Consider the following 57,671-nt stretch of genomic DNA (forward strand, 5'->3'; position numbering starts at 1 on the left):
TATAACGAAAAGAGGCCACACCTCAGCTGTGATTTGTTGACCCCAGAAAGGGCTCACGTTGAGGATGGAATATTAAAAAGACATTGGAGAAACAAGGAGGTTATGACGGAATAAAGGTTTTTTTAGGCATTTACAGAATGCATAAAAAAGCAAATCCGACAACGGTGTAAACCTATTATCGGATTAATTATGCTATCTGACCGGATTAATCCTGGCAGGTTGCTCCTCAGCAGAGCCTGATTCCGCTTCATCCGATGATCAAATGTAAAGCGATTTTAGGATTAATAAAAAAGTGTAAATTTATAATCGGATTACCAATCCAAACTGTAAACTTTTTTTAGGACGACACAAGCTTCAGGCTTACTCCCGGAGCTTTCAGGGGAACTTCTTGAGATTCGGGAAGCATATTCGAAAGTTCAGGACTTACATTCAGAAGCTCCTGAAACGAGACGAGATGTTCTGCCTGAGAAAGAGGCAATTCTATTTAAAAAGAAGAAGTACGCTATCCAGTCCCATAAATTACTCCTTGATCAACCTTTGAGAATAAGTTAATCCATTCTTGCCCGTTATCCGAATTATATATACACCGGAAGATTGATTTGCTAAATCTACTTGGTGACTGAAACCTGACATTATTAATTTATCATGGACATCAAATACCTCCCAACTTGAGTTTTCTTCCAGATGTACTGTGTTCTTTGTGGGATTAGGAAAAATATTGATAGCTGGCTCTTTTTGATCATGATTAATACCCAACACGCAATCATCAATCCATTCTGCGGTAATATCTTTATGATAATAAGTGTTTGCAAAATCAACATCTGGAACGCAGATTGATTTTAAACTTGGCATATTTCTACAAAATAAAGAATCAATATTTTCATTATGTGAAAAATCCAGATACTCAAATTGATTTTCATCACATTTCACATACTGAAGGTCTATATTTCTCGAAACATCAAGATGACTTAGTCCATTTGAAGAACAACCCAATACTATTAATGACAAATTATTTGAAAGATCAAGATGGGTTAATCCATTTAAAGAACAATCAAAAGCAACTAATTGTGAATTATCAGAGAGATCAATCGTTTCAATCGAATTTGATGCCATAAATAAATTCTTTAATTTCCTGCAACTGGACAGGTCTAATTCATCAAGATTATTTTTAAAACACCATAGTTCAACTAAAGAATCAGCCATACTCAAATCTAAACTCGTTAAATAGTTTTCATTACACACCAGCGTACCAAGTTCAAGATTACTTGAAATATCTAAAGCTGACAGCTTATTTATTGCGCAATTAAGAAATTTCAATTTCCTATTTTTAGATACATCCAGAACAGTTAGATTATTTGTAGCAACTAAAAGAGTATCCAGATTTACAAAAGCCTCTATTCCTGTCAAATCACTAATATTATTACCTCGTAACTCAAGAAATGTCACTTTCTCAGCTTCCGAAACCTGAATTTTCTGATCATTATTTTTATCAGATACATATAACGCTATTTTCCAAAAATTCGGATCAGGAATATATACATCTTGTGCCTTTGCACTCTTAATAAAGAGGGTAGCAAAAAAAAGTAGTAATAGTAATAATCTTTTCATATTAAAAAGTGTAAAGTTTTAATTAGCTCCTTTTCCGCGTGCTTATATAAGTTTAAAATCTTCGTGTTAATATCATACTTACTCCAATAATTACAAAAGGAATTATAAAAGATAAAATCCAAATTGCTGTAAAAAGTATTTTACCTCCCACTTTAAGATCCTGAATTGGTTCTTTTTGAATGACCGCTTTAACCTGCCCTATTAACTTCTGTTCATTTTCTGAAATCTCATATTTCCCGGGAGTCATATACTTACTGAAAGCCTGTATATTTTTTCCTATCTCATCACGGACAAGCCAGTATTCTTCATTACTAAGTTCATCAAAGCTTTTATTAATGTTAATTCCTTTATCCAGCACAGCTTTCTTAGTCTTTTTCAACTGGGACTGAGCAAATAGCTGAAACATTAAAAAACCTGGAACAAGCATCAAAAAATAAGATTGAGAAGTAATGGAATAGTAGAATAGAGCACCAATGGATAAATAGCTGAATATACTGCCAATAAGCTCACTTCTTTCGAAAAACAGACATTTGATAAGTCGTCCTCCATCCAAAGGTATTATTGGGAGCAGATTAAAAAGATTTATAAAAATCATAGAATTAGCAGTATTCAGCAAAAAGTCATTATTATTTGCCAAGGAAAAGTAATATAATACCGCACCTAGCAATACTCCTGGCAAGGGTCCTGCAAGCAAAATGACTGCGGATTGCTTTTGAGAGATCTGGTCTTTTGTACCCGAAACAAATGCTCCGAAAAATGGAACAAAGAACATTGACACATCCTTATAATTGTAAAACTTCATTGCAGCGAAGTGTCCCAATTCATGAAAGAGAAGCACACCTGCTAATACTAAAATGTACGTCAGATCCCAGTCAAATACAAGATAGGAAGCGCCAATAAACAGAAGTGCGCTTGCAAGTGAAGGCAGTAATGATTTAGCGGCACTTTCCTCTGTTGGTTTGTCTGGATAAACCTTGACATTAGTTTCTGAAGTTATCAAGCTTTCTTGTTCTTCCATACAAGATCTATTGTTATATTAAAAAAATTTAATCAAGGCTCAATACTCATCGTCAATAACGGTACCACCTTCACATTTCCATGCTGATCCTTTCTGAATTTATAAGTATAGTTGTAATGAGTTTCCAGCTTGCTTTCATTAGGAAGACCATTGATCAGATAGATGTTTCTTTCTTCTGCAAAGCTTATCAGCTCTTTCAAATAAGGAGCTGAGATCTGCCCTACCTCATCTATGATACAATGAACCTTAAAATTCTGAGCTGTCTTCTCTGTTGACTCCTTAATGAAAACATTTAACAATGTGATATAAATTACTGCCTTGACAAGCATATCTGTTCCTGTAGAACCAACTCTGTCAATCTTCTCAATCCAGCCTGTATCGTTCTTTCCTTCTTTAATTCTGAACCTCAGCTCAAACAAATCCTGAACTTTTATCTCATCATAATTTTCTTCACTGATGGTCTTTTGAAGATCATTTAACAACTCTACAGACTTCTTATCAATCTCTGACTTGGCTTTATTCTCCTGATTAAACAGATTGGATTCTCCATATAGGAAAGGATTCTGCTCTCTGAACTCGGCAATCTTCTGAAGCTTTTTCAAGACCTTGTTTTCACTGTCTTCAGACTTCAGCTTTATGTATTCGATCAGCTTAGAACTTTCAAAAGATGCTCTTCCAAAGTCAGCTTCCATTTTGCTGATCATTCGGTTGATACGGCCTTTATGGTCTGTGAGTGCCTTAACTTTTGTGGCAATAGCGTCAATCAACATCCCATGGTTTTTTGCTACTTCTGCAATAGATGTCTGGATCTTATTTTCATTGTAAAACTCTTGCAGGTACTCAGCAAACCTTTCGTATTCAAATTCATTTGCATTTGTATTGATACGGAAATTCAAATGGTTTTCCGGACGGAAACGTCCTGTAAACTCGGTAACCTTGTTTCTGAATTTCTCAAACTGTCCATGATACTCTCCGTCATTGGAGAACAGCTGAGAACAAAGCGCTGTTATACCAAGGTCAGAAGGCATCGCAGTGGCAGGTTCTATCAAATGACGCAGACGTTCAAACAAAGCCTTTTCTTTAAAATGCTTTTCAAAATAATCCAGACCATCTGAATATTTTTTAAGCTCTTCAAGGAATTTAGAACTTTCCTTTTCAAGTTGAATTTTATCTTTATCAAACGACTGCTTTTCTACACTGAAATCCTTTTCACATTGTTTTATCTTCTCATCAAGGATTTCTTTTTCTTTATTAAAAGATTCAACTTTATCAAACAGTTCTCGCTTATCCTTCTTATAGTCATTGACAAGCTCAGCGTTCTTTTCTATCTCATCAAGACCTTGTTTAATGCTTTTTATTTCATTCTCCAGAGTCTTAATCTTTGAATCATCAATACCTTTATTCTTTAAGCTCTTGGATTTATCTTTCTGTAATTGCTCTCTCCTTTCGTTGAGTTCTTCTAACTTAGAGTCTTTTGATTCTTCGAGTACAGCAGCTTCATCATCATAATCTTTCTTCGCTTCGCTTAACTGATCTGCTTCCTTATTTTTCAATAGCTTCAATTCGTCTTTGAGTGATTCTGCAAGACCTTTCATTGAAGCATTGATTTCAGCTAATTCTTTTTTTAACTCTTCCTGAAGCGTATAAACTTCTGTCAGATCCTGCTCTCTCTGAGATTCAGCTTTTCTCTCCCAATCATTTAGATCAAGTGTGAATTGCTTCTCCTTTTGTTCATCCTGCTCGGCATCGTAATCCAATTGAGAAAGTTCATTTTTGAATTGAGCACTCTTCTTTCCAATGGATGCAAGCTTAGATTGCTCTTCTCTTGCCTGTGCTTCCCTGAAGTCAAGGAAGTTCTGATTCAACACAGATTTTTCTTGCAGTAAAGTTGATTTCTCCTGCTCATATTCTTCAAGAGATTTTGAATGAATCTTAACATTAGCAAGATCAAGCTGAATTCCATAAAGACTATCCAACTCCTTTTGAATCAATTTAGGATTCAAATCTTTACTGAAGAGTAATTCTTCATTACAAACCTTCCCTATTGTTTTATGCCATTCAGGATAGTTTTCCTGCAAGAAGCCAAAGAATGCATTCTGATGCACAGAAAGCTTTTCTTCAATTGCTTTGATCTTTTCATCTATTAAAGCTATTTCTTCTTTATTCTTCGAAGTAAATTGCTCTGCTGTTATCTTGTTCTTTTCTTTTATATGTTCGGCTTCTTTTCTCAGAGACTCTATCTCTCTGTTCTTAATTTTTGATTGAGCCTCTCTGTCCAGTCGTCTCTTCCCTATCTCGTCAAGGTTTTCTTTTATAAGAGCAATCTCTCTTTCAAAGTACTTCTTCTTCTTGATTTCCTTTTCAGAAAACTCTGCTTTCTGTTTATCCAGTTCTTTCTTGTGAAGACGTCCTTTGAATTGATCCGTAGCAGAAGCATGCTTTTCTCTTAGACTATTTTCATTCTTTCTGAACTCTTCAGCCAGCTTGCTTTTCACTTCCTGAAACTTTCTTTCAAGGGACAGTCCCTGACTGGCAATCATATTCAGGAATTCCTTTTTTTCATTTTCAAGACCATCGAATAAAGTTTTATATTGTTGTTCTACGTCTTTGAAACCAGCTGTCAGCGTTGAATACTCTGTTTCCCTTGCTTGCAGACTGGCTAAAAGCTGTGCTTTCTCATCCGCCTTCTTCAGCAAATCTTCAATGCCTTTTCCCTGATACTCCTTTTGCTTTTTATCCGCTTCTTTAAGCCTGGATTTAATAGCTCCGATTTCCTGATTGATTTCTCCCTTCTTCTCCTGAAAGGCATTTTCTTTCCATTTAAAATCCTTTGTAAGCGCCTCTGCCTTTTGCCTGAAATTTGCAACCTGTAATCCTAATAAGTCCTTCTGCTCTGTTGCATATTTAATTGCACCTCCAAGTTCTGCTGCAAGAGCTCGTTGTTTGGTTTTAAGATTTTTTATCTGCGAAAAATTATCTTTAATCAACTCTCCTCTTTGAGCATTCTCTTTTCTGAAGAATGTCTCGATATCCTGGTATTTCTCTGTAAACTGACGCAACTGACGCTCTACAGTCTTCAGTTCAATATTGGTATGTTTGGTGCTGATTGAGTTTGCAATACATTCTTTCACAAACTCTGCCTTTATAGAAGCTTCAGAACTCAGAAAGATTGAAGTAATAGCAAGAGGGATGTTGTGATAATTGCTATTCCCTTTAAGTAATGCAAACTTTTTATAACGCTTATCCGGGTCGGCGCCATAGATTATATTTCTATACCTTTCAAAGGTCTCTATCTGATCACTATAGTATAATTTATTTTCATTAAACCTTGTCAGCACTTCTTTGGGAAGGACTGCTTCATTGTTGACGATATACAGATCTTTATTAAAAGGGCTTTCAACAAAACGGAACAACAGTTTATTATGCCTGTAAATCATTACATGGAACATACCTTCTTCTGTCAGAATTTCATATATGATATATGAATTCGGATATTGAAAATAATAATCCTCAAATGACTTCTGGGAACCGGAAATACCCAGGCCTCTGGTGTTCGCACTGTAAAAGAACAATATAGCCCTTTGCAAGGTAGTCTTCCCCATATTATTGGTTCCGACAAAACATGTATTACCTGCGATCTCAGCGCTTGAGTAATCTGTATTTGCAATGTTGATAAAAATGATCCTGTTAAGAATTCTTTTGCTCTCCATCGTCATCAATTGTTATAAGGGAAATAATTGTTTCCAGGTAATGTATAGCATCCATTACCTTGTATGTATCTTCGTCTTCCTGTTCCAGGAATCCACCATTGGCCAAACTGCCCGCTACATCTATCACTTTATCTGTCAGCTTGTCTTTCCTTGATATGGCGTATATTTTTTGCCTTAGCCTTTCATTTGCAAAGCACTCTTCTGCTATCTGAGTTACTCTGTAACGCGTGCCAGTGACAGGCTTTACATCAAGACAGGAGAAAAAATCCATCACATCGATAAAGTGAGCAAACTGCTCCAGCTTTTTCTCCATGTTTGCATTCGTTTCATCCTGCTGACTGAAATAATAATAGTTATGGCCACTTTCCAGGTGATAGCCTATATGGGCAAAATATTCCTTCAGCACCCTGAAGTTTTCGTCATGACTGATACAGTCATACAACCTCGCCTGACTTCCATTTGAACTAATGAAGCTACCTTTGCTGAGGATCTGAAATATTTCTGCTGTTTGTTTAGGAACCATTTTTTTGAGCTTAAAGCTGAAAGCAAAAAGCTTAAAGCTTTATTTGTTTAAAATAATTAATTAGATAAACCTCATCCTAAATCCTTCTCCTGAAGGAGAAGGACTTGAGTGACTGGATATTATTTATTTTTCTTTTTATTGCTTATGGCTTTAGCCTTAGTTACTTTTTTCTTTCCATCTTTAAGTAAAGCAACACTTTGCAATTCATTTTCAGCCTTAAGATCTAAGTTATCAGTTTTCTTTTTTTTACTTTCAGCTTTAAGCTTTAGGCTTTCTGCTTTTGGCTTTTTACTTTCAGCCTTAAGCTTTAAGCTTTTTGCTTTTACCTCTACCCTTTCATCTTTAACCTCTTCAACCTTTTGCTCCATAGATTGAATTTTCAACTCTTCACTTTCGGCTTTAAGCTTTACGCTTTCAGCTTCCGACTTTTTACTTTCTACTTTTAACTTTTCACTTTCCGCTTTCGGCTTTGCGCTTTCAGTTTTAAGCTTTCCGCCTTCCGCTTTCGGCTTAATCAAAGCATATCCCACTTTCTGCTTCTGACCTTTATCATTAATCAACTCTATAAAGCCAAATTCATCTGTGATATCAAGTTGAGAGTCATAGTCTATGGAGATACCGACATATAAAGAAATTCTTTTCTCAAGACTTAGCTCACCAATTTTTTCGGGGAAATTATAAGATTGAACAAATTGAAATAAGTCAACATTTCCTGTTTGAAACTTTTCTACAAGTCCAGCAATATTGAGGCTGGCAGACTCTTCTTTGTAGGTCTCATAAAAACCATCAGACATTCTGCCTGCGGGCTTTCTATCTGTATGCCTTAGTAAATGAAGCTTGGATGCTACCTTTTGTGTAAGTGCAGTACCTTGATCTGAATAAAGGAAATCAATAGACAACCTTGATTTTAAAGGCACACGTTTACGGAACATTAAAGCATTTGTTGAAGCAACAACATCAACAAAGTTGGTTTTATACTTTAGTTCTTCGTAGTCTTTTAATTCTTTAAGACGCTGTATCTTCCTGTATATCTCAGCCTGGTATTGAATCTTGTTAATATAGTCAATGATCTGGGCCTGAATTTCATTCAGATAATCGCGGTTTCTGACTAATGTATATCTTAAATCAAGTATGATAGAGCTCAGCTCTGCATCAACAATTGTATTAAAGAAGCCCTGTGCATCAGAAATGATCTGCTCTGTTTCTTTGATAAGATTGATGATATCATCCCGCTTTCTCTTGTATTTATCAAGCTCCTGAAGCTTTATCAGGTAATTACCCTGATTCTTATAAGCTTCATCAATGTTCTTATGAAGCTTTATTACTTCCCTTGATGTTGTGGAGTTGATCTTCTTGAGTGACCTTTTAATATTCCGAAGAAACCTTGGATTACTATCAATTCTATAATATTTCAGATTTTCATTGAGAGACTGAATATTATCATTGATGAAGCTGGTAGTAACTTCCCCTATTTCAAGAACTTCCTCAATAAAAGTGATAATACGGTCATCCAGACTGATGATATTATTGTTTTCGTGAATGATTTCGTAAATGGCCAGCTTTTCCAGCTTTTCATCACTCATATCATCCCGGGCGAGGATTTCTGACTTGTTTATGGATTCTTTATTTCCAAAAAGCATTTCTATAACCTCCCTGTTTTGGTATAGGAGGTTGATGAGGTCTTTAATGCTTAAAGGTTGCTTCACTTAAAATACCTGATTATGTTTCACTTGGAGGCAAAAATCGAAGTTTTAATTTTTGCCCAACTATAAAAATACACTTTTATCCCGGACCATTGAAGGAGAATCAAGGGAATTCTTACATTTAATTTATTTAATTTGAAAGACAAAATCATCTCACTGATTATCAATAGAAAAATAATTTAAAACCGAATAAAATTTCTCTTGGTAATACTTTTGTCTATTTTATGCCCGCTTGATAAAAATTAAACCTGAATAGCTTATTCATGGGTCTGTCAGGATTCACTTCTATTCCCCACTTAAAACAATTCATGATAAAAAAACTTTATTTATTGTAAATACTTTCCATGAATTTGAAAAAAATCTTTGGGGCTATTTTAACTTTATTAGGAGCCTTTACCCTATTATACGCCGCATATACCTTTATCAATAATAAAAACCCTGAATGGAGAACACTAATTGTATGTTCAATAATTGGCCTATTATTTTTCTCTTCAGGAATAGGTCTGATTAAAGGACTTAAGGATGATAATTAAGTAAATATTTTTCATTCACTTGATTAAGTCTGATTCAGTAAAATCTATAATTTCAGAAGAATCACCGCGTACAAAACATTTTTAATTTAAAAATGCTTTTTTTCAAAACAACCACATTTATATCATAAGATTATGACAAGACAATTACTTCGCAGAAAAGGTATTTACCTTTCTTGCATTATATTTTTCCTGTTCAATTTAACCAGGCTATATGGACAACAAGTAAAGCTACCGACAGATACCACATTCAGTGAAAATTTGAGTAAGAATCCTGATAGGGATCTGTACCCTGGAGAGGAGTTTGATATTTTCTTTGAAATGACAGGTTTTCCTCCTGGTACTATATATATCGCTCTGATGCATAAAAGCGATGAAGAGATCACCATAGGTGGAACTACAACTGGAAGTCCGATACACGCTAAGATCCCTTGGGATGCTGTTCCTGGAAACTATGGAGTAAAGGTAGTCGCAGCGACCAGCCTTCCTGGAAGATCTAAAACTATTATTATCAGAGATTCTCTGAACTATGACATAAATAAATGGACATCTGTTTCAGGAAACGAAGCAGGCAAATTGCAATTTACAGGAGCAGGCGAAAGAGTAGCTGTTTCCAAGCCTGTAAACTTCTCTACCGGAGGATTTATTCAGGTAGATTTCAAATGGCTTCAAACGAATACTACTGCGAATTCAGATGTCTATATCGAATACTCTACCGACTATGGTGCAACATGGCAGCAAGGAACAAAACTTTCACCTGCTGTGAATTACGATAAATTCATGTTATATGATTTTCCGGCCTCTGCAAATTCAGACCATACACTTGTTCGTTTTAAACAACCAAATTATGCAGCAGGGACAGATGGTTGGAAAATAGATCTCATATTATTGGATGAGCAAGGCAACACTATAATGCCTAACTACTATGAAAATATTCACTTTGCAGTACTAGGTCCTGGTATCATTCTTAATAATCCTGATTCAAGGACAATTTGTGATGGACAGGCTACAACTTATAGCTTCACAACAAGAGGAACATTTCCGGAAGGCAATGTTTTTACTGCTCAGGTATCCGATAAATTAGGAAATTTTGATAATCCGATAGATATAGGAACATTATCTTCAACAACCGGTGGAACGATCAATGCAACATTCCCTGACAACCTGCAAGCAGGGAACCTTTATAAAGTCAGAATTATTGCAGTTGCAGGCGGAAAAAATATCAGTGCTTCCGATGCATCTCCTCACCTTGAGCTAGGGGAATATTGGAATTCCACAATTACCAAAGATCAAAATATACTTATAGCGCCCGAAGGTACAAATTACCAGTGGTACAAGGATAACCAATTAGTTGATGGAGCAACAGGAAAAACTTTTGAAACTAGCTCTTCAGGATATTACTCTTGCAAGGTAACCGGAACTGACGGGTGTTCTTATATTACCTCTGCATTTGGAGTGGGGATATTAGGAAACTATAAAAAATTGGCAGCAGAAAACTTTACTTTGTTTCCAAACCCTTCAAACGACAAAATTACGCTTACTTCATTAAATACACTTCAAGGAGAAATAGAAGTAAGCCTGCATACCTCGACTGGTGAAAAAGTATATTTTCAAAAAATTTATCTTAACCAATCAACTTTAGATATAGATCTTAATGGATTTAAAAGAGGAGTTTATTATCTGATGATCATTCATGATGATGAACGGGTCTATAAACCAGTCTTGAAGCTTTAATTAATACAGTTAATACGGAAAGCCTTGATTATATGGCTTTCCGTATTTTAAAAGAACGGACTTCATTAGAAACATAGAATCACTTACCTTTTGAACTCTTTTGGTCATTTCATAAGATGACTTCCGATTTCCCTGAAAACTGGCTAAATTGTATCCAGATTTAAGGTTTTCAGTAGGATGAAAGTATCAGGTAACGGAAAAGAAAAAAAGAAGAAAAAAATCAAGCTCACTCTTTTTGCACGTGTACTTATTTTTATCATTCTGTTCTGTGCTGCATTTCTAATCTGGAATAAATTCAGATTCCTTTTGAATAACCAACCTTTCCTGGACAATAAGAATTATCCGCTTGAACTGGATTCCATCAATACAATTAAGAAAAAATTGTATAAAAAAAGAGCTGGAAAAGCTGAGCTGGAAAAGAATTTCCTTAGTCTGATCAATAAAAAGGTTTTCCCTTATTGGTATGGCACCAAATGGGACTTCAATGGCACAACTGAAACACCTAATGAAGGAAGCATAGCCTGTGGATACTTTGTAACAACTGTACTAAGGGATATGGGAGTACCAATCAAAAGAAGCAGAATGGCCCAATGTCCCTCGGAAGAGATGATTAGAAGTCTCGTCTCAAAAAAGAATGTTCATCATTTGTCTGGCCTTGATATTAATGAATTTGAAACGAAGTTGAAGCTGTTTGGCAATGGATTATATGTGGTTGGATTGGACAAACATACCGGATTTATACTTCTATCAAGCAATGGGAATTACTTTATTCATTCCAGTGGCATGTATCCATTTCAAGTTGTAAAAGAACCATTATTAAAATCAGGTGTACTCAGTAAATCAAACTACAGAGTCGTTGGTAAACTAAGCTCTGATGATATTTTTCTGAGAAAGTGGGTAAAGACCAACCGGCCTCGAAGCTGAAATTAATCGGCTATCAATTAACTATCTCCTTTTTTTCGGTTGAGGCTGCATTATCGTTTTCCACAGGAACTTCTTTAGACTTTGTTTCTTCCTTTTTCCCATCTTTCTTTATCTCATCTATCGTAGGAGGAAACTTTTGCTTTTCTTCATACTCCCATGCTGACTGATGTCTGTTACCTACAGGGCTAGGTGTTATAATTGGTAATTTTTCATTCTTTGAATTTTCTTTCCACATTGGATCATATTCTTTAGATAAAATATTTTCAACATATCCTCTTAATATGGTCAGATCTGATGGCGAATATAATACACTTGCTATTTTGAAAGAGACATTATACTTGATCAATTGAAGACAATGATCTCCGGTAATAAAACGTACCCATCCATAAGGGCTGATACATGCAACTGTCAAAGAAGAATGTTTTCCTTGATCATAATCATCATTTACAATTTTTAAGAGACTGGTTATCTGCCTTGAATCATTTTCCTCAAACGGTTGATCATCAAGTTTTGCTTTACCGACGAGGTTGTTCATTTTACTTTCTAATGTGCTTACGCGGTCCTTTACTTCAATATACTGGGCTATGCCTTTTTCATCTTCATATTGCAAATCGATATCTTGTTTAGGATGTGCTCCTGCAAATGGTAAGGTGCGGGGCCTCATTTCTCCCATAACCACCGGTTTTCCTTCTATGATGCGTTTCTCATCGAGAAGAATAGACAGTGCCTGAAGCTCTGCAAGTATGCCCGAATACGCTCCTTTTTCAGAATTATCTTTAAGCTTAAGTAAATGTAGGATAAAACTTTTTTTATCAACAAGATCGCGTAGGTAGCCTAAAAAATAACATTCTTCTGTCGTAAGAAATAAAGCTTTAAGGAATTGTGGCGAAATATCATTTCCTCCTGTATCTGCTAGTAGAACGTTAAAATTATGCAGTATTTCTGCACTTTCAATCCCCAGCTCTCCCAATATTTTATTAAATTTATCCCAACCCGCATTCTTAATTTCTTCTTCAAAATTCCTTCCCGATTTATCAATCTTTTCAACTTTCTTTTCTTTCTTAACTTCATTATCTTTAATTAAAGTTGCTATGTCAATTTGTTTGATCACCTCTATAATTAAAGTCTCGATTGCGCCAAACACTTCAGATGAAACACCTTTTCCAGTAATCAGATTCTTTTTTATAGTAAGAATGTTTTTTTTGCTGAGCTTTGTCTTAAGGCCATTAAGTTTTATTCTTGCGCCCCTGCATGTCGGACTTCCGATAATACCACAATCTTTATTAGTAATATAATCTTTAATCTCCTGCAATGCGTCAGTAAGATATCGGGTTAAAGCATCTGCATCATCGGTTTTAAAGTCATCTTCAAATCTTTGTATTACCAATGGAGAACTAGTTAATGTGTTAACATGTCTCTGCACAGTAGACTTCGGCCCTGCTCCTGTCTGTTGCTGTACATGAGTAAGTTCATGAGCCACCAGTTCCTGTCCCTCCTTACTCTCTGGTTTAAACTCTCCTGATTTAAAAAATATATCACTTCCGGTTGTAAATGCTTTGGCCTGTATTGTTTTATTCAATTTGTCGGAATTATTATCTGTATGAATTTTAACCTTGCTGAAGTCCGCACCAAATGCATTTTCCATTGGAGTCTTAACTGAATCAGGCAATGCACTTCCTCTTCCTCTTGAACTTTCAATTTTACCTTCAACATCTGATTCAGGTTCGCTTATTTCATCGGGTCCAGCCATTTTCATTATCCTCTGAGAAACCTGGGTATTCCCACTAATCGCATTTATATTTTCTGAAGTAGTCCAATCATTTGATGGATTGGTGATTTTATTTACCACACTTTTAGCTACATTATCTGCTTCCTGCTCATATTTATCATTTGGCTGCCCTACTGTAAGTTTCGGCTGAATCATAGGATAAGTCATTCCCATAGAACTTGCCACCTGCATACCATAGCCGTTATTTTGTAAATGATCACTTCCATGCCTAGACAACTTTCCATAGTCTTGACTGACCAATGAAGATTTGGTCTGTATAGATACATTTCTTTGTAAAGAGATATCCTTTTGAACTTTTTCAGAAGACATAGCACGTATTGAGGAATTAAAAATTCCGTTAAGATGATAATAAAATTTACTGGAAAGCCATGAGAATAATACACCTTAGGGACACCTGTATTATTCTGTTTATTAATTGAGAATGAAATATATAAAATAGATTTCCTAAAACAAAACAATACTATTTCATCCTAAAGATTGGCGCTTATTTTGACTTAAAAGAAAAAGGGACTGTTTTAATAATAATCAAAACAGTCCCTTTTAAAGAATAATTTCAAAATCCTTTTTTATTCCATCAACCTTCTCAATATTTTACCAACATTGCTTTTCGGTAGTTCTGTTCTGAACACGATATGCTTAGGTACTTTATAAGACGTCAGATATTTTCTGCAATGCTCTATAATTTCTTCTTCTGTAAGAGATGGATCTTTCTTCACGATAAATGCTTTTACCGCTTCATTGGTTTTATCATCCGGAATGCCTTTCACTCCTGCTTCCAGTATTTTAGGATGCATACATAGCACCTCTTCCACTTCATTTGGATATACATTAAATCCGCTCACCAGCACCATTTCTTTCTTTCTGTCAACTATTCGGAAGAAACCGTCTTTATCAATAGCAGCCATATCGCCTGACTTAAACCATTCACCCACCATAACATTAGCAGTTTCATCCGGCCTTTGCCAGTAGCCAGCCATTACCTGCGGACCTTTGATCCAAAGCTCTCCCGGCTCATCTATGCCTACTTCCTGACCGTCATCATTCATCACCTTCATCTCAGTACTTGGAATAGGCAAACCGATCGAACCGAGTCTCATTCTTCCATCAACAGGATTTACGCAAGCAACAGGAGAAGTTTCGGTTAGACCGTATCCCTCAGCAAGCTTAGTCTTTGTTACCTCTTCCCACTTCAGAGCAACTGGTTTCTGAACCGCCATCCCACCGCCGACAGTCATTTTAAGACGCGAGAAGTCTACAGTCTTAAAAGCTTCCTGATTTAAAAGACCATTAAACAAGGTATTTACTCCAGTCATCAATGTGAACGGATACGTTTTAAGCTCTTTGATGAAGGCTTTCATATCTTTTGGATTGGTGATCAGGATATTTTTAGCGCCATATTTCATCATTACCAAAAGGTTTGCAGTTAATGCAAATATGTGGTATAGCGGAAGCGGCGTGATCACAACTTCTTCTCCGTCTTTCAATACCGGCTTAAACCATTCATAACTTTGAAGCATATTAGCTACAATGTTTCTGTGAGTAAGCATGGCACCTTTAGATACTCCGGTTGTTCCCCCTGTATATTGTAAAAAGCAAACGTCAGAACCTTTAAGCTCTGGCCTTGTCCATGAAGAACTTTTACCCAGTTTCAATGCATCATTGAACTTAACCGCTTCATGAATATTAAAGGCTGGCACCATCTTTTTAACATACTTAAGCACGAAATTCACGATAGCTCCTTTAAAAGCTCCCTGCATATCTCCTACTTGCGTTATGATTATGTTCTTGATGTCCGTATTTTTCCTGATAGCCTCCAGTTTATCGGCAAAATTGGCAAGGATCACAATCGCTTTGGCACCTGAATCTTTAAACTGGTGCTCCATTTCGCGCTCAGTATAAAGAGGGTTGGTGTTTACAATCGTTAGGCCAGCTTTGATAGCTCCGAAGATTACCACTGGATTCTGTAAAAGATTCGGCATCTGAATCCCAATTCTATCCCCCTTTTTCAGTTTTGCATGGTTCTGCAGATAAGATGCAAACTGAGTTGAATATTCATCGAGTTGCTTAAAAGTCATGGTCTTACCCATGTTCACAAAACCAACAAGATCCCCGTATTTTTTAACACAATCCTCAAAAAAATGCAGTACCGAAGCATAAGCATCAGGATTTATTTCCGGATTGACCTCCTTCGGGTATTGGTTTAACCAGGGTTTACTTGCCATGACAATATCTGTTTAGTAGTTATTTGTAAAAACGAAATCGGAATATAACAGGTTTATACGGTTTGAAAAAATATTCCGTAACAATGATAAATTATAAAGTTTTCAACAAGAAAAATTCTAAAGCTTCTGAAAATTAAAGGGTACTAATTCCCTGCTTAAAAATCATTTTTCTGTAGTTCCAGCTGCAATGGATCTGGCCATTTTATTGAAAATAAAATGATGAAAAGGCAGCATCAGATACCAATATAACCTTCCCGGTAGACCTTTCGGTCTAAAGGTTGCTATCTGTTGCAGGAAATTCTTCTCATTGCGCCGAACAAACTTCCACTCAAGCCAGGCTTCGCCAGGCACTTTCATTTCGGCAAATAAGAGAAGCCTTCCTGCTTTTCTATCCGAAAGAATAACTCTCCAAAAGTCAAGCGCATCACCATTGTTCAGACGATTAGGGTCCCGTCTCCCCCTTCTTAAACCGACACCACCAACGAGTTTATCCATCATGCCTCTGATTTTCCAGAGCCTGTCTGAAGCATACCAGCCATTTCGTCCTCCGATGGACCAAAGTTTATCTTTAGCATCTTCAATATCGGTTTTCAATTCTGTCTCCTGTTTGTCTCTAGAACATCCGAACATAGGAACCTGAATCAGGTCCATCATTGAATATTGAGCCTCACTGCTGACAAAAGAATCTTTCCAGCTTGATACAACCATATTTTCCTCAATCTTTCTGAAGGCCGTCTTCACTGATTCTTTGTAAGTGATTGGCTGAATGTTTAATATTTTTTCCAGCTCCTTATCCTTTGCCACTACATCTATTTTCATGCTTTCTACAAGGTTTACAGCAAGATTATAGGAAGTAGACGTGATGAAATACAGCCAATATGAAGACAAGCGCGGAGTCATAAAAGGAACATTGATCATGTACCGTTTTAAATGCCTTACTTCCGCATACTGTAGCATCAGCTGTTTATAGGTCAACACTTCAGGTCCGCTGATATCAAATGTTTTATTGAGACAATGTTCATTCAACATTACACCAGTAAGAAACTTTATAACATCTCCCACCCCTATAGGCTGGATTTTATTATTTACCCATTTAGGAGTGATCATTATCGGAAGCTTCTCTACCAGATCTCTTATGATTTCGAAGGAAGCACTTCCTGAGCCCACAATAATACCGGCGCGCAGAACGGTCAAGGGTATTTTAGATTCCCCTAATACACTTTCCACCATCTTTCTTGATCTAAGATGAGGAGAAAGAACTTCTTCATTTACGATACCGGTAAGAAAAATAATTTGACGGGCAGAGCTGGCATCCATATAGTTGACAAAATTATGAGCAGAGGAACGTTCTTTGTCTTCAAACTTTCCAATAGAACCGGATAAAGAATGGATAAGATAAAATGCTACATCAAAATCCAAAGGGGCACTATTAATATCTACAGACTTTAAAAAATCCACTTCGAATACGGACACTTTATCCTTATATTTATCATAGGTGTCAAGCCTTCTCCGGTCACGGACACAGCAAATCACTTCATGTCCTTGCTCCAGCAATACAGGTAAAAGTCGTTTTCCTATATATCCGTTGGCTCCTGTTAATAATATTTTCATATTCCCTGCAGTTCTTATATGAAGAACAATGATGATTCCGATTAAGTTAAAATTTGCCTTTTCAGATAAAGTTTTTCATAAAATTGAAGCTTTCAATTCAAATCTCCGAGATTTGTAACCCAAAATTCCAAGTTTATAATTCGAATTTGCATGCTTGTAATTCGAATTTACATGGTTGTAATTTGGATTTCCTGGCTAGAAATTTAAATCTCCTGGCTTTTGGCTAAAAAGGTAAGATTATATATGAAAAAAATGGTAAGTAACAACCTAGATTCCTTAAAGATCAGATGAAAGATCGAAACACCATACATTCCTTTGAAAAGTTCCTTGGCAAATCCATTTCCGATATTAAGTATATCGAAACTAAATTTCATTATGACATATCCGGAAACTGGACAAATGTTAATACGGATGATTTCGTTCTTCATTCACCAGAATGGGAAATTACTTTTTCAAATGGAGAGAAATGGTTTGTAACAAATCCATTTGATAACTCTGATAGATTAGCTATTCCTAATATGCTCAAACTTGAAAGCTTTTCTATAGCTAAGCCGGATGATAAAATACACAAGGTTCCTTATGAATTTGGATGGAAAGATATTCTTGGCCAAGAGATTAGAGGAATCAGGTTTTATAACGTTACTATCAAAACCAAAAAGCTATTTGGATTTTCATCGAGTAAAAAATACAAGCATATTCAAATTATTGAATTCTTTTATACTAATCACTCATTCTGCATCACTGCAATGAATGGAGACATTGGCCATTCCAACTTCTATCCTACAGGCGTTTTGTCTGGAAAGGTTGGATTTTTCTTTAACAAAACTATAGTTGATAATATCACTGTTTTGGGAATTACAAAAATTGCGAATCTAATTCACCAAACTTCTGTGAAAAAATAATTATATCTGTTAGCTTTAAATAGTCAGTGTAGCTTACTAATGAAAAAAACATTATCAATATTATTTACATTGTTTTCTGTTACCGTCTTTGCTCAAACGGCTGAAGAATATCTTCAAAGCGGTCTTGAGAAGCACAACAAAGAAGACTATTCAGGAGCTATCAAGGATTATACATTAGCGATCAAAGCTGACAAAAAATCAAAAACGGCTTATTTCAATCGTGGAGCTTGTGAACTAGCATTAAAGAACCTGGAAGCAGCCATGGAGGACTTCAACAATGCTATTGAAATTGATCCTAATTACCCTGATCCTCATTATGGCAGAGCAACTGTGTTTGCTACTCTGGAAAGATACAAAGAAGCACTGGCTCCCCTTGATAAGGCAATTGAGCTCGATCCCAAATTCCCAAATGCCTTAAACTTTCGTGGACAGCTACGTGCTCAGACTGGTAATAAAAAAGGAGCTTGTGAAGACTTTATAAAGGCAGATAAGCAAGGAGATCTGAAAGCCGGTATTTACCTTGATAAATATTGCAATACAACTCCCAGACCTAAGGAATCTTTTATATTAAACTGGCCTGAAGATGAGCATTGGGTCACAGGTAACAGCCAGGAAGATGATCAGGTAAAAATAACTGAACTTATTCACGCTAATGAATCTATGGACAAGTGGACAGAGATGGGCTATATGAGTTCAATAAAAAGCGCACGAGTACTGTCTGTAGAAAAAGCGATGAGCATCTTTTACGATCAGGCCAAAACAGAAGCACCTAAAGCAAAATTGACACTAATAGAGCAAAGTGACTCCACAGCCCAATACCCATGGATTATTTTTACTATTGAAGCTCCGGAATTCATTAACGATCATAATCCTGAATCCCAATTGTGGTACGTTGTGCTGGGCAATCAATCATTGTATGCGAATTTTATAGCGGTGAAAGAAGCTTCTTTTCCCAAAGACAAAAGACAAAAATGGATAAACTTTTTTAAAACTGGGAAAGTGGTTAGTAAACCATAAGTTACCCAGTTTTACTTTAATCATGTTCGAGATCTTACTACCCTGCTTATAGCTTTCTTATTTTAACTGTTGATATCATCAGACATCCATGTATGAGAAACAGCAAGATCCACAATATCATCGGCAGTGAAAGCAGAAGTAATGGAAAATACGAAACGATAAGCACTATGCTGAATGGAACAGGCATGCCTTCAAAATACTTTCCATTACTTAAGGTACCTGTAACATTGAATCTAGCTAATCTTAGAAGTCCTGCAGCTATATAAAAAACAAGAATAGCTACTTCCCAGACTGAAAGTTCCTGTAAATAAATAAAAGCAAAAACAACAGGAGCAACAATAAAAGTAACAATGTCACATAGTGAATCAAGATTTTTACCAAAATCAGATGCCAGGCCATATTTCCTTGCCACTCTCCCATCAAAGAAATCCAATATGCCACCAGCAACTATTAATCCTGCTGGAAATAAAGCATTATGGTTTTTGATACTTAATATAATTGCAAGCCCTCCACAAATTCCATTTCCCAAAGAAATCCAATCAGGTGTGCGTATAAAATTGAATATATTGTTGTTTTGCATTAGTAAGCTTTTTATGTTTTATTTCACTTCAGTAATTAAATCAAAATTACCATTATTATAATCTAATCTGCAAGTTAAATATTTAGGATCTATCTCACCGCTCAGCACCGAATAACGGTAAGTCTGGGATAAATTATAACTTGAGCCGTTCTGCGTTAGCATTACATCATCAGCAACTATGTCATCAGTTGAGTTATAAAAATCTACATATATTTTAACATGATTGTCATTGATTCTTGTGATGATCACTTTATCATTTACATTTAGGCCGTAGGTCCCCAGCTGGTTTTCATAACTACCTAATGCATAAGCACCTGACACCTTCTTTGCATAGTTGACATCAATATCTTCAACAGTGCACCCTGAAAGGGTAAAAATAACAATAATGGGATTGACAAGAGTATTCTCATTTTCAAAAAGTTTAATATTGCCCAATATTAATTAATTTGAAACTCATGACAAAAACGGAAAATCTTTGATAATCACAAATGATTATTTTCCATTTTTAAACAAAAAAAATATCTTTAAGCTTATGATAAACTTTTATTCCAAAATCAGCAATTTCTGCTTTGTCTGGTGTTTAATGGTTTTAATTTCATGCAATGAACAAAAGAATCAGGCACCAACAGAAACTAAAAACATTACGACTTTAAACATGATCACTTCAGATAGTATTAAGAATTTCAAATGGTTTCACGAGCCTAAACTATGGAAGGTAACTTCAGAAGGATTATTGATTGAGCCAGATTCCGGATCTGATTTCTGGCAAAGAACACATTACGGATTCAGAAATGATAATGCTCATTTTTTATACAAAGAAGTTGAAGGTGATTTTGAGATGATTACAACTGTATCTTTTTCTCCCAAACACAGATTCGACCAGGCTGGCCTGTGCATACGTCTTGATGAAGATAACTGGCTGAAGACTTCAACAGAATATGAAACAAGTGAATTTTCACACCTCGGGGCAGTAGTAACGAATCTTGGCTATTCAGACTGGTCAACGCAGGAAATCCCGGCAGATATAAGAAAAGTTGAATATAAAATTATCAGAAAAGGCCAAGACTTTGAAATTTATGCAAAGTATGGTAAGAAAAATTTTCAGCAGATAAGAATTGCTCATTTGCACAAGGAAGCTCCAAAGATCAATATAGGTTTGTATGCTTGCAGCCCTACGGATAGAGGTTTTTCAGCTTTGTTTGAAACATTTGAGATCAAACGGAATAAATAAGCAACAGCAGTAAAACTAACTTCTAGGAAGTTTCATTCTTGAAAAACAACTGATAGTAGTGCATCTGGCGTCCCTCATCATATCCCCTTTCTATGAATTCTTTGTTGCCATGAATGTAGACATGAAAGTTCTTGTCCAGCTTTAAGATGCTTTTAAATATCTTCTTATTGCTTTTAAAAGCACCATTGGAAATATTAAACTCATCGTATGTATTTACCTGATTCTTTTCCTGAAACTCTTCTTTGTATGTATTAAAAGCATTCACCATAGACTCTTCACTTCCCATAACTTCTGCCTGAAACTCATTAAGGTTAAAGACTTCCTTTTTGGCAAAATACTGCACGGACCTGTTCATCAGCTCAATCTGATCAGCTTTGCTTACCTCATACTCTTTAGCCAATACATCATTACAAAACTCTTTGGTAAGTTTCATTAAATTCTGAGTATGGAAGTAATTATCTTCATGTTGTTTAATCTTAAGAAAATCATTCTTCCAGTACTGTGCTTCCTGACCTTTATTGGTATTATCGACCACACATATTTTATATCCTTGTTCCCTATTGGTATTAAAGATTAGACAACCCTTATCAAGCTTGTTAATGTTTATGCCCTGCTCGTGTTCAATTTCAAAATTATCAGTTTCCTGAAATATGCGGAGATAGGTATCTTTATTTTCAGATTTAAACAAACCGATTGCATCCATTGAGTCTCCGTTCACCACGCAGTCTGCAAAGTAGACAAGATAAAACTCTCCACCCTTTATATTATGATGATTTGATTTATCATAAAGATGTTTGGATATGTTGATGGTCTGAAGATAGAAGCAATCAGGATCATCAAAAATCTTAGAGGCGTAGTTATAAATTTCATTAAGTGCAAGTTCTGTATCATGGAAAAAATTGTAGAAGAGTTCACCTTTAAAGGGTGATAAAAAATACTTCATCAGGAGTTCTTTCACTATTGATTCTCTGAAAACCAGAGGACCTTTTGACAATTTCATCCCTTCTTCCTGAAGACTGTTTCCGATATTATGGACAACGATATTATGTAACTTAACTTCTGTAAAATCAATCATTTGATCATCCTTGGCTTCGATTTAAAATTAAGCCAATAACGAATTTAACGATTTCTGATGAAAGGGAAAAGGGAAATTTCGTAGAGACGCCATGCATGGCGTCTCAGGCTTTGTGATAATCAGCAGATTCATATATTAATGAAGATATTATCCTACTTGATCGGTAATTATTATTTTTGAAGTCGTTGATAATGATTTATTTTTACTCTTTTACTGAGACGCCCTGCATGGCGTCTCTACGAATAATTAACATTCCGAAAATTTAACCGAAACATTAACGGCCAGACCACCGAGCGAGGTCTCTTTAAACTTTTCATTCATTTCTTCAGCGGTCTCCTTCATTGTGCTGATGACATTTTCCAGGCTAACCTTAGCATAATCAGGGTTTCCTGCAAGTGCCATCATACTGGCTGTTATCGCTTTAATTGCCCCCATGGAATTTCTTTCAATACAAGGAATCTGGACAAGACCTCCAACGGGATCACATGTCAGTCCAAGATGATGCTCTGCTGCTATTTCTGCCGCCATCAGAACCTGAGCTGGAGAACCTCCTAAACATTCTGTTAATGCAGCTGCAGCCATCGAGGATGAAACTCCGATTTCAGCCTGGCAACCACCTGCGGCAGCGCTTATGGTAGCTCCTAACTTAAAATACTTCCCAATTTCTCCTGCCGTCAGAAGAAATCTGCAGATGTCATCATCCTTTACTTCCTGACCTGAAAAGCAGATATAGTAAAACAAAACAGCTGGCACAACTCCTGCAGAACCATTAGTGGGTGCAGTCACAATTCGGCCCATAGATGCATTGACTTCGTTGATAGCAAGTGCGAGACAGCTGATCCTTGTAATAACTTTTTTAAAATCACGCCCTACTTTCATTGCCTCCATCCATTCATCCGCGTTGTTGTAGTCATGAACTCTCAGCAGCTGCTTATTCAGTGCTGCTGCACGTCTTTTCACTTCCAAGCCCCCCGGCAAAATACCCTCTTGATGACATCCAGCATAAGCTGCTTTTTTCATAACAGACCATATATTCATCAACCTGGCTTTTATTTCCACTTCAGGTCTGAGCATCTTTTCATTTTCTAGAACAAGGTCAGATATAGACAGATGATGTTTAAAGGCTGTAGTAACAAGATCTTTAGGACTGGGACAAGGGTATGGAAGCTCTTTATTTTCTGTTAATGCTGACTCTGTTTCTCCTTCCTTTACTATAAAGCCACCACCTATTGAATAAAAGATATCTTCCGCAACAAGCGCTTCATTTAAATATGCTTTGAACTTCATTCCATTGGAATGGTAAGGAAGCACTGTATTCTTAAGAAATTGAATGTCACTAATCAGGTCAAACCTAATTCTGAGCAAATCATGAACAATCAGTTTATTTTCACGAGCACTGTTAAAATAAAAATCCAGCAAATTTTCATCAACCTCTTCGGGATCAAAGTTCATCAATCCGAATAAAATGGCTTTATCTGTGCAATGCCCTTTGCCCGTGAGCGCCAGGGAACCATACAATTCTACTTTTATTTCATTAAAAAGAGCGCCTGATAAAATCAATTCGTGGATCCATTTTCTGGCTGCAGTCCATGGCCCGAATGTATGGGAACTCGATGGACCAATCCCAATTTTAAGCATGTCGAATACACTTAAATATCCCATACGAATCAATCAGTGATTGTTAATCTTCAATTGGAAATTCCTTGCCACAGGACTCACACTTATATACCTTTTTGAGGAATATCGGATAAGTGACGGTTGCCAAAGAAAGTATAAATGAGAAAAGGTTTTTCAGGCTTCTACTGGAACTTACAAAATGAACTCTATCGGAGCCACATGCAGGACATACGAGACTTTGTTCGTAAGATTGTTCTGTAAGGCCCAGAATTTCAAGTGCAAGAAATCTGAATTTTTCATTTATCTGTAATTTGATTCCCCCGGTAGCATTGGCATATAAAGGATTGATCGCCACGATATTCTCATCTTTTAAAAAACAGGGAATACCGGAATCTTCCAATTTGGCCTTAACAATATTGGCTTCTACAGGATTATCAAATGACTTAATAGTGATAAATTTCATGCTACCTTTTTAACGAAAAAGTAAGAGTAATTAGATTCATATTTCTGTTAAAATTATTAATCCAGAGCTAAGAAACAGATTTAAAACAAGTTAATTTAACCGAGATTATGCATTAAAATAATAACCCTGATAATCAAAATATTATAAGTTCCAATCCGGTGGATGATTTAAGAGGATTTTTCAATGGCTAATGATTAAATTGGGTTTAATATTAAATTGCGATCTAAAATAAATTAATTATGGGTTGCCCCTTTTGTGATAAAAGAGTTCAGGAAGGTTTTCTAAGCTCTGAAAATTTCGTAGCAATATACAATATAGCGCCTGTCCTTCCCGGACATTCGCTTATAATTCCTAAAAAACATGTGGAAAGTCTGTTTGATTTCACTGATGATGAAGTAGCTGAATTTATGGTGTTAGGAAGAAAAGTAGCTTTTTTACTTACCAAAGCGCTTAATACAGATGCCTTTGACTGGGCCGTGCAGGAAAAAGAAGCGGCAGGACAATCGGTGCCTCATGTTCATATGCACGTGGTACCCAGAAAAGTCGGAGACTTGCCAAACCCCGGAGACTGGTACCAGGAACTGGAAAAAAGCGAAGTCCATATAGACAGCGCTAACCGCAAAAGACTCAGCCCTGAAGAGATGAGCGGCATTATATCAATGCTCAGGAAAAAAGCAGCTGAGTTAAACTTGTAATAATTGTCAACAAGCTACTTAAATTGTAAGTTGAGCCCAACCGATAAGCTAAGGATTTTGAAAAAACTTAGTTTTTCTGATATGCAATAGTACAGATATGTATCAACTGTTCCGCATTCTATATAAGGTTCAACTCCCTTAAGCTTTCTGTCTTGTAAAGCAAAAAATGATTTCACTCCGGTAAATACTGTAAGATGAAAGGCATTGGTTTTATAATATCCTTTAGGGTATTTATCAGGAAGCTTAAGGAATGAATTATTTCCTGTCTCCATATTTAAGGTAGTTCCAATATACAATTTGTCCTGACCAGCCCTTGATCTAAACAGATTCAATGTACCTTTTAATGCTATGGTGTGTATCGCTTTGGTAGAAAAAATTTTTGGCACATACCCATAAAAAAGCCCCAGCCGGACCTTATCTTTAACAAGGCTGTATCCCAATCCTCCTGAAAGAAATCCAAGATTACCTGCATATTGCAATGTATACACTCGTGGCAGTAATTTATACTTTCTTGCCATGGTAATGGTAGAATCCGCGCCAAATGCGGACCTGCTGATAGCATATACAAATACCAGCGAAAATGCCTTCTTTAAAAATTCACTCATTGCAATTTCGATTCTTTAACATTTATATTATCAGTTAAAGTGAACTCATAAAATGTTCCCTTCAACATACTTGGCACTACTACATAGCTTGTCTCATCATTATAATAATTGCCATGATAAGATGTATGCACATGTCCATGAACAGATAGCTGTACCTTATACTTCCTCATCAGATTTACATAAATTGATTCATCCTCTTTGGAAAACTGATCACCGAAAGGCGGAATATGTGTAATAACTATCGGCTTTTTTAATCCGGTAGACTTAAGTTCATTTTCCAGCCATAAAAAATTCGGTCTTTTATTACTCTCCCAAAATACATCATCAAAGAAGATAATCTTTTTTCCTCCAGCTTCAATAGAATAGTTATATGCCCCAAACATTTGTCTGTATACCTCCCCACCTCCTGCCAGATAATCATGATTGCCTATAACAGTAAAATAAGGCTTATTGAGCCCTTTCATTACCTCTTCAAAAAACTCAAATTCTTTCAGTAATCCTTTATCAGCAATATCACCACCTACCACTACAAAAGTTATGTCTTTTCTGCTGTTTATATGATCTATAAATTTTTTAAGCTCTATATAATCATAGTGAGTATCTGAGATCATTGCAATTTTTATATCACCTTCTGCATCAGAAAGAATCTTGTGAAGCCAATCTGAATTCTTCGTAATAATATGCTTAAGACCACCTTTAACCTGAGTAACATATGGACTGTATTCAAATACACCATTACAGGCAGACATTACAAGCAAAAGCAAGACAGCAACACCTGTATTTTTCAAATAGATTTTCATAAATCACTTTTAAAAATCCAATTAGTTCAGAACTTTATGAACCAAAATATTTTTAAAGCTTTATCAAGAAGTTTTTTTCTTTTCAGAAATCTCAATAAGCTTTAATCATTCAAATAAGGGAGGAAATCAAAGTTGAAAACTAGGAGAGATCAACTTTGAATTAATTTTAAGTATTCTGCATCCACAGATCATTGACATACAATCAGAGGTAATTACTTACTCTTGACAATTTTTTCCAGATCTGCCGGAGAATAAAATACAGATTTTAACGTCTTATTATCAGATTTGCGGTAAACAAGATATTTCCCTGCACTTTCGGTATAATAAGCTTCGGTATTATCCCGGTTTTTATAGTGAGCAATAGTTTTTTCCGCTTCCTCAACAGAATGACAAACCTTACTCATATTGGAACGCTGCACCTCATTAAACAACTCCGGAAACTTCTTTCCCAAACCAAATTCAAGCACAGCTCCAGACAACACATATTGTAAGTCGCACAAAGCATCTGCCACAGCAACTATATCTTTATTTTCAATGGCCTCTTCCAATTCTTTCAATTCTTCTGCAAGCAGAGAAACTCTCAACTTGCATCTTTTTTCACTAGGAATCAGAGGTTCTGGCTCTATAGGATGTTTAAAGGTCTTATGAAATTCTGCTACGTGGCTCAGTGAATTTATTGGTTCCATGATATTTATTTAAGGATTTGAATGTTAATTAGAATTATTGCCCCTGATAAAATTGGAGACAAATCTAAATTTAACCCTTTATTTTCACAGATCCCTTTATTCGTAATAAAGAAAATAATTTCTTCCTTCTTCCTTATTGATTCTAAAGCATTTTAAAATTTCAATAACCTCAAAATCCAATCAGCTTTTTTCAGGCCCGAATTCAAAATCTTCCGTTTTGGGCATACTTTCAATCATACCAAGGATTTCCGGTGGAGGTATGGTAAGCTTTCTTGTATTCAAATCCATCCAGGCCCCTTCGACAGTTATGACAGCAGACAATACACCATCCGACCTGAATATTTGGTGAACAATCTTCCATCGGGATGCATCCTTTCGCATTGAGGCGACTCTTATGTCAACAGTGATCGAGTCATTCATTCCAACTTCTCTCAGAAACTTAGTATTCTCACTAAAAAGGATTGGGCCTATCATTAGGCGAGCCAGCTTTTCAACTGAAAAACCAAAGTCTTTAAAAAAACTTACCCTCACTTGTGCTGCATAATCATTGTAGGCAGAATGTCTTAGATGTCTGTTTGCGTCTATGTTTGCCCAGATTATTTCATAAGTCTTGGAATACCCCATAAAATCTTTTTCAATTTTAAAAATTTATCCTGGTTTTACACTTTATTCTGACTTTCAAATAGCCTCACTTCTAAGAGGGAGGCTATTGAAAACAGAGCATTAACCTTACTAAAATTTTATTTAAAATATCAATGACCATTATCCCATCTGCCGATACAAAGTTCAATCATAAAATAATCAACCAGCACATCCCAATGGTCATTGATTAATAATCATTAATTTCCCGGAATGTTAATATAATTGCTCATTCCTTTTATTCCGGGATTATCAATAAGATTGACAACAGACACTATTTCTATTCCTGTAATACTATCATTTCTATGCGTGTCCAACAGATCTGTGAAAATTTCACTGAGATTATTGGTCACAGAGACAACCATCCGTTTTTCTTTTGTCCTATCATCTGAAAATTCGTCGTGTCCATCAACCGTTCTGGTAAGGTTGTATTCGATCAAAAAGTTGCTTATTCTCATGCATTGTCGCCTTTTTCACTTTCTCCCTGACACTGATTTTCAAAAGGATTTCCACCCCAACAATGAGAAAACTTTTTCATGTATTTTTCCCTTTCCTCCGGACTAAGTTTAGCCATTTTACGCTCAAATCTTTTTCTCCAGAAAAAATTATGCTGAGGGCCTCCGCAACCTCTTCTTCCAAATCCGGAAAAGAGAATCTTAGAAAGAACAAATAAACCTAAAGCCTGATATATATTAATGGAAGGGCCGTGGAACAAATCCGGAACCAGCCAGTTCCAAAGTTGCATTGTAATGAATCCAAACAGCACTACTGCAAGGAATCCTAGAATGACAAACTTGATCGCTTTTTTAAAACAAAAACCCATAACTCCTTATTTTTTAATTTCCTTATAAAACTCCTGCAAACGCTTTCTTAAATGAAGCACTGCATATCTTTTTCTACTGATCAATGTATTTACCGGCTCTCCGGTGATCTCTGACATATCTTTAAAACTCTGGTCTTCAAACTCGTGCATCATAAAGACTTCTTTCTGCTCTGCAGGCAGCTCGTCTAAAGCCTCTTGCACGGCTTCCCATAATAAGTTTTTAAAGTATTCGTCGTCAGGAGTGTTTCCCAGATCGGGTAAGATTTCTTCAAGAAATAAGCCTTCGTTATCTTTCACAGTTTCATTATAATCTGTAAATGTTTCCGGTTTCTTCTTTCTGTAAAGGTCAGTAATTTTGTTTCTCGCCACCCTAAACAACCAGGAGGTGATCTGATCAATGGTATCTATACTTCCTGAAGCCTGAGTAAGCTGAAAAAAGACATCCTGCAGAATATCCTCAGCATCTTCTTTTGCTTTGACCCTTTTCCTGATAAAATTAAACAGCTTATTCCTCTCCTTGCGGACAGTCTGCTCTATTTTATCCTTTTGATTCTGGGTCATGTATATTGGTAGAGATTCCATTTAATGGTGTTGACGGATAAGTTCAGAAAATATTTTAAGGAAAATTGTTTTTTTTTATTTTCCTTAAAATTTCTGATCAAAGTCATTCACACAATAGTTTTAACCACTTAATTATCTGAACTATAATTTTCTTTGCTAATTAAAAAATCTTCAAAAAAATTTATTGACACATGTCAAATAACAATGTTGAACAAAAAATAAAACCTATTCTTTTGTCTTATCTGTGAAATCTTCATATGTTTGTTATATATAAAAAAATAAAAAGTGCTAATACTTAAGTCACATATCACGGCAATTATTGCGGTCCCTTGCAGAGACCGGTCCGGGATATGTATTGGCTAAAAGAAAAGGTTTATTCCATACAGATATAGAAAATCCCGGACTATTGTCCGGGATTTTTTTTTTGTATATACACAAAACTAAATGGGAACTAATTGAACTGAAAATTTGGTAGTTATTAAGCCTTCTAAATAAATAACAATATGTTAAAAGAAGAGAGAAAAGCAACTGACTGGCTTCTGATAGGAGCTTTTGCCGCTGTATATATTATATGGGGATCAACATATTTGGGAATTCGCTATGCAATTGAAAGTTTTCCACCTTTTTTCATGGCTGGAACCCGTTTCCTTGCGGCAGGATTAATATTATATTTCACAGGAAGACTAAAGGGAGCTCCTGTTCCTGAAATTAAAGAAATCAAAACATCTACCATTGCCGGATTTCTATTACTGGTATTAGGTAATGGAGGCCTTGTATGGGCAGAGCAAAGAATACCATCTTCTGTAGCAGCTCTGCTGATTACAATTGAACCTGTATGGATTGTCCTTTTATTATGGATGTTTAAAACAGATAATAAACCAAACCTGCTAACATGGATAGGAATTCTAATTGGCATGGCAGGTATGGTATTTATGACTGGTACCGGAGCTGGTAAAGATTTAGTTAAAGCTGATTCATTAAGTATTTTTGCCATTCTGATTTCTACCCTTGCATGGGCATTAGGATCTGTCTATGGTACCAGGGCAAAATTTCCATCCTCTCCTTTAGTAGCAACAGGATTGCAAATGCTTTCAGGAGGTATAATACTGCTGATCATTTCATATTTCAGCGGAGAATTTACAAACATCAACCTTGATTCAGTAAGCTCTAAGTCATTATGGGCATTTGTCTATCTGATAATATTCGGGTCACTGATAGGCTTTACTGCCTATGCATATTTACTCAAAGAGGCACATCCATCTCAGGTATCAACTTATGCCTATGTTAATCCTGTCATAGCTGTAATCTTAGGTGTTTTTGTAGGAAACGAAAAACTTACCAATCAGACCATGCTCGCCGGCGGCCTTATCATTGTTGCAGTAATGGTTATCTGGCTCAGCGGAAGGCCTAAAAAAGTTTTAAAACAGTGATTTCTTTAAAGGTTCCCGATGAGGGACCTTTTTTTATCCCTAAGAATCACACTCTTGATATGAATATCAATTCGTCAGAACAAACATTTGTATTTATATCGCACGATTTTAAAGCTGCCACTGTTTTAAAATAAAACCCCGAGGCTTATGGATATCCTACATGATAACATAGAGAGGAAATTCTATACTTTTATAGATGATAAAGAATATTTCCTTGAATACAATGTGGTGAATGATGATCTATGGGAATTCACATGTAATTACATTTCAAGAATCATCACTAACCTTAAAGAAATCAATGTGCGTGAATCTATCATTGAACATGCACTTGATTATATGAAGAATAACAATATAAAACTTTTTGAGAGCGGATCGTGCTTTGATGTCAGGGATTTTATCGATAGGAAAAAGGAAATTGATTACCTCTTAAACTATGTCATAAAATAGTCCGGAAGACTTAATCGTACTCTGATTTCATTCGTATAAATTGCAGAAACAAAGTTTTAAGCTTTGTTTTTTCTATTATGGATATCAGGAAAGAATTGTTAAAGGAACATTCAAAAGCTCAGATCAATAAAATCTGCAAATACATTAGCAATGACCAGGAACGTTTCGAAGAACTCATGAATATTTTTCTTAACGGAGAAACCCGATTAGTTCAAAGAGCTTCGTGGGCTGTAAGCACAATTGCAGAAGAACATCCTTATCTGATAAAACCATACTTAAAAAGGATGGTCAGAAACTTAAAGAAAAATGCGCATGATGCCGTTAAACGGAATACCTTGCGCATTTTTCAATTTATGGAAATACCTGCTTCCGTTCAGGGTGAATTGTTGGATTTATGTTTTGATTATTTGATTACCACAAAAGTTCCAGTAGCAATTAAAGCTTTTGCGATGACAGTAGCCTATAATTTATCTGCTAAAGAAGAGGATTTGCTTAAAGAATTAAAAATAATTTTGCAAGACCAGTTGCCCTTTTCAAGCCCTGCATTTAAATCCAGAGCTCATAAAATATTAAAATAAAAGGCTTTACATACCATTTTTAAAATTCTATCAGACGTTTTCAAACAATATGAAATTTTAATATGTTAAATATATAACGGGGTTCAAGCGGTGAGATAAGGAAAGTGAAGAGAAGGTAATAGACCTCGTTCATGGATTGATAAACTAAAGATAGTCCTGTAAGACTATCTTTTTTTTGTGGTATTAATTAAAAATTAACAAGTTATACTCAAACCAAAAATTTCCATTTCCGTTTTCAGCATTAAATCAGTTATAAAAATTAATAGCCATGTTAGAATACAGTATTCATATATTAGAAAAAGTCAGTTTTGACAAAAGCCTCTTTGAAAAGGAATTAAATAAGTCTATCAATCTTTTAAGTCCACAAGAAACACTGCAACTTGAGAAATGGGTGGAATTCAATTATGGGGAAAAATTTCCTGATATAATAAAGAATTTTAAGAACCTGTACTATATCTCTTATAACTAATTAAAGAGCTCATAAAATATTCAAGGCACAGAAAAACTTCTGTGCCTTTTCTTTTAATGTACAATTAAAATTTATGGAGAATAAATCATAAAAAAGACGAAATTGCAAATTCAGTAATAGGAGCCTACTGAGAATGTAATGATATGAAAGTCTTTAATTTAATTTTTATCTGCCTCACCTTACCTTATCTATCCTTTGCACAGGATGATCTCAGCAAAATGCTTGATGAAGACTCTCCGAAGACTGAAAATCCATTGGTACATTATTCGTTTAAAGGAACACGGCTAATCAACCTTCAAACAGTGGAGACTCTTCGTAAAGGTTCTCTGGATTTTCGTATCTCTCACAGATTCGGAAATTTCAGTTCTGGAAGTTCTAATTTCTGGGGGCTTGATGGTCCTGCCAATATAAGACTCGGATTGGATTACAGTATTACTGATCATTTTACAATCGGTATTGGAAGAAGTTCTTTTGGAAAACTTGCAGACGGATTTCTTAAATACAAGTTGTTAAGTCAAAGACTTGCTGGTGGCACTCCCGTAACAATTACTATTATATCTAGTCTCAATATCATCACAACAAAAAATGGAGAAAACACTATTACTGGTGTTAACCAGTTTAACAATTTCCCTAATAGGTTCTCTTATCTTTTTCAAGCACTGGTTGCCAGAAAGTTTAATGAAAGATTAACATTACAGGTTACCCCTACCTTTATTCACTATAACCTGAAAAAAGAAGGCAACCGTAATGATATATTTGCCATTGCAGGATCAGGTAGATTTAAAATAAGTAAAAGAATTGCCATAACAGGAGAATATATCTTAAGATTAAATAATTATGCATCACCGGATATTTACTATAACAGCGCTGGCATTGGCATAGATATTGAAACTGGTGGACACGTGTTTCAATTGTTTGTAACGAACTCTATGGGTATCAATGAAGTTCAATTCATACCTTATACAGAAGCTTCATGGAAGAAGGGACAGATTAGGCTTGGCTTCAATGTTTCAAGAATCTTCACTCTAAACAGGAAAAACAAATCAGAATGGACAAAGTAAGATTTTAATTATACCCAAATGAAATTTTATCGAGGAGTTCTTATTATAACGTTTATAATTGCTTTTTCAATAGAGGGATTTTCCCAGATTTACAAAAGCAAAGAAAAGAATTTAAACGTTTCATTTTTCTCAGAAACACCTCTCGAAAATATTGACGCATCAAGTAATGCTGGAAAAGGATTAATCAATCTGGTGAATGATTCACTTGTTTTTAAGATACCTGTTAACAGTTTTCATTTTAAGAACTCATTAATGCAAGACCATTTTAATGAGAACTACATGGAAACTGAAACCTATCCTGATGCCTGGTTTAAAGGTAAACTAAATGTCCCAGTCAATAAAGCAACTCCAGGTAAAACTGATGTATTGGTCACTGGCTTTTTAGATATTCATGGGGTTAAACGATACAGGGAAATAAAGGGCATTCTCAATATTAATGAAGATGGTACGATTCTTCTCTCTTCAGACTTCACAGTAAAATTGAAAGATCACAACATTAAAGTTCCCAGCATTGTATGGGAGAAAATAGCTGAAGAAGTGCTTGTAAAAGTAAGAGGTAATTTTATACCAAAATAAAATTACCTCATATCATTATTCATTGTTGAATAAATCTATTCAACAATTTCAATTTCTGTTCTTCTGTTTAGCTGTTTATTATCAGCAGAATCGTTGGGTGCAACCGGCTTTGATTCACCATATCCTTTATAGGAAAGCCTTTCTGCTGATATACCTTTGTTAATCAAATAGTCTTTTACAGCATGGGCTCGATTTTCTGATAACTTAAGATTATAGTCATCATTACCATCACTGTCTGTATGACCTGAGATTAGCATCTTAATAGAAGGATTAGATGTCAGAATCTCTTGAACCCTCTCCAACTCTGTCTCTGACTCTTTTCTCAATATAGCTTTGTCCACGTCAAAAAACACGTTACGAAGTATAAATACAGTACCTTTCTTCAGTCCTTCCATGCAGATTTCATCATCAATTTCTTTATAATGATCGAGGAAGGGAATATCTATGTTCTTAGAATAAAAAACATATCCTGGTGCTTCTACTGTAATACCATAGTTTTTACCCGCTGGTAAAATGACAATGTATTTACCTGTACTACTGTTGGATGAATATTTCCCAATATCCTTTCCTGTAGAAATATCAGTTACAATAATACTTGCAGCAACAGGCTTTTTACTATCACACCCAATAATTGTACCTTTTAACATTACAAGAGAAGCTTCTGCCTTAGGTCTCTCAAGTACATATAAATCTTTTTCGCCTACTCCTCCCGTCCTTTCAGAAGCAAAGTATGCTCTTCTATTATCAGCAGACCAAGCAAAGTAAACCTCATCATCAGCAGTATTTATAGGATACCCAAGGTTTACAGGCTTAGAGATGACTTGTCCGGTTTCAGTATTTATAGTACAGGAAAAAATATCATAACCTCCCATACTGTTGTGTCCTTTGGAACTGAAATAAAGAGTCTTTCCATCAGGGTGAATAAAAGGAGAAAACTCATCTTTGGAGGTATTAATTTCTGTACTTAAAATTGTAGCAGGACCAAACTCTCCATTTGGTTGGCGCTTACTCATATATATATCCGTTCCCCCGATTCCTCCCTTTTTATTACTAATAAAAAAAAGTACCTTTTGATCTGCGGTAATTGTAGCACATGGTTCCCATGAAGGTGTATTGATATTAGGTCCCAGACTCTTAGGTTTAGACCAGGTTTTACCTGTTAAATTACTTACATATAAATCCCCATAATATTTACCTTCTTCAACTTTATAAATAAAAATCTGCTGTCCATCAGGTGAAATTCCAACACATGCATCATGAGAAGGAGTATTAATTTCATTGCCCAGCTTTTCAGGATTAGTCCACTTATTGTCTTTCTTAGTGGAAATGTAAATATCCTCAAAATATTGATTATCAATTTTAACTCCTCCAGTGCTGTTATCCCTTCTTGATGTAAAAATCAGTAAGGATTCGTCTGCAGACAATGCTGGCACATAGTCTGGAAATGCACTATTGATAATATTGCCAAGATTTTTAATTTTAACCTCCACTGGAGCTTTAACCAGTTCAATACCATTTTTGCAATTTTGGATCAGGTCCTCGACTTCCCTGATTTTTTCCTTTTCAGATGAACGAAGCATAGATCTATATAAAGTAAGACTTTCAATTGCCTTATCAAACTTATGTGACAAATGATAAGCTTCGCCAAGGTAAAGATCCAATTCAGGTTCTTTAATACCTCCTGCTTTAGCTTTTAACAAAAAAGGTAATGCTTTTAACTTTTGATCAGATCTGAAAAAAGAAAGACTGATTAAATAGGAAACATCCTGATCATTTCCATCCAGGCTATCGGATTTTAGAAAATAAGTCAAGGCTGTTTCATAATCCTCTACTTTGAAATACTCCAAGGCTTTGTCAGTATATTTTCTGGCAGCTTTTGAATTATTCTGTGAATATGCACCCAGTGCGGACGTCATTAAAATCAGAATAAGGACTCCTCTAAAGAAAAAAAACATATTATAAATAAAATTAAACTTTTAACGACGAATTGATAGAATTTCAATATTTTAATAGATATTCTGGTTACTTTTTAATCTTTGCTGTAATTCAAAATATCAGGATTTTACGGCTGGCATCTGAAAAAGTGACGTTTTTATTGTATTGAAATAAAAATAGATGCCAATTTCAAAAAATAGATTATTTTTGGAGAATTCATTTTCCAGGATATAAATTTCTGAACAAGACTTTGAATGTTTGAACGTTGAAATTTTGGCATGGCTTTATTAATTACCTAAAAACAATTACCTATAGTGACAGCCTTAAATCATATATTCCCAAAGAAGTTCTTACCTATACTCATTTGTATTACTCTAAGTTCCTGCCTAACAGGAAAGATGTATAATATGAATGATGCTGAGAAAGAGCAACTCAAAGGCTATCATCAGAGAACAGCTCAAGAGGTAATTGAAAAAAACAAAAAGAACAGAAAGGCTAATCAAAAAACAGCAGAGAAAAATCGTCAAAAACAGAACGAACAACTGGCAGACCTAAATGCCAATTCCAGTAAAGTAAAAAAGAAACACAAACCTTCTGGTCAGTTTAAATTTTATATTTACTAATTAAAAACTTTTATAGAAATGAGGACAAGGCATTCTCCTCATAGGTTTGATTTTTTTCCTTTTGTTAAAAATATAAGTCAGGTTGATCTCATGAGCTCCTCCGCTTCTGGCAGGGGCCAATCTTGAAACGATAAAATCATAACTGTAGGTAATTGCAAGGTTATTGTACTTCCATCCTACCAATCCGACAATTGACTCATTGTTCTGAACTCCCTTTTTATAACGCTTTAACCCCGGAATACCTCTATACCATAAGCCTGCGATCAATTGATCATACACACCATATACACCAAGGTCTGTCTGATCTGATTTTCCCTGAAACTTATAATGTGCAGTAGGGATCAGACTTATTTGCTTTTCTTCCTGCAACGTTGATTGGTCAAGTCTTCTACTGAAGTTTATCTGATACCCGGCAGTAAATGAATACTTTGTAGGAAGAGGAGCCTCACCATTTATAAATGATTGATTAGGAGTATTTAAATGATTTGCAGCAAAGCCTAACCAAAGATTTTCAGTATATATAACTGCTCCGGTTGAAAGATCCATAAATTGTTTTTTAACCTTTCCGTTATCAAAGCCAGGAGCGATATTACCGTTATTATCATATTGATAACTAAAAGCCAGATCAGAATAATCAAGCGTCCTGGAAATATATCCCAGTTGTAATCCCGGTCTGACTACAATTTTTGAGGTTAAGAAAATTTCATATGAATAAGACAAAGAAACATCTGTAGAATTGATGGTATTACTTCCCTGCCAGTCTTTATAAACCTGTAGTCCAAGACCGCTTCTGTATTTGGAGAAATAGGTATCTGCAGAAAATAACGAGGTAATATATTTTCCATCTAGTTTAGGCCATTGAATTCTTTGGTGGAGAACAAGCCTTGTTTTATGAGTACTTCCGGCAAAAGCAGGATTAACATACAGTGGAGCTCCATAAAATTGAGAGAACTGAATATCCTGACATGCTGCTCCATTCCATGAAATCGCAAATAAGATAAAAAATACAATTTTTAACCTGATTATCACTTCAATACCAGTTTTAAAGAATATTCGACGAATTTAACAAATTTTTAAACATTCAACACAAATCAACTAACAAGATATTGAAATTCTAATATTTAGAGTTAATTTTATCTCCTTGTAAAACTGAGTTCGCATTGAAAAATTACAATGGTAACCATTTAATTCTGAATACGTTCATTTTACAAATATTTAAAATTAATATAAAAATAAATCAATTTTTTTTAATCATTTTGATTTCTAACGCTAGTTTAAATATTTAAGTTATGGGGTTAACTTATACAAAGACTAAAATTTTTATCTTGTCTATGTGCCTTTCAATATGTTTTAAGACATATTCAGAAGGAACAAGACAATTGATGCCAACGTCATCATCCAATGGCTATGTTCAGATCTTTGACTTGAATACCTTATCCAGGCCATTTGCAACTTTTAATGCTCCGGAAGACTACCGACTGAATATTCAGGTATGTAATCCAGGCGAAAAGATTTACATGGGTTTTAAGCAAACTAATGATGACGTCTATTTTCGTCTTATGGATGAATCCAATACGGCCGTACCCATCCCCGGTCTTACTCCTGTCGCAGGTACAACAAATACATACAGACTACCTAAATCCGGAGCCGGTTATATCGATACCTATGACAAAGCATACAATGGACCCAGTCAAATAGTAGGGGCTGGTGGGTATAATGCTTTAGAATTCACTCCTCCGGGGCCAGGAAATTATCATATTGAATTTAACCCCATATCATCCACTACCCCAAGACCGGAAAAAAGGATCTTTACCTATTTTGATATTACAGTAGCCAACCCCACTACAAATAAAATTCAAACGGGAAGACTTTGGTCCAAAGCATGGGATTTTACAACGAATGCTGGTAACAATCCATTTGTAACAACCATGTATGTCTATGCCAAAGACAGCATTATTACCTCGCTAAACTTCAATGGTATTCAGCCTTTCGGATTTTCAATCTCCGCAAACTCCACTGGAACTACTAAAACAGGAAATGCTGAATATGACAGACAATCAAAAATCGGAAATTATACATATCCTGAATATAAACTATTCCTTACGGAACCTGACACCAATTGCTTCCCAGTAGGAAAATTCGGTAGCCTTACACAAGACCCTAAAATTACAGGTTGTGACCCCAACAACAGATGTATTGAAGTCTATACTGATAAAACAGGAACAGTTGAAATACTTTTTGAATTTAACGGTCAGGCCGGATATCAAAAAAACACATCAGATATTCTATTCAATACTACGGTAAAAGCTGGATACAACTGTCTTCCCTGGAATACAAAAGATGGTTTAGGTAATGTTGTACCAGCAAATAAAACATTTGACATTACTGTTAACTATTTTAATGGATTGACGCACCTTCCGTTATATGATGTTGAAAATCATCGTAACGGTTATATTGTTGAATTATATGCACCCAAAAAACCGGGAGCAGGAAAACCCAAGCTATATTGGGATGATTCAAAGATTATTGCCGGAGCAACTCTTGACGGAACAGTAAACCTGACAGGATGTACAGGAGGATGTCATAAATGGAGAGACAGAGGATACAACGAATGCGTACCTACTTGTCCCGAATCTATAAATACCTGGTGGTATGCCAACGTAATTGAGAAAAAACTTAACTATACAGTGCAGAATGTGACTGTTGATGCGGAAAGTCGAAACGCCCCTCTTGCACCTAATGACACTACAGTTTGTGCTGATATTACGACATTTATCCTGAGCGGTAAAATCACTGGGGCAACCGGAGGTAAATGGTCTGGAGGAAATGGATCTTTCTCTAATGTAAACGATTTAAATGCCGGCTACACTCCTACTGCTGCAGAAAAAACCGGAGGCATGGTTAAACTTTTACTTACTTCCAATCCTACGTCTGGTTGTCCATCTGTAACAGATACAATGAGAATATTTTTCACTCCTCTGCCTACAGCAAATGCAGGACCTACTTCCAACATCTGCTCAAATACAACGACTGTACAACTTAACGGAGTGGTGACTAATGCTTCAAAGGTTACATGGACAGGAGGAAATGGTAATTTTATTCCTAACAGAAATAAAATAAATCCTGTTTATACACCAACAAAGGCAGAACTGGAGAGTGGTTCCATAGAACTTACATTGACAGCAACAAGTACCGGCTCATGCGCACCTGTGAGTAGTAAAACAAAAATTGTAGTAGCTCCTACCTCAGTGGCAGATGCAGGAAAAGATACCACTGTATGTTCTAACAATGCTGTTATTCTTTTAAAAGGAAGCATTAAAGGTGGTACTACAGGAAAGTGGACTGGAGGAAGTGGAACATTTCTTCCGGATGCCAATACTTTAAATGCGACTTATATTCCTGGTAAAGGAGAATTAGGTTCAGCCAATATTGTTTTAAACCTTACTCCTGATAATAATCCTTGTGGTATTGTATCTGACCAAATGATCATCTACCTCACCAAACCTCCTAGAGTAGAAGCTGGTCCAGACAAAGAATTGTGTAAAAAAGATATTATTCAGCTGAATGGTTTTGTTGAAGGACCTACCGGCATAATATGGTCATCTGAAGGTACCGGAATTTTCAAACCTTCTGCGACCTCATTAAATGCAACCTATGAACCTTCTTCTGCTGATACAGCCAAGGCTTCTATAAAACTCTACCTTTCTTCGACTGGTAATGGAATATGTAATCCGGTGAAAGATTCACTAACAGTTAAGTTTAGACCATCACCAAAAATTCACGTCAATAATAGTTTGATTGCTTGTGAAAACAATCCGAATGTGGCTTTAAGTGCTACTATTTCCGGAGCATCTGGAATCCTTTGGAGCTCTGTAAATAATGGAACCTTCACACCTTCTGCCAGTCACCTGAATGTAACCTATATACCATCCTCCAAAGATCTGGCGGATCACCTGGCTATTATTAATGTAACAAGTGTTGGTAATGATTTCAACTGCAGTTCCTCTACAGAAAAAATTCTGGTATTGATAGATCCTGTCCAGACTGTGGATGCAGGACCAGCCCAAACGGTTTGTGCAAATAATGCAAACATCACCTTAAAAGGAACTGCTACTCTTGGAACATCTGTGACTTGGTCTGGCGGAAATGGAATATTCACTCCAAGTAAAGACAGCCTAAATACAGTTTACACTCCTACCCCATCTGAAATTGCATCAGGAAAACTGAAGCTAACTCTTACTGCTCAGAAAACTTCATGCCTTCCGGTAAGTGATGATGTAGAAATCACATTCACTCCTGGCCCGGTTGTAGAGGCAGGCCCTTCACAAAGTGTGTGTGAAAATAATGCTAATGTAACTTTAAACGGTACTGTGAGTTTTGGTGCTGGTATATGGACAGGAGGAAATGGAACATATTCTCCAAATAACACCTCTCTTTTAACAACCTATACTCCTTCTGCAACAGAAATTGCCGCTGGTTTTGCCAAACTTTACCTTACTTCTTCAAATAATGGAAACTGTAAAAGCGAAACCGATAGTTTGGAGATAACAATTATTAAAGCTCCGGTAGTAACTACAAGTAATTCAATAAACATCTGCAAAAATAATCCAACTATAGATCTGGACGGAAAAGTTACCCTCCCTGCCAAAGGAGGTGTATGGTCTGGTGGTAAAGGAGTGTTTTCTCCAAATGCCAATACAATAAAATCAATATATACACCAACAGCAGACGAGGTTAATTCCGGTTCTCTGAAACTGACTTTAAGTTCTACGGATAACGGATTATGTAATTCCTCCTTTGCATATCTTGATATTACATTCACCCCATCTCCAACAGTAGATGCCGGGCCAGGGCAAGACATATGCTCCAATACCGCAGGGATCCAGCTTAGCGGAAGCAAGACAGTTGCCGGAGGAATTGTATGGTCTGGTGGCAATGGGAAATTCACACCTGATGCTACAGCCATCAATGCGGTTTACTCCCCTTCAGTGGCAGAGGTTATCGCAGGGTCAGTTACTTTAACTATTGTAACAACCAATAACGGAAACTGTAACCCCGTATCCGATAATGTAACGTTTAACTTACTTCCAGCTCCTGAAGTAAATGCAGGACCGGACCAGTTTGTCTGCGGTACTGAAACTGCTATAGTATTCAATTTCGGAACATTTAAAAATGCAACAGGAACAGTCTGGTCAACTAACGGTAATGGTTCCTTCGTGCCAAGCAATTCAATCATAAATGCAACTTATAATATCACAGCAAGTGATAAATCAAAAGGTAGTGTTACGTTTACACTTGCTACAACAGGCACAGGAGTCTGCCCTCCGGTTTCTGATGACATGGTTGTTACATTTACAACTGTACCTGTAATCGATGCTGGTCCGGATCAATTTATTTGTACTAATGACTTGCCGATCAGGCTTAATGCTATAGGTTCCAGATCAACCTGGACAGGTGGCTCGGGTACATTTACCCCGGATAATAAAACGCTGAATGCCATATACACTCCTTCTCCTTCTGAATTGTTAGCTGGAGTTGTAAACCTAACTGTAACAACAGATGCAGTAGGATCATGTCCTCCGGTTTCTGATGCAGTCACTTTCAGAATCCCTAAAGGTCCGGAAATAGAAGCTGGACCAGATCAAACGGTTTGCGGCAATTCTCCGAATGTCTCATTAAACGGAAAAGTTGGAAACGCTAAAGGGGCTCTTTGGTCAACGAATGGAACAGGTTCTTTCCTGCCTGACAGGAGCAATTTAACAGCGACTTATGTCCCTTCATCTGCAGATACATCAGCCGGAAGTGTAATACTAACTCTAACCAGTTTAGGTAATGATACTTGTTCACTTGTTTCTGATCGCTTGACTGTTACATTTAAAGATGCAGTAGTGATAGATGCAGGTCCAGAACAAACCTTGTGCGCAAATGTCAGCGGAATTCAATTACATGGTGTTGTACTTAATGCTTCAGGAGCTACATGGTCTGGTGGTTCAGGAACATATACTCCTAATGCTACAACTTTAAACGCGACATATGTACCATCCGTAGCAGAAGTTAACGCCAAAAAGATAGTATTAACTCTGACATCTGTAAGTGATGGCATTTGTCCTCCACTTTCAGATAAAGTAACATTTATCCTCCAAGATGCTCCTCAGGTTGAAGCCGGACCTGACCAGACGATATGTGCAAATACAAGTTTTATTAAACTCGACGGGACTTTTTCAAATGCGGGTGGAATTATATGGAAAAGTTCAGGATCTGGAACATTTGCTCCTGATGCATCACAAAAAGATGGAAACTATTATGTATCCTCACAAGACACAGTTATAAAGAAAATTACCCTGACCATTACCACAACTGGTAATGGAGTGTGTAATCCTGCTGAGGACAAGATGACATTGACCATTACTCCTATTCCAACAGTAGATGCTGGTACAGATCAAGAACTTTGTGAAAATGTAACCTCCGTGATACTTTCAGGTAAAATAAATGTCGCAACAGGCGGATCATGGACAAGCACAGGAAGTGGTACATTTAGCTCTAATGGAATTAATGCTGTATATAAACCAAGTGCAGCAGACCTTAAAAAAGGTATATTGACATTCACACTTACATCTACTGGAAATGGTGCATGCGCTCCAGGAAAAGATGCGATGACAGTTAATTTTACCCCAATGCCAAAGGCAAATGCAGGAAGCGACTTTACAATTTGTGAAAACAGTTCCTCAATTACACTTAACGGAACTATCGAATCTGCTACAGGTGGAACTTGGTCGACATCAGGAGATGGTACCTTTGGGGATCGCAATAATGTCAATACGACTTACAATCTAGGAGGAGGGGATATTTCTAAAGGTAATGTTTCACTAACTTTAAAAAGTATAGGGAACGGAGCGTGTCCAGAAGCTGTAAGTTCAATAAATGTTACCATTTTATCACTTCCTAAAGTAAATGCAGGTCCAGACCAGACAGTTTGTGCAGACGTTTCAGAGGTTAGTTTATCAGGAACAATCTCTAATTATTCTTCTGCGCTTTGGATTTCACAAGGAACAGGTATTTTTCTGCCAAACAGCTCTGATCTGAATGCGAAATATAAACCATCAGCTGAAGACATTGCCGCTAAGCAAATCAAAATTACATTACAAGGTGTAGGTAATGCTCCTTGCGCAACTCTTACAGATGAAATGTTGATTAACATTACACCACTAGTAACCGCTAATGCCGGACCAGATCAAAAAGTCTGTTCCGATGTAACTGGAGTTCAACTTGCTGGAAACGTAACAACAGCGGCAGGACAGCAATGGAGTACAACAGGAACAGGGACATTCAGTCCTGATGCAAACGCATTAAATCCAGTTTATACTCCATCCAAAACAGATAAAGAAGCAGGTAAAGTAACATTTAAAATTCTTACCACAGGGAATGGTACATGTAACGCCGTTACGGATTTTGCAGATGTATCTTTTACCCCTGCTCCAACCGTAAAAGCGGGGCCAGATTTGGAAATATGCGAAGACGTAACCTCTGTTAATCTGAACGGAGTTGTGACTATTGCAACCGGAGGAACCTGGAGTACTTCAGGAGATGGTGGATTTAGTCCAACAGCTAACCAGCTTAGCAACTCTTACCTGATAGGTAATGCCGACAAAACACCGGGATCTGTAATTAAACTTATTCTGACAACCTCAGGTAATGGACTTTGTCAGCCTGCCAGAGATACTCTTAACCTTACAGTAAAACCTCTGTCGATTGTTAATGCAGGAGATGATCAGATTGCATGTGAAGATGTAGCTGGCATAAATCTTTCCGGAACAGTTCTTAATGCTTCCGGAGGACTATGGAAAAGCTCTGGAGCAGGTACATTCTCTCCTAATGCATCAACGCTAAATGCCACTTATATTCCTTCAGCTGCGGAAAGAGCTTCAGGAAAAGTTCAATTAACTCTTACAGCGACTGGCACTGGAGTTTGTAATCCATTATCCGATGTCATGGAAGTTAAATTTGAAAAAACACCGGTTGTAAATGCTGGACCGGACATAAATGTTTGTGCAGACATTGGAGCGGTTCAGTTATCAGCTTCATTTACTAATGCTACAGGAGTAAAATGGAACACTTCAGGAGACGGTAATTTTTCACCTGACAATATTACCCATAACCCAATGTACCTTATAGGGACCAATGACAGCATCAACAAAAAAGTATTCATCACTGTTACAAGTACAGGAAATGGAAATTGCTCAGCCGTTTCAGATCAGATGATTCTCACTATCAGTCCGATTCCTTCTATAGATGCTGGACCAGATATAGTTGCGTGTTCAGATGTCACTTCAATACAACTTAATGGAAAAGTTAAAGTAGCATCAAGCGGATATTGGATCTCAACAGGAAGTGGAACCTTCTCTCCAAGCCCTGACAGCCCAACGGCACTATATTTGCCATCTGCAGCAGATAAATTAACGACTACATACCTTATATTAAATACTGCAGGAAATGGTTCCTGTAACTTCTATTCTGATACCTTAATCCTGAAGTTTGATCCAAATCCAAAGGTATTTGCAGGTCCTGATCGCACTGTTTGTAGCACAGACCTACCTATTCAGCTTGAAGGTTCAGGAAACAATGCCACCTGGACTTCGCCAGGAGGAGGAGTTTTTCTTCCTGATGCCACAGTATCTAATGGTACTTATATGCCAACTACTTCAGAAATTGCAGCTAAAACAGTTACTCTGACATTATCAAGTCCGGCATCAGGTATGTGCCCTGCCACCGCTGATCAGGTTACATTTGCTATAATACCAGGTCCGATTGTTGATGCTGGTTCAATAACAAGTATCTGTAATACAATGACCTCAATAGCTTTAGCCGGAAATGTTACAAATGGTAATGTAATATGGTCAACTACTGGTAAAGGTACATTCCAAAACTCAAATGCTGCATCTACCACATACAACATCGATGCGGATGACAAACTTGCCGGAGTTGTAACTTTGATTCTGAGCTCAGATGGAAATGGGATTTGTAATTCAATCGGAGATACTTTGAATCTGACATTTGATCCGGAAGCAATAGCAGATGCAGGTTTTAACCAGTCACTTTGTGCAGATGTTGCTGCATTTCAATTATCAGGAACCGCTAAAAATTATTCTTCTATTCAATGGTCAACAGCAGGTACTGGAAGCTTAAACAATGTAACTACCCTAACACCTGATTATACGCCATCTGTAGCGGAAAGGAATAATCATAGCACTGTTAAAGTTACCATGAAGGTGAACGGATTAGGCAATTGCCCTCCTGTAACCAAAGATGTCTTACTATCTCTAACTCCTGCTCCTACAGCGAATCCTGGACTTGATACTATAGTTTGTTCGAACTCTCAGACTATTCCGCTAAAAGCAACAATCACCATTGCCGGAGGAGCCATCTGGTCAACTTCAGGTACAGGTACATTTGCGCCGGGAGCACAAAGTCTGACTGCATCTTATATTCCGTCTGAAAATGACAAGTCATCCACTGTCACTTTAACATTAAAAACAACAGACAATGGAACGTGTGGACAGGTTAGTAAGGATAAAAAGATAGATTTTGTTAAAATGCCAGAAGCTGATGCAGGCCTGGACGATACCATTTGTGTTAATTCAGCTACCGGAATTGCACTGAATGGAATTGTAAAATCGGTAACAGGTTCAGGAGTTTGGTCAGCAATGGGAACCGGGTCATTTAGTGCTCCGACGACTACTCTTATAAACACCTATTCTCCATCCAATGAAGAAAAACAAGCAGGTAGTTTTATACTAGCACTTAAAACCACCGGTAATTCAGTATGTCCGGAGGTAGCAGATTATAAATCCGTAACCATTCAATATCTACCAGAAGCAAATGCAGGACTTGACCAAAATGTCTGTGCTGATATTCCAGGTATTAAACTTAATGGAAAATTGACAAGAGCACTTTCTGGAGAATGGACAACAAATGGAGACGGGACATTTTCTCCAGATAAATTCTCCCTAAATGCTTCTTATATACCAGGAGCTATTGACAGGACGAAAACCGGAATCATCTTATCATTAACTACAAAGGATAATGGAAAATGCGCACCATCTACCGATCCGCTTGACATCACGTTTATCCCATTACCCGACGGAAATGCAGGTAATGACACAACTGTGTGCGAAGATAGTCCTGCTGTTTCCCTAAACGGTACAGTTACTAATTCGTCTGGAATCATCTGGACAACTGATGGATCCGGAAAGTTCAGTCCATCAGCTTCTTCACTGATAGCCACATATATCCCAGGATTAAGTGATATCAAAGCTGGAGGGGTAACATTAAGGTTGAAAGTAAACGGAATGTCTAAGTGCGGAGGTGTTACAAGACTTAAACATATATCTATCAATCCAAAACCTACATTATATGCAGGTCCTGACATAAGAATTTGTGAGAAAACAGAGGAAATAAAGTTAGCAGGTTCAGCAACTAATTATACCAGTATAAACTGGACAAGCAGTGGTATAGGTAGCTTCGTAAATGGGAATCAACTTTCAACTGTTTACAAGACGGACCCTACTGATTTTGATGCCCAGGCAATAAATCTTATAATGGAAGTACAAGGAAAACCTGGTTGTAGACCAGTTCAGGATCAACTTACTGTCAGATTCAATCCCCAACCAACGGTTATTGCAGGACCATCTCAAAACTTCTGTTTTGATGCCCCGGAAATAACACTTAACGGGCAAGTTAAAAATGGAGGAAAAATAGAATGGTCCAGCACAGGGTCCGGTATATTTCTTCCAGGAAAATATCACCTGAACACAAAGTACATACCTTCATTGGAAGATCGCATTTCAGGTTCTGTTAAACTTTCAATAAAAAACATAGAAGTGACATTGTGTAAAGCTGATGAAGATACCCTTGAAATTACATTTATGCCAAAACCAGTTGCTGACCCTGGTCCGGCTATTATTTGTGATATAACTAACGGTGCAAAACTAAATGGTAAATTCCAGAATGCTACTGGTGTATTCTGGACATCAGAAGGAAGTGGAACATTCTCTCCAGATCCTAAAGATCCTGCAGCAACTTATTATCCTTCATTGCAGGATAAACAGAAAGGTTCGATTCATCTGAACTTGACAACTACTGGAAATGGCGTATGTAATGAAACTGTTGCTATGACAACGCTCATTATTGAGCCAAAACCCACAGCAGATGCAGGAAAAGATCTTGATGTCTGTATGTCAAGCACCCCAACAATTACCGCAAACCTGACAGGTGATGTATCTTATGAATGGTACAATCTCAATGGAGTATTAATGGGATCAGGTGCAAACATAATGCTTCCAAACCTTGATCGTGATACAACACTTGTATTAAGAGTATTCGACAGCAGACCATGTGATCAGTTCGATACAGTTACGGTAAGAGTATTTACCCCTCCTACTATTGGAATGCCGGCTGATACATGTTTTGATCAACCTCTGTATGTTGCCGCAAAATTAAGAGATATCCCTCTCGTTACCGGTCAATACATCTGGTCTCAGGATGGAAAACTTATGCCGAATCAGGTATTACCGATCCTTAGTGTACCAAGACCTGGAGAATACACTGTTACCTATGCTTTTGGCAATTGCTCTGTTTCTAAGAAAATTAAAATTAATCCATTACCAGTGTTAATGGGTTCAGATAAGATTGCCTGTGAAAATCGTAGTACTGTTCTAAGCATCACTTCTACCCTGCCATCATCCAATTACCAATGGTCAGGACCGGGGGTTAATGCAACAACCACCGGAGGCAACCTTGGAATAATCGTACCATTAGATACCAATTTCTATCAGGTAAGTGTTACTACCAACGATGGATGTAAAGCAAGTCACGACATAAGAGTTATTGGAGTCCCATCACCAATATTCAGCATAAAAGACTCTGCTTTCTGTTCAAATAAAACAGCAATGTTTGTTGCGAGACCTACCAATATCAGTAATATTGATTCTCTGCCAGTAACTTATGAGTGGATGAAAAACGGAGTATCAATGAACAACAGTAATGATTCACTTCTAATTAATTCTGAAGGCGCTTATGCTGTTAAAGTTACAATTGGAGAGTGTGATACTTTGCTGACAACAAAAATCAAATTGAATGAAGTACCAAATCCAAGGTTACCGAAAGAACTTGATTTGTGTATGGATAACAAAGAAGTCATCAAACTGGATGCTGGACCTGGACTCATATATAAATGGACCGGCGATGCGCAGGTTGATAATGATACAACAAGAATACTGTTTGCTACAGATTCAGGATTCTATAAAGTACGTGTGATCAACCAATATCAATGTGAAAAAGAGGATTCTACATCTATCAAAGATATTTGTCCTCCAAGATTATATGTTCCAACTGGACTTGATCCAAGTACTGAAGGTAAATCAACTCTAGATATATTTGGTAAGTATTACACCAACTTCCAGATTACAATATTTAATCGCTGGGGAGAAGTAATCTTTATGTCAAATGATCCGAAAGCAGTATGGGACGGTACATACAGAGGTGAAGTGATGCCGATAGGAGTTTATAACTACATTGTAACATATGAAGGCCTGAATGAAAAATATAAAGGTCCATACAAAGTAAAAGGTGCAGTTACTGTAGTAAGATAACCGAAACATACTGACCGATAATAAAAAAGACTGCATACTTCATGCAGTCTTTTTTATGCGTAAAAAACATTTTAACTTCTTAAAAATTTTTAATAGGTTTAGCAGTTATAAAGAGATAAAACAGTCTCAGGCTTTGAAATTAGTTCATTTATTAATTTTTATCCTTTTCTTTTCAGGACTTCGGGAAGGTTTTGGTCAAACCCAGGGAGACTATCTCATCAATGGTCGCTTGGTAGACAGCGTTGATTCAAAGGGCATTTCAGACGCCCTTATTATTAATAAAAGTACAAACAAAGTTGAAATTTCTGATAAAAGTGGGTACTTCTACTTCAATGCATCTCTCAACGATACGATCGTTATTTACATTCTGGGGTATCGTACCAAAATATTTCCATTGCATAAGGAAATGACCACCAGGCAAATGAATGCCATCAGACTTGTCCCCGACATTGAACAATTAAAAAGTGTGGAAGTAATAGGGAAAAGTGAGCCTAGACAGAAATACAGATACCCTAATAATCAGGAGCCTGCCACCATTATGAATCCTATTACCTTTTTATATGAACGATATAGCAAAAAGTATCATCAGTATGAAAAGGTAGCAGAGCTTCAAAAAGCCAAATATTACGAACAACTCAAAGAATATCGTCTTAACCGGTTATTTATTATGGATGTTACCGGAGTTAAAGAAGAAGATGTTGACGATTTTATAAGTAAATGTAATTTTGGAAGAGAGTTTATCGAAACAGCTTCTGATTATGAACTGATTGTGATGATCAGGAAAAATTATGAATGGTATAAAAAATCCAAATCAGGAAATAAGAGGAGTATATATTAGGCAGAAGTTTGCATATATCGAAACATTTAAATATATTTATATAACAATTAGTCAGGATGGCAATTAAACCGGATGATCGCATAAAACAGATTGAAAAAATGGCCAAAGCCCTGGGTGACAAAAACAGACTTGTTATCCTACAGACAATTGCAGAAAAAGGATGTGTAAATTGTACCGAATTCACTGAAGTCATAAACCTGGCTCAGCCTTCAGTCTCTCATCACATCAAAATTTTAGTGGATTCCGGTCTGATAAACTCTGATAAAGAAGGTCGATTTGTTAAATTATGTATCAACAGAGAAAACATCGAAGAATTCAATGCATTTTTAAACGACATTAACAAATTCTGACTTTTTTTGATTTGTCATATTGATATATTCAAATATATAAAACATTCAATTTAAACAGTTAAACTTATGGAAAACGGAACTAAATACCTCGAATTGACAGATGGAACTTTCGATACCGAAGTGATAAAAACATCTACCCCAGTGCTTGTTGATTTTAGTGCAGAATGGTGTGGACCTTGTAAAATGATGGGACCGGTTATTGAGGACCTGGCAAATGAATATGCGGGAAAGGCAAAGATTACCAAAATTGATGTGGATGTTAATCCTCTAACAACATCCAAGTACGGAGTGCGCAGTCTTCCTACCCTGTTAATTTTTAAAGATGGAAATGTCGTAGATAAGATTATTGGAGCTGTTCCCAAAAAAGTCATTACTGAAAAATTAAGTGCATATCTTAATTAAGTTCAGAAGAAAGGCCGGTCAGTCCCCGGCCTTTTTACTTCAGCAACATTTTTGAGCAAGTGCAACAAGATTATACTCTTGCTCAAACTGTTGCTTTTTTATACCTGGTAAGTGAATCTCCATTCCTTTTCAAAATTTAATTTCTACTCTTTCCCTTAAAACCCCATCAGAAACCAACCTTATTTACTGCTTGTTTTTATTTTAGGAAGCTGGAGTAAGGATTATGTACAGGGTAAATAAGGAGCTTGCCGAGATCTTTGAGTCAATAGGCAGCATATATGAATTTAAAGGGCCTAAAGAACGATTCAGGTCTATAGCCTATCACAATGCAGCCAGAATAATCAATGACCTTCCCGAAGATATCAGAGATCATATTCAGGACGGAAAATTTATTAAGACCTATGGTATTGGTAAAAGCATTGAAGAGAAAATCTTTGAGTTTCTTAAAACTAATCAAGTCAGCTTATTTAATGATCTGCAAAAGGAAGTTCCTAAAGACTTTCTGACACTAATGAAAGTTCAGGGATTGGGTCCCGAGACATTAAAAAGGTTTTATTATGATCTTAACTTAAGTACCAAAGAGCAAATCATAGAAGCCCTTCAGGATGGCAGAATCTTGCAGCTTAAAGGTTTTCAAAAAAAGAAGGTAAATAATATTTTATCTTCTTTACTTAAGAAAACTGAAGCAGAGCAGCGACTCTCACTTTGGGATGCTCAGGAAATCAGTACAAGCATTATAAAAATGCTCAATACCATTCCACAGATTCAATTGATCGATATCGCAGGAAGCCTTCGCAGGCAAAAGGAAACTGTTGGTGACATTGACCTTTTGATTGCGGCAAAAGCCAAAGACCGCAAAGCTATCATCAGGCATTTTGTATCTCTTGATGAAGTTGAAAACCTTTATGCGGAAGGCGATACCAAAGCCAGTGTATATTTCAAATCTTTTAAACGTCAGGTAGACATAAGAATAGTAACGGAAGACCAATGGGGTGCAGCGCTGCAATATTTTACTGGTTCAAAGGCTCATAACATTCACCTCCGAAAACTTGCCATTGAAAAAGGATATAAGATAAATGAATATGGACTTTTTACTGTAGAGGAAAATAAAAAGATTGCCGGAGAAAATGAAGAAGATATTTATCATGCCTTGGGTCTTGAATGGATGCCTCCTGAGATGCGCGAGGATACTGGTGAAATTGAACTTGCTTCTGAAGGGTTGATACCTCAGCTCATCACAATGGAGGATATAAAAGGCGATATGCATACACATTCGAAATGGTCAGATGGACACAGCTCCATTGAAGAAATTGCAGACTATATTTCCTCTAACCAAAAATATGACTACATCGTCATTACGGATCATTCCAAATCCCAAATAATTGCGGGAGGAATGGAGGAGGATAAATTTATAGAACAGTTAAAAGAGATTAAAAAGGTAAACAAGAAGATTGGCAAAGACCTTATAAAGTCAGGTACTGAAGTGGATATACTGCCTGATGGTTCTTTGGATTTATCTGATTCACTATTACAGACGCTTGATTGGGTTGTAGCTTCAATTCATTCCCATTTTAACCAGGACAATACAGAAAGAATTATTAAAGCCTGTCATAATCCATACGTATGCGCAATAGGCCATCCGACAGGAAGAGTACTTGGAGCCAGAGAAGGCTATATAGTTGATATGGAAAGAATCCTGGATGTTGCGGCTTATACAGGGACTGCACTAGAAATAAATGCCCACAGCCATCGCATGGATATTAATGATCGTTGGGCTAAAAGAGCTATTGAGAAAGGCGTAAAGCTTGTTATAGGCACCGACAGCCATAATACAGGAAATTACAGCTTTATGAAACTGGGAGTTGCTATAGCGAGAAGAGCATGGTGTACGAAAGACAACATCTTAAATACATCAGATTGGGCAAAGATAGAAGTGTTTAAGAAGAGGAAACTAGAGAAGATTTATGTGCTGCATTAACTACTGTAAATCTCTTTTAGGGAGATATACTTGGCTTTTACCATTTTAAAACATATCCCCACTACAGTATAACTGACAAATATGAATGAACCACCTTTTATCCTATTTTATGCGCACTGCTACTTCTATGTAATTCAAATAAGAACTTCTTTAATACGTCACCATTTGCTTATTATATTTATTCCTGTAATCTATAGGAGTCATACCTGTAATCTTTCTGAACACATCCCTGAAGGCCTTGGAATCCGTATATCCTACATCGAACATGATTTCACTGATATTCTTTCGTGTTGATTCGAGGTTCTTTTTTGCAGCTTCAATCTTTACTCTTTGAATATATTCTGTAATAGTATTGCTGGTTGCTTTCTTAAACCTACGTTCAAAGCTCCTTCTTCCTACCGCAAACAAATCAGACAACTGATCAACGGAGATCTTCTCCTGAAAATTGGATTCTATAAACTCTTGTGCCTTCTTTACAGGCTCATCTTCATGTTCTTTCTGCCCTCTGAACATAACAAATGAAGACTGACTATAACGGTCAATCTCTATCTCAAAATATTTGGCAGCAAGTATGGAAAGTTCTCTGTCTGTATATTTTTCAAGTAAGTATATAAGTAAATTCCAGAATGAATTGGCTCCTCCGCTGCAATAGATACCCTTTTCATCAGTAATGATCTTTTCTGATACTAATATGGCTTCGGGAAACATCTGTCTGAATGCATGCTCGGCAAGCCAGTGTGTAGCACACTTCTTCCCATCCAGCAATCCTGTTGATGCCAGCAGAAAAGTCCCGACGCATAAACTTGCTACTTCTCCTCCATTATTATATTGTTTATTGATCCAAGGAAAAAAATCCTTATTGATATTTATAACTTGTGTCCAATCGCCATTAACAGCAGGAATAATAATCAAATCGGTTTTAAAGGAATCTTCAATAGTCAGATCAGGATGAACTCTGAAAAAAGAATCATAAACCTGAACTTCTTTGTCAATCCCAACCAACTGAACTTTAAACAACGGCTGTTTTCCTTTATTGATAAGAAACTCATTTGCCATTGTGAATGCCTTGAATGCTCCTTCAATGCAGCCTAGGGAAGCTGCTCCTTTCGGAACAAGAATTGATATGTGCTTCATTAGAAAATATACCTGGAAACCTCTTGAAACAATTATTTCCTGATTTTAATTCTGAGAAAATTCGAAATCAGGAAAAGAATATATTTCTTCTTTAGTAAACTTATGAAAAAAAAATGTCGCAAACAACCCGAGAACAACTGCTTTTCACTCAAATTGTACTAATCAAGTTTAAAATTAACAGGAAGGTTAAATACTACATCTACATTCTCTCCATTGTGACTGCCGGCTTCCCAATCCGGCATTTCATTAATCAGACGAAGCACTTCAGAGTCAAAATTTCGGGCACCTTCTGCTGATTTTAGAATTCTTGGATCCTTAATTTTACCATTTTTATCTACAACAAAAGTCGCATAAACAACACCTTCTATTTTATTTTTCCTCTCCCATTTTGGGTACTCAAGATGGCGATGAATATATGCTATCATAAGCTCAAACCCACCTTTAAACTCTGGCATTTTCTCGACATGTGTATACGGACCTTCATTTGGTGTAATTGTATCTGGAGGTAGCGCTACAATTCCCGTAATCTCAATCGGTACCTCAATCACCTCGTCCATTTCAATACATTTTGGAGTTGTTTTTAACACCCTTTTTTCAACATCACTTTTTATTACGCTTTTATCAGGACCTGATTCAACCTCTTTTATTCCTGAAGTATCATCAAGCACTTTAGGCGTTGTTGCTATTGATGAGGTATCAGCAATGATGTTTGTTTTAGCCTCAACATTCGACTTGTTTTCACAACCAGATAAGACTAATGCCCCAAGTGTTAAAAGATAAAAAGCAAGATTAGAGCTCTGTTGCTGATTGGAAAGCGCCTTAATTGTTACTACAAAATCCTCATATGAAAAGTCAAGTTGGGATGAATAAAATCTGCCACAAACCTGTTTATTATAATTTAAAATAAGGTATTCCAGTATTTCTTGTCTTGACTTATCTCTAAAGTCAGTAACATCTTTTTTACAACTGATACAAAATCTGGACCGGACACCGATCTTCATTTTCTCCCAGTCTTCGTGACAAGGATTAGAGATACCTATCTGAGGTTTCATAAAAAATGGCTTTAAAGCTAAACGATAAAAGTCTTTACTTATTGATAAATTAAAAATACCAACGATGATCAAAAAAAGAAAGGTCTCATAAACTAATTATGAAACCTTTATTGCACAGTACCTATAACTACCTATTATTTCCACATAAAGAGAGAGCTCTTTATTAAACTGTTTCAGTATACTTTTTAAAGTTATTCAGAATCGCCTGCCAGCCTTGTTTCTGCATCTCTACAGGGTTCTGAGATTCTGCATCAAACGTTTCAACAACCTTAGTTTCATTCCCTTGTGCAGTAAATACGACCTTTGTTTTTCTGCCATCTTCCATTGTATATTCAATCACTTTGTTGGTTTCAACATTGGTATATTCTCCACCAAAGTCAAAACTAAAACTGCCATCTTTTGCAGCCATTGTTGTCTTAAACTTTCCACCTTTGCGCAAGTCATTTTCCGCATAAGGTGCATGCCAATCGTCAGATGCCTGACACCATTTGGTAATATCTTCAGGTGAATTCCAGGTTTTCCAGACTTTCTCTACAGGTGCTTTTACCAAAGCCTCTACGGTTACAGATATTGGGGTTGTTGTTTCTTTGCTCATAGTCTTTTGGTTTAGATTTGTTAATGACACAAAATTACTTTAAAACCTTGCATCAGAATATATTGTAAACGACAATCGTAAGGGGTAATTCCGACAATTTTAGTTTTAAAAACTGTTTATACTGATTCAGGACGCCAATTATTTATCAATACAACATTAACTTTACTTAGGTTAAAAACATTGACCTTGAATGAAGAACCGACATATTTTTAATTGCATCCTTCCTTTTCTGGCTTTTTATATTTTCTTAAACTATTGATTGACTGGTTGCCCCCTAAGTATATCTCGGTGTATTTGCCCGGGAAGTACTCTATACACAGGTATCTTAATCGAATATTCTTTACACAGCTTTTTTATTTGTTCATCAATTTGTTCATTCGAATATCTTGAAGAGAAATGCCCCAGAATCAATGTTTCAATATTGATTTCAGAGACCATTTTTATAACTTCATCCAAATTACTATGTTTGTTTCCATGCTTATTTATTCTGTCGTCATCTTTTCCTCCAAGAAAAGTCGCTTCATGAATAAGAATTTTTGAATTGTCCCACTTTGAATAATCATCTACTGGCGTATCTCCCGAATAGGTAAGTATATTCGTTCGGACTATCTCACTGAGCGCTTCTCTGCCAGCTTCTGATATAAGCTGCTTGATCTTTTCCTGTGGAAGTGAGGCATATTCAGACTTTAATTTTGTTTTAGTCTGATAAACTTTATAACTAAAGCTTTTGTGTATTCCCTTATCAGCTTTTACATGTTCATTTCTGATAGCTTTAACAATCAGATGATCCGCAATCTGAATTTCTTCATCTTCAATAACAGGTTTCCACACTGTGCCTTTTACATGAGGATCAAATTTCTTTGTAAACTCCTCTATGGCTGGAAATGATCCGCAATGAGCGGGATAATGCAGTATTGGATATCCATCCCGCGCGTTCAATTGATTGAACTGCAGAAGCCCTCCCAGATGATCTCTGTCTGCATGTGAAATAAAAACGTGATCTGCTTTTCTTGCTTTCTGTAACAATGCTGATGCCACTCCATCCCCAGCATCAAATAATATTCCAAGCTCTTCTACAAAATACCACGTGGAGAATAATGCTGTAGAATAGCCGCTAATATTGAATTTCATCTTTACAATCCCTATTTATTCCGTTTCATAATCCAGCTTCACTGTAATAGTCGCTGTTTTTCTTTTGGAAGAAGTATTATAAGAACCTCCCCATGAAAAATCTTCTGATGAATTCTGGGCTACTATCTGAAACACTCCCAAATCCGCATTTTTAAGATGCCCTATATCACTTCCTGCATTCTCTGCGATTTTCATAGCACGAATGTTTGCATCCTTTGTTGCCTCTGCAATCATTTCTATTTTAAGCTCAGATAGCTTTGTGTAATAGTACTGAGGATTTTTGGAATAGAACTCCACTCCTGAATTTATAAGCTCACTTACTTCCCTTGAAATCCCTTCTACTTTATCCACCTCAGTTGATTCAATTTGTACATCCTGCTTAAGTCTGTACCCTATGAATATCGTTTTAGTTTTATTACCATCTTCATCATAGACTTCATCTATTTCCTTATCTATATTTACTGCAGAAAATATAATATTCGATTCCTTTATTCCTTTTGATATCAAATAGTTTTTAATACTTTCCCGGTCTTTATCTAATGCAGCATAAGCCTCTTTAAGGTTTGAATTAATCTTTGAAAACGAACCGTTCCAGACTATCAGATCAGATACAAAGTCTTTCTTTCCAAGGCCTGTAACGCTGATAATTTCATTACTTCTGTTTCTGTTCTTAAAAGCATTAGCAAAGATCAAAGCAGTAAAAATAATTGAAACACCTATTATCAGTGAGTTTAAATATAATTTCATATTACAAAAAGTTATTGAGGATGATAAAGAAAATTAGCTCTTCACTTCTTCTTTTAAAAATTAAAATAAAGGGTAATCCTCGATTACCCTTCCAAATATTTCCAGTCTTTTATTGGTTCAAAATCTTTGTAGCACTCTGCTACTGATGGATGTGAAAGTACAGACTCTACTGAAACTTCAGGAATAGACTCATCAGCAATTCCATTCTTCACAAATATAAAATTGAACCCTAATTCATTGGCCCCTACAAGTCTGTATCCCTTTCTTTTTGCGAGGTTGGTCATAGCTACTGGTGAAGCTCCATGATATACGGGATGTTTTCCCGGGTATGAATAATCAGGATCATAAGGAACAACAATGTTATTCAGGCCAAATTCCACATGTGTTTCAATGATCACCACTTTTGGAGACACGACAGAGATAGCATCCCAGATCCAATAGTCGTTTCCATCAACATCAATTGATAGCAAGCCTATTTCTCCTTTAAATCCTGCATCTTCAATAAGTTTATTTACATTCTCTCTGTTTACCTTCGAACAAACAAACTTTGGTTTATAAAACCAAGGATGAGGATATTTATCATAGAACTTTCTACCACGCTTGATACTCTTC

General features: G+C 36.4%; 45 protein-coding genes (1 of these 45 running past the window's edge). 17 read left to right on the forward strand and 28 right to left on the reverse strand.

The window, feature by feature from the left end:
- Positions 1-519: 519 nt before the first annotated feature.
- The 5 genes from K350_RS31445 to K350_RS0117615 form a co-directional block, all read right to left on the reverse strand.
- Positions 520-1,608 (reverse strand): T9SS type A sorting domain-containing protein, encoded by a 1,089-nt coding sequence (locus K350_RS31445; protein ID WP_028981026.1) that lies wholly within the window; start codon positions 1,606-1,608, stop codon positions 520-522.
- A gap of 52 nt (positions 1,609-1,660) precedes the next feature.
- On the reverse strand, positions 1,661-2,626 hold the full coding sequence (locus K350_RS0117600) for a site-2 protease family protein (RefSeq protein WP_028981027.1): 966 nt from the start codon (positions 2,624-2,626) through the stop codon (positions 1,661-1,663).
- A 32-nt stretch (positions 2,627-2,658) separates the two neighbouring features.
- A complete protein-coding gene (locus K350_RS0117605) occupies positions 2,659-6,336 on the reverse strand; it encodes an ATP-binding protein (RefSeq protein ID WP_028981028.1) in 3,678 nt (1,225 codons plus the stop codon).
- Positions 6,314-6,859 (reverse strand): condensin complex protein MksE, encoded by a 546-nt coding sequence (locus K350_RS0117610; RefSeq protein WP_028981029.1) that lies wholly within the window; start codon positions 6,857-6,859, stop codon positions 6,314-6,316. The genes K350_RS0117605 and K350_RS0117610 overlap by 23 nt, the downstream gene beginning before the upstream one ends.
- Positions 6,860-6,978: 119 nt before the next feature.
- Positions 6,979-8,565 (reverse strand): hypothetical protein, encoded by a 1,587-nt coding sequence (locus K350_RS0117615; protein ID WP_028981030.1) that lies wholly within the window; start codon positions 8,563-8,565, stop codon positions 6,979-6,981.
- A 662-nt stretch (positions 8,566-9,227) separates the two neighbouring features.
- On the opposite strand from K350_RS0117615, the gene K350_RS0117625 reads away from it, so the two are divergent.
- Together K350_RS0117625 and K350_RS29380 are read left to right on the forward strand one after the other, a co-directional pair.
- Complete coding sequence (locus K350_RS0117625; RefSeq protein ID WP_028981032.1) at positions 9,228-10,826, forward strand: T9SS type A sorting domain-containing protein; 1,599 nt, start codon at positions 9,228-9,230, stop codon at positions 10,824-10,826.
- 177 nt (positions 10,827-11,003) lie between these two features.
- On the forward strand, positions 11,004-11,750 hold the full coding sequence (locus tag K350_RS29380) for a hypothetical protein (protein WP_051313279.1): 747 nt from the start codon (positions 11,004-11,006) through the stop codon (positions 11,748-11,750).
- 13 nt (positions 11,751-11,763) lie between these two features.
- On the opposite strand, the gene K350_RS31450 is transcribed toward K350_RS29380, so the two are convergent.
- From K350_RS31450 to K350_RS0117645, 3 genes are all read right to left on the reverse strand, one after another.
- The gene (locus K350_RS31450; protein ID WP_028981033.1) at positions 11,764-13,848 is read right to left on the reverse strand and encodes an eCIS core domain-containing protein; all 2,085 of its coding nucleotides are present in this window, start codon (positions 13,846-13,848) and stop codon (positions 11,764-11,766) included.
- A 257-nt stretch (positions 13,849-14,105) separates the two neighbouring features.
- A complete protein-coding gene (locus K350_RS0117640) occupies positions 14,106-15,761 on the reverse strand; it encodes an AMP-binding protein (protein ID WP_028981034.1) in 1,656 nt (551 codons plus the stop codon).
- A gap of 162 nt (positions 15,762-15,923) precedes the next feature.
- On the reverse strand, positions 15,924-17,372 hold the full coding sequence (locus tag K350_RS0117645) for an SDR family oxidoreductase (RefSeq protein ID WP_028981035.1): 1,449 nt from the start codon (positions 17,370-17,372) through the stop codon (positions 15,924-15,926).
- Between the two features lie 287 nt (positions 17,373-17,659).
- Here K350_RS0117645 and K350_RS0117650 point away from each other — a divergent pair, with 287 nt between their 5' ends.
- Complete coding sequence (locus tag K350_RS0117650) at positions 17,660-18,274, forward strand: hypothetical protein (protein ID WP_028981036.1); 615 nt, start codon at positions 17,660-17,662, stop codon at positions 18,272-18,274.
- A 39-nt stretch (positions 18,275-18,313) separates the two neighbouring features.
- Positions 18,314-19,291: a tetratricopeptide repeat protein gene (locus K350_RS31455; protein ID WP_051313281.1), complete on the forward strand. Its 978-nt coding sequence runs from the start codon at positions 18,314-18,316 to the stop codon at positions 19,289-19,291.
- 46 nt (positions 19,292-19,337) lie between these two features.
- Here the strand turns inward: K350_RS31455 and K350_RS0117660 are convergent, their stop codons facing one another.
- Positions 19,338-19,871: a CDP-alcohol phosphatidyltransferase family protein gene (locus K350_RS0117660; protein ID WP_028981037.1), complete on the reverse strand. Its 534-nt coding sequence runs from the start codon at positions 19,869-19,871 to the stop codon at positions 19,338-19,340.
- An 18-nt stretch (positions 19,872-19,889) separates the two neighbouring features.
- Positions 19,890-20,306 carry a hypothetical protein gene (locus K350_RS0117665; RefSeq protein ID WP_028981038.1) on the reverse strand — a complete coding sequence of 139 codons (417 nt, stop codon included), beginning with the start codon at positions 20,304-20,306 and terminating at the stop codon, positions 19,890-19,892.
- A 97-nt stretch (positions 20,307-20,403) separates the two neighbouring features.
- Between K350_RS0117665 and K350_RS0117670 the strand changes: the two genes are divergently transcribed.
- Complete coding sequence (locus K350_RS0117670; protein WP_211236762.1) at positions 20,404-21,102, forward strand: DUF1349 domain-containing protein; 699 nt, start codon at positions 20,404-20,406, stop codon at positions 21,100-21,102.
- A gap of 22 nt (positions 21,103-21,124) precedes the next feature.
- Here K350_RS0117670 and K350_RS0117675 read toward each other — a convergent pair whose 3' ends face one another.
- From K350_RS0117675 to K350_RS0117685, 3 genes are all read right to left on the reverse strand, one after another.
- Positions 21,125-22,177, reverse strand: a complete 1,053-nt coding sequence (locus tag K350_RS0117675) for a nucleoid-associated protein (protein WP_028981040.1) — start codon at positions 22,175-22,177, stop codon at positions 21,125-21,127.
- Positions 22,178-22,423: 246 nt separating this feature from the next.
- Entirely contained in the window at positions 22,424-23,839 is a 1,416-nt protein-coding gene (locus K350_RS0117680; protein WP_028981041.1) for an L-serine ammonia-lyase, read from the reverse strand.
- Between the two features lie 19 nt (positions 23,840-23,858).
- Entirely contained in the window at positions 23,859-24,257 is a 399-nt protein-coding gene (locus K350_RS0117685; RefSeq protein ID WP_028981042.1) for a putative signal transducing protein, read from the reverse strand.
- 239 nt (positions 24,258-24,496) lie between these two features.
- Between K350_RS0117685 and K350_RS29395 the strand changes: the two genes are divergently transcribed.
- Positions 24,497-24,952, forward strand: coding sequence for an HIT family protein (locus tag K350_RS29395; RefSeq protein WP_051313285.1), 456 nt, complete (start codon positions 24,497-24,499; stop codon positions 24,950-24,952).
- Positions 24,953-24,966: 14 nt separating this feature from the next.
- Here K350_RS29395 and K350_RS0117695 read toward each other — a convergent pair whose 3' ends face one another.
- The 7 genes from K350_RS0117695 to K350_RS0117730 all read right to left on the reverse strand — a co-directional run bounded on the left by K350_RS0117695 (position 24,967) and on the right by K350_RS0117730 (position 29,087).
- Positions 24,967-25,557 carry a hypothetical protein gene (locus K350_RS0117695; RefSeq protein WP_028981043.1) on the reverse strand — a complete coding sequence of 197 codons (591 nt, stop codon included), beginning with the start codon at positions 25,555-25,557 and terminating at the stop codon, positions 24,967-24,969.
- Positions 25,554-26,357, reverse strand: a complete 804-nt coding sequence (locus K350_RS0117700) for a metallophosphoesterase family protein (RefSeq protein WP_028981044.1) — start codon at positions 26,355-26,357, stop codon at positions 25,554-25,556. The genes K350_RS0117695 and K350_RS0117700 overlap by 4 nt, the downstream gene beginning before the upstream one ends.
- Positions 26,358-26,569: 212 nt before the next feature.
- Positions 26,570-27,043: a pyrophosphohydrolase domain-containing protein gene (locus K350_RS0117705; protein WP_028981045.1), complete on the reverse strand. Its 474-nt coding sequence runs from the start codon at positions 27,041-27,043 to the stop codon at positions 26,570-26,572.
- Between the two features lie 180 nt (positions 27,044-27,223).
- Complete coding sequence (locus K350_RS0117715; protein WP_028981046.1) at positions 27,224-27,667, reverse strand: acyl-CoA thioesterase; 444 nt, start codon at positions 27,665-27,667, stop codon at positions 27,224-27,226.
- Positions 27,668-27,882: 215 nt separating this feature from the next.
- A complete protein-coding gene (locus K350_RS29400; RefSeq protein ID WP_037576281.1) occupies positions 27,883-28,140 on the reverse strand; it encodes a hypothetical protein in 258 nt (85 codons plus the stop codon).
- Positions 28,137-28,505, reverse strand: coding sequence for a hypothetical protein (locus K350_RS0117725; RefSeq protein ID WP_028981047.1), 369 nt, complete (start codon positions 28,503-28,505; stop codon positions 28,137-28,139). Before K350_RS0117725 ends, K350_RS29400 begins: the two co-directional genes overlap by 4 nt.
- 6 nt (positions 28,506-28,511) lie before the next feature.
- Positions 28,512-29,087, reverse strand: coding sequence for an RNA polymerase sigma factor (locus K350_RS0117730; protein WP_245598673.1), 576 nt, complete (start codon positions 29,085-29,087; stop codon positions 28,512-28,514).
- A gap of 482 nt (positions 29,088-29,569) precedes the next feature.
- Between K350_RS0117730 and yedA the strand changes: the two genes are divergently transcribed.
- The 5 genes from yedA to K350_RS0117760 all read left to right on the forward strand — a co-directional run bounded on the left by yedA (position 29,570) and on the right by K350_RS0117760 (position 33,627).
- Complete coding sequence (yedA, locus tag K350_RS0117735) at positions 29,570-30,496, forward strand: drug/metabolite exporter YedA (protein WP_037576284.1); 927 nt, start codon at positions 29,570-29,572, stop codon at positions 30,494-30,496.
- Between the two features lie 147 nt (positions 30,497-30,643).
- Positions 30,644-30,943 (forward strand): hypothetical protein, encoded by a 300-nt coding sequence (locus tag K350_RS0117740; RefSeq protein ID WP_028981050.1) that lies wholly within the window; start codon positions 30,644-30,646, stop codon positions 30,941-30,943.
- Between the two features lie 77 nt (positions 30,944-31,020).
- Complete coding sequence (locus tag K350_RS0117745) at positions 31,021-31,521, forward strand: hypothetical protein (RefSeq protein ID WP_028981051.1); 501 nt, start codon at positions 31,021-31,023, stop codon at positions 31,519-31,521.
- Positions 31,522-32,133: 612 nt separating this feature from the next.
- Positions 32,134-33,051, forward strand: a complete 918-nt coding sequence (locus K350_RS0117755) for a DUF5777 family beta-barrel protein (protein ID WP_028981053.1) — start codon at positions 32,134-32,136, stop codon at positions 33,049-33,051.
- Between the two features lie 18 nt (positions 33,052-33,069).
- A complete protein-coding gene (locus K350_RS0117760; RefSeq protein WP_028981054.1) occupies positions 33,070-33,627 on the forward strand; it encodes a YceI family protein in 558 nt (185 codons plus the stop codon).
- Between the two features lie 35 nt (positions 33,628-33,662).
- Here K350_RS0117760 and K350_RS0117765 read toward each other — a convergent pair whose 3' ends face one another.
- Entirely contained in the window at positions 33,663-35,543 is a 1,881-nt protein-coding gene (locus K350_RS0117765; protein ID WP_245598674.1) for an OmpA family protein, read from the reverse strand.
- A gap of 426 nt (positions 35,544-35,969) precedes the next feature.
- Between K350_RS0117765 and K350_RS0117770 the strand changes: the two genes are divergently transcribed.
- Positions 35,970-36,185, forward strand: coding sequence for a hypothetical protein (locus K350_RS0117770; RefSeq protein WP_156027084.1), 216 nt, complete (start codon positions 35,970-35,972; stop codon positions 36,183-36,185).
- Here K350_RS0117770 and K350_RS0117775 read toward each other — a convergent pair whose 3' ends face one another.
- A complete protein-coding gene (locus tag K350_RS0117775) occupies positions 36,186-37,214 on the reverse strand; it encodes a PorP/SprF family type IX secretion system membrane protein (protein ID WP_028981057.1) in 1,029 nt (342 codons plus the stop codon). It abuts the gene before it with no gap.
- Positions 37,215-37,474: 260 nt separating this feature from the next.
- Between K350_RS0117775 and K350_RS0117780 the strand changes: the two genes are divergently transcribed.
- The 5 genes from K350_RS0117780 to polX all read left to right on the forward strand — a co-directional run bounded on the left by K350_RS0117780 (position 37,475) and on the right by polX (position 52,400).
- On the forward strand, positions 37,475-48,832 hold the full coding sequence (locus K350_RS0117780) for a T9SS type B sorting domain-containing protein (RefSeq protein ID WP_156027085.1): 11,358 nt from the start codon (positions 37,475-37,477) through the stop codon (positions 48,830-48,832).
- 133 nt (positions 48,833-48,965) lie between these two features.
- Entirely contained in the window at positions 48,966-49,670 is a 705-nt protein-coding gene (locus tag K350_RS0117785; RefSeq protein WP_156027086.1) for a peptidase associated/transthyretin-like domain-containing protein, read from the forward strand.
- A 56-nt stretch (positions 49,671-49,726) separates the two neighbouring features.
- Complete coding sequence (locus K350_RS0117790) at positions 49,727-50,020, forward strand: ArsR/SmtB family transcription factor (RefSeq protein ID WP_028981060.1); 294 nt, start codon at positions 49,727-49,729, stop codon at positions 50,018-50,020.
- Positions 50,021-50,086: 66 nt separating this feature from the next.
- On the forward strand, positions 50,087-50,422 hold the full coding sequence (trxA, locus tag K350_RS0117795; RefSeq protein ID WP_028981061.1) for a thioredoxin: 336 nt from the start codon (positions 50,087-50,089) through the stop codon (positions 50,420-50,422).
- A gap of 223 nt (positions 50,423-50,645) precedes the next feature.
- The gene (gene polX, locus K350_RS0117800) at positions 50,646-52,400 is read left to right on the forward strand and encodes a DNA polymerase/3'-5' exonuclease PolX (RefSeq protein ID WP_028981062.1); all 1,755 of its coding nucleotides are present in this window, start codon (positions 50,646-50,648) and stop codon (positions 52,398-52,400) included.
- A gap of 150 nt (positions 52,401-52,550) precedes the next feature.
- Here polX and K350_RS0117805 read toward each other — a convergent pair whose 3' ends face one another.
- The 6 genes from K350_RS0117805 to K350_RS29405 form a co-directional block, all read right to left on the reverse strand.
- Positions 52,551-53,534 carry a GlxA family transcriptional regulator gene (locus K350_RS0117805; RefSeq protein ID WP_028981063.1) on the reverse strand — a complete coding sequence of 328 codons (984 nt, stop codon included), beginning with the start codon at positions 53,532-53,534 and terminating at the stop codon, positions 52,551-52,553.
- Between the two features lie 158 nt (positions 53,535-53,692).
- A complete protein-coding gene (locus K350_RS0117810) occupies positions 53,693-54,586 on the reverse strand; it encodes an energy transducer TonB (RefSeq protein ID WP_028981064.1) in 894 nt (297 codons plus the stop codon).
- 163 nt (positions 54,587-54,749) lie between these two features.
- Entirely contained in the window at positions 54,750-55,181 is a 432-nt protein-coding gene (locus tag K350_RS0117815) for an SRPBCC family protein (RefSeq protein ID WP_028981065.1), read from the reverse strand.
- A 252-nt stretch (positions 55,182-55,433) separates the two neighbouring features.
- Positions 55,434-56,312, reverse strand: coding sequence for an MBL fold metallo-hydrolase (locus K350_RS0117820; RefSeq protein WP_028981066.1), 879 nt, complete (start codon positions 56,310-56,312; stop codon positions 55,434-55,436).
- A gap of 15 nt (positions 56,313-56,327) precedes the next feature.
- Positions 56,328-57,059: an SIMPL domain-containing protein gene (locus tag K350_RS0117825; protein ID WP_028981067.1), complete on the reverse strand. Its 732-nt coding sequence runs from the start codon at positions 57,057-57,059 to the stop codon at positions 56,328-56,330.
- A gap of 83 nt (positions 57,060-57,142) precedes the next feature.
- Positions 57,143-57,671, reverse strand: partial view of a hypothetical protein gene (locus K350_RS29405; protein ID WP_156027087.1) — the 3' portion only. It continues 323 nt past the right edge of the window; only the last 529 of its 852 coding nucleotides appear in the window; its start codon lies off the right edge, out of view — the gene reads right to left on this strand; the stop codon is at positions 57,143-57,145.

The sequence above is a fragment of the Sporocytophaga myxococcoides DSM 11118 genome (genome assembly GCF_000426725.1).
Classification (GTDB): Bacteria; Bacteroidota; Bacteroidia; order Cytophagales; family Cytophagaceae; genus Sporocytophaga; species Sporocytophaga myxococcoides.

Coding starts and splice junctions, on each gene's coding strand:
- K350_RS0117660 (WP_028981037.1), bottom strand. CDS start 19,871: ATGCAAAACAACAATATATTCAATTTTATACGCACACCTGATTGGATT.
- K350_RS0117740 (WP_028981050.1), top strand. CDS start 30,644: ATGGATATCCTACATGATAACATAGAGAGGAAATTCTATACTTTTATA.
- K350_RS0117670 (WP_211236762.1), top strand. CDS start 20,404: ATGATAAACTTTTATTCCAAAATCAGCAATTTCTGCTTTGTCTGGTGT.
- K350_RS0117705 (WP_028981045.1), bottom strand. CDS start 27,043: ATGGAACCAATAAATTCACTGAGCCACGTAGCAGAATTTCATAAGACC.
- K350_RS0117600 (WP_028981027.1), bottom strand. CDS start 2,626: ATGGAAGAACAAGAAAGCTTGATAACTTCAGAAACTAATGTCAAGGTT.
- K350_RS0117810 (WP_028981064.1), bottom strand. CDS start 54,586: ATGAAACCTCAGATAGGTATCTCTAATCCTTGTCACGAAGACTGGGAG.
- K350_RS0117790 (WP_028981060.1), top strand. CDS start 49,727: ATGGCAATTAAACCGGATGATCGCATAAAACAGATTGAAAAAATGGCC.
- trxA (WP_028981061.1), top strand. CDS start 50,087: ATGGAAAACGGAACTAAATACCTCGAATTGACAGATGGAACTTTCGAT.
- K350_RS29395 (WP_051313285.1), top strand. CDS start 24,497: ATGGGTTGCCCCTTTTGTGATAAAAGAGTTCAGGAAGGTTTTCTAAGC.
- polX (WP_028981062.1), top strand. CDS start 50,646: ATGTACAGGGTAAATAAGGAGCTTGCCGAGATCTTTGAGTCAATAGGC.
- K350_RS0117805 (WP_028981063.1), bottom strand. CDS start 53,534: ATGAAGCACATATCAATTCTTGTTCCGAAAGGAGCAGCTTCCCTAGGC.
- K350_RS0117815 (WP_028981065.1), bottom strand. CDS start 55,181: ATGAGCAAAGAAACAACAACCCCAATATCTGTAACCGTAGAGGCTTTG.
- K350_RS0117610 (WP_028981029.1), bottom strand. CDS start 6,859: ATGGTTCCTAAACAAACAGCAGAAATATTTCAGATCCTCAGCAAAGGT.
- K350_RS0117780 (WP_156027085.1), top strand. CDS start 37,475: ATGGGGTTAACTTATACAAAGACTAAAATTTTTATCTTGTCTATGTGC.
- K350_RS29400 (WP_037576281.1), bottom strand. CDS start 28,140: ATGAGAATAAGCAACTTTTTGATCGAATACAACCTTACCAGAACGGTT.
- K350_RS0117770 (WP_156027084.1), top strand. CDS start 35,970: ATGAATGATGCTGAGAAAGAGCAACTCAAAGGCTATCATCAGAGAACA.
- K350_RS31450 (WP_028981033.1), bottom strand. CDS start 13,848: ATGTCTTCTGAAAAAGTTCAAAAGGATATCTCTTTACAAAGAAATGTA.
- K350_RS0117825 (WP_028981067.1), bottom strand. CDS start 57,059: ATGAAATTATATTTAAACTCACTGATAATAGGTGTTTCAATTATTTTT.
- K350_RS0117685 (WP_028981042.1), bottom strand. CDS start 24,257: ATGAAATTTATCACTATTAAGTCATTTGATAATCCTGTAGAAGCCAAT.
- yedA (WP_037576284.1), top strand. CDS start 29,570: ATGTTAAAAGAAGAGAGAAAAGCAACTGACTGGCTTCTGATAGGAGCT.
- K350_RS31445 (WP_028981026.1), bottom strand. CDS start 1,608: ATGAAAAGATTATTACTATTACTACTTTTTTTTGCTACCCTCTTTATT.
- K350_RS0117675 (WP_028981040.1), bottom strand. CDS start 22,177: ATGATTGATTTTACAGAAGTTAAGTTACATAATATCGTTGTCCATAAT.
- K350_RS0117760 (WP_028981054.1), top strand. CDS start 33,070: ATGAAATTTTATCGAGGAGTTCTTATTATAACGTTTATAATTGCTTTT.
- K350_RS0117765 (WP_245598674.1), bottom strand. CDS start 35,543: ATGACGTCCGCACTGGGTGCATATTCACAGAATAATTCAAAAGCTGCC.
- K350_RS0117645 (WP_028981035.1), bottom strand. CDS start 17,372: ATGAAAATATTATTAACAGGAGCCAACGGATATATAGGAAAACGACTT.
- K350_RS0117820 (WP_028981066.1), bottom strand. CDS start 56,312: ATGAAATTCAATATTAGCGGCTATTCTACAGCATTATTCTCCACGTGG.
- K350_RS0117680 (WP_028981041.1), bottom strand. CDS start 23,839: ATGGGATATTTAAGTGTATTCGACATGCTTAAAATTGGGATTGGTCCA.
- K350_RS0117755 (WP_028981053.1), top strand. CDS start 32,134: ATGAAAGTCTTTAATTTAATTTTTATCTGCCTCACCTTACCTTATCTA.
- K350_RS0117725 (WP_028981047.1), bottom strand. CDS start 28,505: ATGGGTTTTTGTTTTAAAAAAGCGATCAAGTTTGTCATTCTAGGATTC.
- K350_RS0117715 (WP_028981046.1), bottom strand. CDS start 27,667: ATGGGGTATTCCAAGACTTATGAAATAATCTGGGCAAACATAGACGCA.
- K350_RS0117650 (WP_028981036.1), top strand. CDS start 17,660: ATGAAAGATCGAAACACCATACATTCCTTTGAAAAGTTCCTTGGCAAA.
- K350_RS0117605 (WP_028981028.1), bottom strand. CDS start 6,336: ATGGAGAGCAAAAGAATTCTTAACAGGATCATTTTTATCAACATTGCA.
- K350_RS0117695 (WP_028981043.1), bottom strand. CDS start 25,557: ATGAGTGAATTTTTAAAGAAGGCATTTTCGCTGGTATTTGTATATGCT.
- K350_RS0117700 (WP_028981044.1), bottom strand. CDS start 26,357: ATGAAAATCTATTTGAAAAATACAGGTGTTGCTGTCTTGCTTTTGCTT.
- K350_RS31455 (WP_051313281.1), top strand. CDS start 18,314: ATGAAAAAAACATTATCAATATTATTTACATTGTTTTCTGTTACCGTC.
- K350_RS29380 (WP_051313279.1), top strand. CDS start 11,004: ATGAAAGTATCAGGTAACGGAAAAGAAAAAAAGAAGAAAAAAATCAAG.
- K350_RS0117730 (WP_245598673.1), bottom strand. CDS start 29,087: ATGGAATCTCTACCAATATACATGACCCAGAATCAAAAGGATAAAATA.
- K350_RS0117745 (WP_028981051.1), top strand. CDS start 31,021: ATGGATATCAGGAAAGAATTGTTAAAGGAACATTCAAAAGCTCAGATC.
- K350_RS0117640 (WP_028981034.1), bottom strand. CDS start 15,761: ATGGCAAGTAAACCCTGGTTAAACCAATACCCGAAGGAGGTCAATCCG.
- K350_RS0117625 (WP_028981032.1), top strand. CDS start 9,228: ATGACAAGACAATTACTTCGCAGAAAAGGTATTTACCTTTCTTGCATT.